Raw genomic sequence first — 55,365 nt, forward strand, 5'->3', positions numbered from 1 at the left:
CTGCACGACAACTCGATATCCGAGCGAGCGGACTGGCCCGATCTGTTGGAGCCCGCTACAGCCGATACGCAGACGACCTGGCGTTCTCCGGCGGTGCGGACGTCGACGTCGACAGACTGCTCTGGCTGATCTCCCAGATCGCTCACGACGAAGGCTTCACGATCCATCCGGACAAGACCAGGGTCCGACGCGCGCATCAGAGACAACAGCTCACCGGACTCGTGGTCAACTCGTGGCCGGCAGTGCCGCGAGAAGAGTACGACAATCTCAGGGCGCTGCTGCACAACTGCATCACCGCCGGCGTTGCCGAACAGAACCGAAACGACCACAACGACTTTCGGGCCCATGTCTACGGACGCATCGCCCGCATCGGCGAGACCAACGAGACGCGACGAGCAAAGCTGCTGAGTATGGCGTCGCAGGTGAACTGGGACTGAGCCGCGAATCAGCTCCTCTGATTCGGATTCCAGCCTCCGATCGCAGGCGGGAATACAGAACTGAGGAGCCGATCCGCCTCAGAGGGCTCGCACTCGCAGAAGCACTCCGGTCTGCGGGAACAACACCGGGAGTGCCACACCGGCCTGCGCGAGCATCGCACCCGACAGTTCCAGTACACCACCGTCGGCGATCCACGGTGGCAGCGCAATGCCGTTGCCGAGATCGCTGAGCTCACGTACGAATTCGACGCGATACCTGAGGGAGGGATCGAGACCCGGGAGGCGCACGCGATCCGTGCGGTCCTCGGCCGAGGTGTCCATCCGCACCACCGCATACGCAGCCTCCGATGCATCGGCTGCCACGACGCCGTGCACCCAGACGCTCGGGTCGGGGTGGTCGGAGCGCACCACGTCGCCGGTGTGCAGTAGCCCGCGCAGTTCCTTGTACAACGTGGTCCAGGTTGCCAGGTACTCGTGATCCTCGGACGATAGTTCCGTGACGTCCATCTCCAACCCTGCGTGACCGAACAGGGCTGTCAAACAGCGGAATTGGAGAGTGGACCACCGTCCGGACGTGTGCGCGATCTGCGGCCCGACATGGGATCCGATCAGCTCCGGCGGCAGCAACTGCGTCGTCCACCGCTGCAGCCGTTGACGTTCGAGCGGATCGTTGGTGTCCGACGCCCAGACCCGGTCGGTATGTTCGAGGACCTCGAGGTCGATGCGGGCTCCGCCCGATGCGCAGGACTCGAACTCGACCTCCGGATGCCGGGACCGCAAGGCGTCGAGTAACCGATAGAACGCCGAGGTCTGGGCATGCACCGCAGCGCGACCCTCGGAGTCGACGGCGAGCATCAGGTCCCGGTTGTGATCCCACTTCACGTACTCGGGCCGCTCGGTTGTGAGCACCTGGTCGATGGCCGAAAGCAGGTAGTCGAATACGTCGTCGCGGGTCAGATCCAAGACGTGCTGGTGACGCCACTCCAGCGGAATGCGACCTGGTGCTGCGAGCAGCCAATCCGGATGCGCCCGAGCGATATCGGAGTCGAGGTTCACCATCTCCGGCTCGAACCACAGGCCGGGGCTCATGCCGAGCTCTCGGACGTGATCGAACAGCGGAGCCAGCCCATCGGGCCAGACGCCCTCGTCCACCTGCCAGTCGCCGAGGCCTGCCTTGTCGTCGCGGCGGTGGCGGAACCAGCCGTCGTCGAGCACGAACCGTTCGACGCCCACTCGTGCGGCGACGTCCGCGATGCCGCGCAGCCGGGTGAGATCGTGGTCGAAGTAGACGCCCTCCCACACGTTGAGCACCACTGGGCGCGGGGATGTGGGGTGTGCTGGGCGGGAGCGCATCCAGCGATGCAGAGACTGCGCCGAACCGTCCAGTCCAGCAGCGGAGTACACGAAGTGCACCCACGGAGTCGAGTAGGTTTCACCGACCTGCAGAATTACCTCGCCGGGGGCGAGCAGCTCACCGCCACCCAGGACGCCCGAGGCCTGACCGGCCCGCTCGGGCAGACGTTCGGCCAGATGTAGGTGATCGCCGCTCCACGCGACGTGAGTGCCCCACACCTCGCCGTTACGAAAGCCGAAGCCCTCGCTGCCTGCAGTGAGTACCAGGGTGGCGTCGTGCCCGGTTCTTCCGCGACGCGAGGCCCGCGCCACCGTGCCGTGATCGAACCGTCGACGCTGCGGGGTGCGTTCGCGGCAGTGCCGGCCCGTCAGATCGAGCAGTTCGGTTGCAGTGTCCGGCAACGGCATCAGGGTCACGACGCCGTCGACAGTAAGGGTTCCGCCCGAGACGTTCCGGACACCCTGACGGACCCGCAGTGATCCACCGACCTCGAGCGACAGTTCGATCGACCACGAGATGCCGAGCTTGCTGTCGGAAGCGTCCACAGTGCAACCGAATTCGGTAGCGGAGACGGTCACATCTGCCCACCGCGGGTACTGCACCGAACCGTCGCGATGCATTGCCAGAGCGGGGGTGCCCTGCCAGGCGTCGTCGCCATGAGGTGCCAGGGTGAGCCACCGAGGTACGTCCACACTCGAGTGCGGAACCGCGGGTATTGCGGCCCGGCGCAGTTCGGTGAGGTCGTGATCGGAGAGTTCACCGAGATCGGTACCCCAGTGCAGCACGGCCGGAACCGCAGTGGAGGACGGGCCGAGGATCACCATGACTCCGTCACGGCGCAGGACGGTGAAACTCACTTGTTGGCACCCATCGTCAGACCGGAGACGAAATGTCGTTGCAGCGCAATGAAAACCAACACCGTCGGCAGGGCCACCAGCACCGAACCGGCGGCGAGGAGGTTGGTGTCAGTGAAGAAGCTGCCCTGCAGATTCTGCAGCGCCGTCGTCACCGGGAGCTTGTCGCCGCTGACCATCAGGGCCAGGGCCCAGAAGAAGTCGTTGTAGATCCACGTCACCATGAGTGTCGCGAGGGCAGCCAACGCAGGCCGACACAGCGGCATGACGACCTGCCAGTACTGCCGGAACAGTCCGGCTCCGTCGACGGTCGCCGCCTCGAGCAATTCGTGGGGCACGGTCTTCATGTAGTTGCTGAGGACGAAGACACAGAACCCGGTCTGGAATGCGACGTGCACGATGATCAGTCCCCAGTAACTGTCGTACAGCGAGCCCGAGGAGCTCATCCAGTACGGAACCGGAATTGCGTTGTACAGCCGGAACAGTGGGGTCAGCAGAGTCTGCTGGGGTAGCAGGTTGCCGGCGATGAACACCGCCAACATGAAGATGTTGAACTTCCAGCTGAACCGCGCCAGGATGAACGCCGCCATCGAGCCGAAGAACAGGATGAGCAGCACCGACGGAACGGTGATGATCAGCGAGTTGAGGAAGTAGTGCGGGATGCCGCCGATCTGCCACGAGTCGATGTAGTTGTCGAACGTGAAGCCGCCCACCGACAGGTACCCGTTGAGCAGCACGTAGTCGTAGCTGCGGAACGAGTTGTACACCGCCCACGCCAGTGGAAACAGCCAGGCCAGTGCCATGACCGTCAGCAGCACGTAGATCGCGATCTGCGCAGTGCCCGCGCGTCGACGATTGGCGACGGCCGTACGGTTGCGGGTCAACGGATCGCGCTCGGGAGGTGCTGTGCGCGTGAGTGAAGTGGTCATCAGTCTTTGCTCCGAAGAACGATGGCGAGGTACAGGGCGATGAAGACGAGTGAGATGCCGAGCATGATGGTGGCCAGTGCCGAACCGAAGCCGATGCGGCTCGCCTCACCGACGACGTTCGCCGTCACGAGCGCCGAGATCAGCTCGAGTCCGTTGCGGCCCTTGTTGATCACCCACACCAGGTCGAACGCGCGTAGCGCCTCGATGACGGTGATGACGATGATCAGCAGGTTGGTGTTCTTCATCAGCGGGAAGATGACGCTGAAGAACGTGCGAATCGGTCCGGCTCCGTCCATCACCGCGGCCTCGCGGACGGACGGGTCGATGGCCTTGAGGCCGGCCAAGTACAACAGCATGATGTAGCCGGTGTGACGCCAGCCTGCTGCGACCATGACGGCCCAGATGTTGATGTCCGGATCGCCGAGCCAGTCGACGTCGGTACCGAGCAGGCTGTTGAGGACGCCGCCCTCGGTGGAGTAGATGAGCTGCCAGATGAAGCCGATGAGGGCCATCGACAGCACCACGGGGATGTAGAAGATGCTCTGGTAGAGCCGAGATCCCTTGAGGTTCTTGTCCAGCAGGATCGCCAGCAGGATGCCGATGACGGTGGGGACGAGGAACAGGAACACCAGCCACAGCACGTTGTTCTGCAACGCCTGCTGGAACGGTGGATACGCCTGGACCGCGTCGACGTAGTTCTGGGTACCGATCCACTCGATACTCGACGTGCCGCCGATGCCGTCCCATCGTGCGAACGACAGGATCACCGTGAAGACCGTGGGGATCCAGACGAGTCCGATGACGATCATCGCGGGAACGCCGAGCATCATCGCGATGGTCCACTTCTCGCGAACACTGCGCCTGATCTTCGGCGACTTGACCCGTTCGGGTGCGGTCATGGCATTACCTGATCTCGACGTGGGTGAATGGTTTGGGGGCGAACGGGATTCATGTTCCGAACACCGCCGACTTCTGACGCTCGATGCTGCGGACCAATCCGTCGACGTCGTTGGGGTTGCCGATGAACTGTTGCAGGGCCGGGATCATGACGATCGACGCGAAATCGGGGCGAGTGTCGCGGTCGAAGAACTGCGTGATCTCTCCGGCGTTCTGGACGAGGTCTGCCGACTTGCGCACCAGCGCAGGGAAATCCGACAGGTCGGCGTCGCGGTGTGCGGGGATGGCCTGCGGATCCTGCTTCGCGTAGGCGACGGCAGGTTCGGGGCCGGTGAGGAAGGTCAACAGCTTCTCGGCGCCGGGGCGATTGCGTGGATCTGCGCGCATCATGAAGCCGTCCATCGGGGCTTCCACTGCGGAACTGCCGATGGCGGAGTCGAGTTCGGGGAAGGGAAAGAAATCGAGGTCGTCCCGGTCGGGCCCGGCGGGAAAACTCTGCGCGACGAACATGCCGGCGACCAGGGACCCGACGCTCTTGTTGAGCAACGCCGTCTGAGCGTCGGCGATCTTTCGACCCAGCGGTTGTGGCTGATGGAACGGCAGAAGCTCGCGCCACGTGTCGAATACGGTGCGGACTCGATTGTCGGTCCAGCTGACGTCACCGGCCAGCAGGGTGCGGTGGAAGTCGACTCCGTTGAGGCGCAGGTTCAGGTAGTCGAACGTCCCCATCGGCGGCCAGCCGTCACGCGCACCGAAGCCGATCGGGGTGACGCCGTCGGCCTGCATCTGCTTGCTCAGGGTGACCCACTGGTCGTAGGTCTTGGGTGGTTCGTACCCACGCTCGGCCCACAGGCTCGGCCGGTAGAACACTGCCCACGGGTAGTAGAAGAACGGAATCAGATACTGATTGCCGTCGGATCCGGTCGAGTTCTCCTTGAAGGAGTCGCTGTATCCGCCGCCGTTGCTCGCCCACACGCTCGAGACGTCCTCCACCAGACCCTTGTCTGCGAAGTACTTCATTCGATAGCCGCCCATCCAGGTGAACACGTCGTCGGGCGTGCCCTGGAGGTAGTTGTTGACGTTCTCCTGGAACGACGTCGAGTCGACGGTGTTGACGCGGATGTCGCCACCGGTCTGCTGCCGATACATGGCGACGACGTCCTCGACGCCGACCTTGGAGTTCTTGTCCGACAGCCGTGAGCCGAGCGTGATCGTGTTGGGATCGAGACTGCTCGAGCACGACGACAGCACGCCACCTGCGGTGATCGCACCCGCGGCGACGAGCGCAGACCTGAGGAAGTCGCGCCGAGACGGCTGCCAGGTACGCGGCCACTCGTGTGGGTTCATGAGAGTCCTTCGACGGAAAATATCGATAACGATCAGAAGTGAACATTCCGCTGTGCGTTCCGCGGTACTCGACTGATCGTTCGGGGTGATGCAGGTTACAGAAACACGACGCCACGGCGTATGTCAAGCTCTTCGAGGCCCGCTCACCAGCATCAGTAAGAAAATGTTCATTCATGTTGACATCTGAGAACGTCTCGTTCATATTGTGAGCATGGACACAGCGCGACGCAGCACCTGGCCGACCCAGGGAATCTCCTTCGGGGGCGACTACAACCCCGAGCAGTGGCCCGAGGACGTCTGGCGACGCGACGTAGAACTCATGCACGAGGCCGGCGTCGACTTCGTGACCGTCGGTGTCTTCTCCTGGGCTCGTCTGCAGCCGACCGCCACGACGTGGGACTTCGAGTGGCTCGATCGCGTCATGGATCTGATGCACGAGGGCGATATTCGCGTCGACCTGGCCACGGCCACCGCGTCGCCGCCGCCGTGGTTGGCCACTGCGTACCCGCAGATGCGGCCGGTCGACGAGCGCGGCTACCGCTACGCCATCGGCAGCCGTCAGACCTGGAGCCCCAGTTCCGCTGTTTATAGGGAACATTCACTGGTACTGGTCGAGAAGATGGCGCACCGCTACGGTGAGCACCCCGCGCTGGCGATGTGGCACGTCTCCAACGAACTCGGTTGCCACAACGCCCTGTGCTACTCCGACGACAGCGCGCACGCGTTCCGGGAATGGCTCAGCGCCAAGTACATCGACCTCGAAACCCTCAACACCGCGTGGGGCACCGACTTCTGGAGCCAGCGGTACAGCGACTGGGACGAGATCGTTCCCCCGTCGGTGAGCACCACGTTCGGTAATCCCACGCACCAACTCGACTGGCGCCGTTTCTGCTCCGACGCACTCCTCGAGCAGTACCGCGCCGAGAAGGCCGTGCTGAACCGCATCACCCCCGACGTCCCCGTCACCACGAACTTCATGGTGGGCATGGGCCAAGGCCCCGCACTCGCCGGCAACATGGACTACGCGTCCTGGGCTCCCGAGCAGGACATCGTCTCCACCGACCACTACCTCGTCGGACCCGAAACCGGTGATGGCGCAGCGCATCACAAGCTGTCGTTCTCGGCCGACCTCACCCGCGGCGTCGTGGGGCGTCGACCCTGGTTGTTGATGGAACATTCCACCAGCGCCGTCAACTGGCAGCACATCAACCGCGCCAAGGTGCCCGGCGAGATGATGCGGAACTCCCTGGCACACATGGCACGTGGAGCAGACGGCATCGCCTACTTCCAGTTCCGCGCCTCCAAGGCCGGAGCAGAAAAATTCCACTCCGCACTGGTGCCGCACGCAGGCGAGGACTCCGCCCGGTGGCGTGAGGTCGTCGAACTCGGTGCGGCACTGCGTCGCATGGCCCCGGTGGCAGGCAGCACCGTCGACGCTCGGGTCGCCGTGCTCTTCGACTGGGCCTCCCAGTGGGCGTGCGAGCAGGAAGGTCATCCGTCGATGGCGATGCAGCCCAAGGAGATTGCCCGCCGCGCCCATCACGGCTTCACCTCCGCAGGCGTGACCTGCGACGTCGTCCCGTCGTCGACGGACCTGAGCGATTACGACGTGATCGTCGTCCCGGCCCTCTACCTGTGCAGTGACGAGACCGCTGCGCGGATTGCCGACGCGGCCGAGGCGGGTGCGCAGGTGCTCGTCACTGCTTTCTCGGGAATCGCCGACGAGGACGACCACGTGCGACTCGGCGGCTACCCGGGGGCCTTCCGAGAGTTGCTCGGAGTCCGCGTCGAAGAGTTCTTCCCGCTCGCCGAGGGCGAGACCCTGTCCCTCGACGACGAGACCGTCGGTGAGATCTGGAGTGAATATCTCACCGCATCCGAGGATGTCGATGTGCTGGCGCGCCACACCAGGGGCCATCTGCGCGGTGTTCCTGCGCTGACCAAGCGGACCGTCGGCACCGGCGCTGCCTGGTATGCGGCCACCGTTCCCGACGCGGCCGGCTGGGCCACGCTGGCCGACAAGCTCTGCGCTGGAGCCGGTATCGAGACTCGACGAGATCTGGGATCCGATGTGGAGATCGTGCGGCGCTCGGCGGGGGAGCAGTCCTGGCTGTTCGTGCTCAATCACGGAAGTGACAAGGTGAGCGTGCCGGCCACCGGTACCGACCTGGTCAGCGGCGCACACGTCGACGGTGAGCTGATCGTGGCTGCGGGCGGTAGTGCAGTGATTGCCGAGAACAGCTGATGCTCGCCCATCAGCGTCAGCAGAAGATCCTCGACCAGGTGACCGCGCAGGGTGCGGTCAAGGTCGCCGACCTGGGTACTGCACTGTCGGTGTCGGACATGACCATTCGACGCGACATCAACGAATTGGTGGCTCGCGGTCTGGTCGAGCGGGTGCACGGCGGTGTCACGCTGCCACGATCGGCGAGTGTGTTCGAGCCGGGCTTCTCCGCGAAGTCCGAACTGGATCGAGATGCCAAGGCGGACATAGCCAAGGCCGCAGCGAGGTTCGTGCGACCGGGGACCTCCATCGGCATCTCCGGCGGTACCACGACTCACGCGCTCGCTCAGGAACTACTCGACATCCCGGACATCACCGTCGTCACCAATTCGCTTCCCGTCGCCGAGGTCTTCCACACCGGTGGCCGAACGGATCAGACCGTCCTGCTCACCGGCGGACAACGCACGCCCTCCTATGCGCTGGTCGGACCACTCACCGTCAGCGCATTGCAGAGCATCCACCTGGACATGCTGTTCCTCGGAACGCACGGAGTGGACATCGAATCCGGGCTCACCTGCCCCAATCTGATGGAAGCACAGACCAATCAGGCGCTGGTGGCATCGTCTCGACGCGTCATCGTGCTGGCCGACCACACCAAATGGGGCGTCCGCGCGCTCGCCAACACCATCCCGCTCTCCCGCGTCGACGTGTTCGTCACCGATGCCGGGCTCGACCTCGGCGTGCAGGACGCGTTGTCCGAGGTGGTCGACGACGTGGTGATCGCCGGAGGACCCGTCGACACGAACGAGGAACGAGTACTCGATGACCGCGCATGACGCCACGACGCACGCACTGCGCAAGACGTCGACCACTTTGGCCGACGGCCGCGAGTTGATTTACTACGACGACACCGAGCCGTACGTCTCCGGCGGAGCCACCCGGGACCTGGTCGATACCCGCGCTCTCTCACCGTCGATGTCGCAGTCGCAGATGCGATTCGACGTCCTCACGGGCGAATGGATCGTCATCGCGGCGCAGCGAATGGACCGCACGTTCCTGCCCCCGGCCGACGCGTCGCCGTTGGCACCGAGCCGGCCGGGCCGCCCGGCCACCGAGATCCCGGCGTCGGACTACGACGTGGTGGTGTTCGAGAACCGGTTCCCATCACTGTCCGAAACTGCTGCACAACAGACGCTTCCGACAGAGGTGGACGGCGAGGCGCTGTGGCCGCTCGCGCCCGGCACCGGACGCTGCGAGGTGATCTGTTTCGCCAGTGATCCCGACGCATCTTTCGTGTCGTTGGAACTCTCTCGCGTCCGCACCATCATCGACGTCTGGGCCGATCGCACAGCGGCTCTGTCGGCAATACCGGGCGTACAGCAGGTGTTCTGCTTCGAGAACCGTGGCAAGGAAATCGGCGTCACGCTGACGCACCCGCACGGTCAGATCTACGCCTACCCCTACCTTCCGCCCCGCACCGACGCCATGATGCGACAGTCGCGCACACACTTCGAGCGCACCGGTCGAGTGCTGCTGGCCGATGTACTCGCCGCCGAGCTGCGTTCGGGTCGACGCATCGTGGTCGACGCCGAGCACTGGGTCGCGTACGTCCCGGCGGCTTCGCGCTGGCCCGTCGAGGTTCACCTCGCTCCTCGTCGCGGCGTCGCGGACCTCGCCGAGTTGAACAGTCCCGAGCGGGACGAACTGGCCGGGGTCTATCGCGATCTGCTGCGCGCCGTCGATGCATTCTTCGAAGGCGTCGACGAAGTGCCGTACATCTCGGCGTGGCATCAGGCCCCCGTCGGAGCCGATCGCGAGCTGGGAAGACTTCACCTGCAACTGTTTTCGATGATGCGTTCACCGGGTCGGATGAAGTTCCTGGCCGGATCCGAATCGGCGATGGGTGCGTGGGTCAACGACACCACACCTGAGCGGATCGCCGATCGACTGCGCGAGGTACTGACGTGAACTGGCTCGAGGTGGTGCCCGAGGAGGATCTCGCCGACGGTGCAGCAGCGTTGTTCCGCAGCGCATTCGGTGGCGAACCCGACGGCGTCTGGATTGCTCCGGGTCGCGTCAATCTCATCGGTGAACACATCGATTACGCAGGCGGACTGGTGTTGCCGTTCGCGCTGCCGTACGCAACCGCAGTCGCTGTACGGCGCCGCGAGGACACCACGATGCGTGCCGTGTCCACACACACCGACGAGTCGTGGACGGGTGAGCTCGCGGAGATCGGTCCGGGTACGCCGTCGGGTTGGGCCGCCTACGTGGCGGGCGTGTCCTGGGCATTGCGGGAACACGGGGTTCGCGGAGTCGATGTTGCCGTGCACTCCTCGGTACCGGTGGGCTCGGGGTTGTCCAGCTCGGCGGCCCTCGAATGCTCGTTCGCGCTGGCGCTCGATGACCTCTTCGATCTGCAGGTCGATCGGAAAACGCTGATCGAGGCCAGCATTCGGGCCGAGAACGAGATCGCCGGTGCGTCGACCGGCGGCATGGATCAGAACATCGCGATGTCGGCCCAGTCGGGACGTGCGCTGCTACTCGACTGTCTCGACGGTTCGACGCGTCAGATACCCCTCGATCTCGCCGCGTCGGGAACTCGGTTGCTGGTGATCGACACCAACGCGCCGCATCGGTTGGTCGACGGTCAGTACGGAGAACGGCGGAAGGCGCTGGACACCGCGTACGCCGAATTGGGGGTGACGACGCTGCGCGGTCTCGATCTGGACAAGGCGGTGTCGGGACTCGTCGACGACACCCTGATCACGCGAGTTCGCCACGTGATCAGTGAAATTCGCCGAGTGGAGGAGGCCGCCGAATTGCTCGACCGCGGCGCCGCAGGAGCCGAACTCGGTGAGTTGATGACGGCCTCGCACGCGTCCTTGCGAGACGACTACGAGGTCAGCTCACCGGAGCTGGACAGTGCGGTCGATGCGGCGCTGCGCGCGGGTGCATACGGGGCCCGGATGACCGGCGGGGGATTCGGCGGCTCTGCCATTGCGCTGGTTCCCTCGGAGCTGGTCCAGGCTGTGGCGGACGAGATCGCTACCGGTGCAGCACGATCCGGACTGCCGGAACCCACTTTTCTGACTGCCGAGCCCTCCGGCTCCGCGCATCGATTCTTCTAACCTCTACAAAGGAGCACTCCCATGGCACAGGTCACGTACGAAGGAGCGACCAAGCTCTACCCGGGGTCGGATGTCGCGGCGGTCGAATCGTTGGACCTCGCCATCGAGGACGGCGAGTTTCTGGTTCTCGTCGGTCCGTCCGGCTGCGGAAAGTCCACCTCGTTGCGCATGCTCGCCGGGCTCGAGGACGTCGACTACGGTGCCATCAAGATCGGCGATCGCGACGTCACCTCGCTGGCACCCAAGGAACGCGACATCGCGATGGTGTTCCAGAACTACGCGCTGTACCCGCACATGACCGTCGCCAAGAACATGGGCTTCGCACTGCAGATCGCCGGGATGGACAAGGCCGAAGTGGGCCGACGCGTCGAGGAAGCGGCGAAGATTCTCGACCTCACCGACTACCTGGGCCGTAAACCCAAGGCGCTCTCCGGCGGTCAGCGTCAGCGCGTCGCGATGGGCCGCGCGATCGTGCGGAACCCGCAGGTGTTCCTCATGGACGAGCCGCTGTCCAACCTCGACGCCAAGCTCCGCGTCCAGACTCGCACGCAGATTTCGTTGCTGCAGCGCAGGCTCGGCACCACCACGGTCTACGTCACCCACGATCAGGTCGAGGCCATGACGATGGGTGATCGTGTGGCGATCATGAAAGCCGGTGTGCTGCAGCAGTGTGCCAGCCCGAAGGAGCTGTACGAGCGCCCGGTCAACGCATTCGTCGCCGGGTTCATCGGCTCTCCCGCGATGAATCTGTTCGAGGTGGACGTGGTCGCCGGAGCCGCGAAGCTGGGCTCGCTGTCGGTCCCCATCGAGCGCGCCATCGCCGACCGGATCGACGGCAGCCGCGTCACGATGGGCGTGCGACCGGAAGCGTGGACGCTCTCCGAGTCCGGAACCGACATCGTCGTCGACGTCGTCGAGGAACTCGGTGCGGACGCCTACATCTACGGCCGGACCGTCGAGGACGCGTCGAACCTCGGCACCGTCGGGGCACAGATCATCGCGCGCATCCCCGATATCGCAACCCCGTCGCAGGGCGATGTCCTCCGACTCGCCCCACGCGCCGAGTCCGCTCACTACTTCTCGACGACAACAGGATTGAACCTGCGCCCCTAGGGCCACCTCTCGCTTCTCAACGGCTGTTGCGTTAGTCTCCTCGGCGGGGTGAGTCCGATCTGCACCAATTGCGGATCCAACATTTTTCCGGGGGATACGAAGTGTCGAAGAAGTGGTTGCGCGGCGTCGTGGTGTCTGCAGTGGCGGTCGCGTTGTGTCCGATTGCTACGGTCTCGGCGGATCCTGCGCCGAGTCCGGCACCAGCGACCATCATGGGGTCCATCGACAACGGGCCGGGTCACTTCAGCGTTTTCCGTACCGTCGACAGCGGCCAGCGTCCGACCGCGGAGGACAACGCGGCGTGCAACGACTACTTCGGCTCCCCGCGATCTCTGTCGGTGGTGGAGCGCCTCGACGCGCGGATGTACACCTTCACCAACGACCCGTCGACGGGCTTCTTGCAGAACCCGACGGCTCAGAACGTCGGACCGATCTACGTGTGCGCCGGGCCGATCATCGGCGGCCAGGCCTTCCTCGACCAGTGGGGCGCACTGACAGCCCCCGGACTGGGCGAGTTGTCGATGTATGGGCCGTGCGGGATCGAGTTCATGATCGGGTTGCCCGGTCGCGCGGCCGTCGATTGTGTTCTGCGAGTGAACCCCAACGATTCCGGGGTCATCGACGGTGTCGCGACCAGCAACTCGATCGCCAACCCGCTTCGCCTGCCGGACGGACGCACCGGCTCGCTGTGGACGCTCTACACACTCGGTGAAGGGACCGCTCCCGTTCCGGAACCCGTTGTGGGAACACCGCAACCGACCGGTTCGGTGAAGTACAGCGTCGGGCGCGAGGTGAACTCGGTCTCGACCGGAAGCACTCCCGCATGCCCGGGTGGAGTGCGCACGACGGAGATTCACGCGGTGTCGGTGGACGCCGCCACCGGCGCGGCATCGACCGAGCCCTCCGCAGACGTCGCAGCCACCGCATCGATCTGCTATCAGAACCCGTCGTCTCCGGATTTCGGCGCATCGTTGAGCATCACGAGCCACGGTGTCACGCCTGCGCTCACGGCCACGTCCACCGGACAGTGCCGTCGTATCGATCTGCCGATCGAGCTGGGCACCGTGCAGCAGTCCTGCGGTTTCACCTTGCCGCCGCAGCCTGCTCTCGGCCTGACGGGCGGACAGGTGACGCTCAACGGTCTGGTTCCGACGAACGATGCTGCAGGATCGGCGAATTCGGCCATCTGGACCACCTCGTTCCTCGGTTCCATCACCCCTCGATGAACGGACGTCGGATCGGGGCGCGCCTCGATCCGGTGCTACCGTAGGCCGGTGCACCTCGTCGTTCCCTCCGATGACTTCGCCGCCGCCTGGGAGGCTTACGCTGGAGCGAGCCGGAGGCGTACGTGTCGACTTCATCGGGTCGGCGGTTCGCTTCTCGATTTCCGTGCCCTGAAGAATCGGGTGCAGCTGACCGCGCTCACCGCGGTCCAGTGCACCCGATTTTGTTCTCTTGACCCTCACACTGTGTGAGACGAGAACCTCGGAGGGTCATGTTCAGCATTGGAGAGTTCGCATCGATCGGCCGGGTGTCGGTTCGGATGCTTCGGCATTACGACGAGATCGGGCTGTTGACGCCGGCACGGGTGGATCCGTTCACGGGCTATCGCTCGTACGACGGTTCACAGTTCGAGGTTCTGGGACGCATTCTCATGTTCAAGGACCTCGGGTTCAGGCTCGACGAGGTGACGCAGATCGTGCACGGCCAGGTCGATGATGATCGGCTACGCGAGATGCTCGCCGCGAAGCGTGATGATGTCGCGCGTCGACTCGATCTCGATGCCGCTCGTCTGCGTCGCATCGATGCGCGTCTCTCCCACACCGAAGGGATTTCGATGATCACCGTGGACACCAAGTCGTTGCCACCCACCCGTGTTGCCCTCGTCACCGATACCGCCGCCGGGTTCGGGCCCGAGAACATCGGCCCGGTCATCGGCCCGATGTACGCCCGACTCGCCCAGACGCTCGCTGGGCACGGCGTGACGTTCGGGCCGTCGTCGATCGCCATGTACGAGGCCGTCGACGACGGGGACGGCAGCGGCATCACCGTGCATGCCGCATTCGAGGTGACACCTGAGGTCGTTTCGGGTGAGGGCTTCGAGGTTCGTGAGCTTCCGCCCGTCGAACTCGCGGTGACCACCGTTCACCACGGTTCGATGGCCACGATCGGTGAGACGTGGGAACAGTTCATGGCGTGGATCGAGGCCAACGGCTACGAACTCTCGGGTGTCTGCCGCGAGTACTACCTGGTATCGGAGCCGCAGCCGCAGGAGAACTGGGTCACCGAGCTGCAGCAGCCGGTGGTTCGACGTCAGGACGCCTGAGCGAACTCCACGAGGGCGGTGCACTGGCAGCCGCCGGTGACCTCCTCGCATTCGAGCACCAGGAAGTGGCGGACGTACTCGAGGTCCACGCAGTCCGGCTCCGTGCACTCCGCACCGCCGACCGCGTGGATCACGAGTGTGCCGTGGCAGGTATCGAAGCGTGCGGACATGCGAATCCCTTTCTGTCGTATCTCTCTACATCCTTGATATCACCGGGCTCTGACAAGTTCGGGAGAAGACGAGCGTGTTCGACGCTTGAGCTGGGTCGCGATCATGATCGTCAGAGCCGGAATCCAGGCGTATCCCAGGGCGGTCCTGATGATGGTCCGGTCGCCCAGCCACGCTCCGGCCGACACCAGTACACCTGCCCACACGACAGCGGCCAGCAGGCTGAGCACCATGTATTCGCGATGCCGCAGTGAGGAGGTCGCCACGAGTCGGGGCGTGATGGTGCGGACACCCCCGATGAGGTGACCGGCAGTGGCGACAGTGCGTGGTCGTGATCGTGCGTGTGTGGCCAGCCCGTGGACAACCCTGATCACCGCGGCAGGCAGCGCCGACTCCGCGCGCCCGAGACCCAACACCGTGCCGGTGCGGCGACCGTGCCAGAACGCCCACTGCGCCCCCAGGCTTGACGCGACCGCGGCGGTGACGACGGCAGGGAGCCACGGTACGACGCCGATCGACGTCAGCACCCCGAGCGTGATCGGGACGCTGTTTCCTGGTGTGAAAAGACCGAGCAACGACGCGGACTCGAACGCCAGCAGCACGAATACGATAGCGAAGACGACCCATACGGGCACGGACGACAATCGGTCCACATCGAGGATGTTCAGGTTCATACCTGTCGAATCTGGTCGACCGTGGCACGGAAAACACCACGATCGACCCACGGATCGACGGTAGGGCCAGCCCTACCTCGGGCCGTGGGTTCACACTGCGGACAAGCCGACGACACCCGACTTAGGCTGATCCGCATGAACGAGGCTCTACCGATTCCCCTGAATCCACTCAGGGCGTGGATATCGCCGCACTGGTGGCTTGCGGTGGCGTCGTTGCTGGCATCGACGGTCGCCGGGCTGGGCGGTTGGATGATCCTGGGCCTGCTGATACTGGCGGTGTGCGCACTGCCGTTTGCGCTCAGCGGGGTGCTCGTCTTCGCGCTGACGATAGTGGCGCTCAAGTGGATGGACCGTGCAGCGCGTGCCGGAATCGGTTTCACCGGTGGAATTGCCATCGAGGGCCCCGAAGTGACCGTGTACCCGACCAGTTGGCGCAAGTTCGTCTGGTGCCTCCGCGACATCGGATTGTGGAAGTCGTTGTGCTACTGGCTCATCCGCATTCCGGTATCGACTGTTCTGCTGTTCTTGCTGCCGGCGCTCTTCGTGGCCCTGCCGGTTCTCGCCCTGGCCCCGGTCGCCTGGATCGTGACGAATCCGGTCGCCAACCAGCTCGAAATCGGCGAGCGGGTGGGCTATCCGCTCGTCGCGTTGGTCGGCTTCGCATCCTTGGTGACTTTCGTTGCGGGGGTGCCACTGCTGCTCACCGCCCTGGCGCGACTCGACTGGTGGAGTGCCGCAGCCCTTCTGGGTCGATCGGAGTCCAGTAGGAGAGTGGACGAATTGACGGTGAGTCGAGCTCGTGTCGTCGACGCTGCGGATGCCGAACGCCGTCGTATCGAACGCGATCTGCACGACGGGGCCCAGCAGCGTCTCGTCTCGGTGGCAATGTCACTGGGGCAGGCGAAGTCGCGCGTCTCTGCGAGCGAGGACGCGGTGTTGAAGGAACTGCTGGACGACGCACATCGAGAAGCAAAGAACGCGATCGGCGAGATCCGCACCCTCACCCGCGGTCTGCATCCGCCGATCCTGACCGACCGTGGCCTCGACGCCGCATTGTCGTCCGTGGCGGCGTTGTGCACGGTACCGGTGACGTTCCGGATAGACCCGGCCCTCTCCGGTGATCGACGTCCGGACGCCACCGTCGAGTCGACGGTCTACTTCGTCGTCTCGGAGGCTCTGACCAACGTCAGCAAGCACGCGAAGGCAAACCACGTCCGTGTGGACGTCGCGAGAGTCGAGTCCGCAGTGCGGGTGACGGTGGTCGACGACGGATGTGGCGGAGCGCATCCGGCACCGGGAGGCGGCCTGGCCGGGCTCGAGGACAGGCTCAGCGGAATCGACGGAACCCTGTCCATCACGTCGCCGTCCGGTGGCCCGACGCGGCTCGAGGTGAGCATCCCGTGCGAGTGATCATCGCCGACGATTCGGTTCTGTTGCGAGAGGGAGTCGCTCGCCTGCTGACCGATGCCGGAGCCGACGTGATCGGCAAGGTGGCCGACGCGTCGGAACTGCTCGCGGCCATGTCCGCTGCCGATCCGCTTCCCGATGTCTGCGTGATCGACGTACGCATGCCTCCCACCTTCCTGGACGAAGGTCTGCGCGCAGCGCTGGTCATTCGCCACCGGTGGCCCGCTGTAGGGGTTCTCGTGCTCTCGCAGTACGTGGAGGAACGGTACGCAGCCGAGCTCATTCGGCAGAGCACGGACGGCGTCGGCTACCTGTTGAAGGACCGTGTAGCCGACGTGGACGAATTCGCCGATGCCGTGCGGACCGTGGCCACCGGTGGAACGGTCATCGATCCGGAAGTGGTGCAGCAGATCCTGGCTCGGGCCCCACGATCGGATCCACTCGATTCGCTGACCCCGCGCGAGCGGGACGTGTTGACCGCCATGGCCGAAGGCAAGTCGAACGCCGGAATTGCGGCTGCTCTGGTGGTCGGTCAAGCAGCCGTGGAGAAGCACATCGGAAACATCTTCGCCAAGCTCGGGCTGCTCGGCGACAGTGCCGATCACCGCCGTGTCATGGCCGTCCTGCGATATCTGGGAGCGATCCAGTGAAAAAAGTTCTGTGGCGCACTGTTGTCGCCGTGTCGGTTGCCGTCGTAGTGGTGGGTACCGCAGGAGCGGCCACGACGGCCACCCTCGCCGTCGGCTTCACCACTCCGAAGATGCAGTCCTTCGATTACTCCGCCGATACGACGATCGCCGGTAACAATCTTTCCGTGACAACGAGATTCGCCAAGGTGTCGGTGTCCATGAGCCCCGACTCGGAGTTGCACGTACGGGCCGACGGCTCGTACCGAGGAGATACTCCGACAGTCGACATCAGCGAGGACGGCTCGACGATCGCTGTGGAGTGTTCCTACCGTAAGCGAGGCAGCTGCGACATCGGCCTCGAACTACGGGTACCCGCCGGCTCGATTCTCGACATCGACGCAGCAGCAGGCGACGTGGAGCTCTCCGACGTGGACGCGCAGGCATCGGTGTCCACGTCCGCGGGATCCGTGACCGCTCGGGGATCTGCCGGAAGACTGGACATCACCACCGGATTCGGTGACGTCGACATCACCGACGCGGCTGTGTCGACAGTCGAGGTGGACACGACTTTCGGTCGGGTCGCCCTGGATTCGAGGGTGCCACCGGACTCGGTCCGTGTACAGAACATGCAGGGCGACAGCACGATCGAACTGCCGGCAGCCGATTTCTACGACGTCGAGGCGACGTCGGAGAAGGGAGATGTCGACATCGACGTCGTCGACGATCCGAATTCACTGAGGTCGGTGTCGATCACCAGTGAAGAAGGCCAGATTTCGGTGCAGCGGAGATAGTTTCGGTCGGTGACTTACCTGTTCAATGACTCCGACGCCACGCGCTGAACGATCTGACCGAGGACGTGGTGGGACGCACCAGCCACGGCCACGGATGCAACTCGACCGGGGCCACGGCGTCGGCGATGCGGGAGAAGCCGGGAACGGGCGCCCAGGTGGTGGCCAAGGCGCGCCCGGAGAGTTCGTCGGCCACTCGACCGCGGCGCACCTCCAACGGACGGGTCGACGCGATCTCACCGAGCGTCTCGGTGAGAAACACCAGCCGCTTGCCGGAGAGCCTCAGTTTCCGCAGCAGCGGTTCGTCGAACACGAACACGGCAGGTCGATCGGGCTGCGCCGCCAGGGCCGGGTCCGCGGTGCCGAGCGACTCTGCGGTGATCCACACTTGTTCTGCGCCAGTGCCTTCGACGTGGACAGGGCCGGCGGGAATCGGAGCCTTGTTCAGATCCGGGCCGTCGACCGCGGGGCCGAGATCGTCGTCGGGCCAATTCTCGATGGGGCACGCATCTTTCAGTGCGCAGTTGCGGCACAGGGACTGTGCTCGCTTGTTCACCTGCCACCGACTGAAGCCGTAGACCTTCCCGCTTCCGGTACCGACGGTCCACTGCCAGCCGAGGCGATTGGCGGCGCGTGAGCCGTCGAGCAGGTGGGCGAACATCTCGTCCTCACCATCGCGCCACGTCGCACCGGCGCGGACTGCCCACTGGGACGCCAGCCACATGCGAGTTTGATTGACGAGCCAACCGTCCTCGTGCAATTCACCGACCACCGAGGACATGCAGTTCATCTCCTCGGGCCACGGCTGCGCGGTCCAGCCCTGCGGACGCGGCTGCTCACGGCGGAGCGAACGGCCGAGATCCGTTCCGACCCGTGCATAGAGGTGGCGAGCATATTCCTGCCACATCAACTCGTCGCGGTAGCGGGAACGGTCGCGGGAGGGAGCGTCGGCGACCGCGTCCCACACTTCGCGCAGCGTCAGCAGTCCGTGGCGGATGTACGGCGACATGCGGCTCGCGCCTCGGCGATTCACCGGGAGGACCGTGCTTCTATCGCGGGCATAGCCGGTGATGTCGAGTCCGGCCAGCGCGGTATCGGCAGCGGACTGTCCACCTCGAATGGCACCGGCAGTAACCCCGTCCGCCCCCTCGCGAGTCAGATCGCCCAGGTGCTCGGCAACCCAGGCGACGACGTCATCGGTGGCGGCGCCGTCGGCGATGGATGGGGGAGGAGGTAGCTCGGACATGCCGTCGGACTTCCCCGTCGGGCGGAAAGGGAAACGCGGGGGTCAGGGTCGCGGTAGGCGTCGATGAAGCGGGTTCGATGTCGTTCTTGTCGCCGCCCTCCCCTGGTGAGGCACGGACGAGACGACGGCGGGCGTGTCCGCAGTGGCGCGGGCGGCATCGTGCGCTTGCATCGCGGCGCTGTTTCCTCTACCGAGAACGGGTGAGGAGATCTTTCGGGCTGCCGCCTGCCCGCATGCCGGACACGGCACCTCCGAGGGCACGTCGGCCATGGAGAATCGCTGCTCGACGGGGGCGCAACGCTGTGCGCAGCGGAAGCTGTAGGTGGGCACGTATCCGAGGGTAGCGTTAGATGTCGCATCAGCGACGTTCCGGCACAACGTCATACAAGATTTACATGCCATATGCGGCCGGATGCACCGCGACGGTGCAATGATCGAGGCAGGGGAATCCGCGCAACCGGAGGTGTTCAGTGCCCGAACTGCTGTTTCCGCTCGACTCGACGAAGAGTTTCACCGAACAGGAGATCGTCGGCCACAACCGATGGCATCCCGACATTCCGGCGGCGGTCACGGTCAAACCCGGCACATCTTTTCGAGCCCACTGCCGCGAATGGTTCGACGGGGCCATCCACAACGACGATTCCGCCGAGGACATTCTGAATGCGCCGCTCAACAACGTGCACACACTGTCCGGGCCGTTCCACATCGAGGGAGCCGAGCCCGGCGACCTGTTGATCGTCGACATCCTCGACGTAGGGCCGATCCCGCAGGAGGATTCGGGTCCGCTGGCCGGTCAGGGCTGGGGTTACACGGGAATCTTCGCCAAGGAGAACGGCGGCGGGTTCCTCACCGATCGATTCCCCGACGCGTACAAGGCAATCTGGGATTTCTCGGGGCAGACCACCACATCTCGTCACGTTCCGCACGTGAAGTACACCGGCATCACCCATCCCGGCCTCATGGGGACCGCGCCATCGGCGCAGTTGTTGGCGAAGTGGAACGCCCGTGAAGGTGCCTTGATCGCCACCGACCCCAATCGTGTTCCGCCACTGGCGCTTGCCCCAGAACTCGACGGGGCGATTCTCGGATCACTGAGCGGCGACGAATTCTCCCGTGTCGCAGGTGAAGCCGCGCGCACGGCACCGCCCCGCGAGAACGGCGGAAATCAGGACATCAAGAACCTCACCAAGGGCACTCGCGTCTTCTATCCGGTGTTCGTGCCGGGGGCGAAGTTGTCCTTCGGCGACCTGCACTTCTCGCAGGGAGACGGAGAGATCACGTTCTGTGGAGCCATCGAGATGGGCGGCTTCATGGACCTGCATGTCGACCTCATCAAGGGTGGCATGGAGACCTACGGGGTGAGCGAGAACGCGATCTTCATGCCCGGTAACACGGCACCGCAGTACTCGGAATGGATTGCGTTCTCGGGTATTTCGGTGACCCTCGACGGTGAGCAGAAGTATCTGGACTCCGACCTGTCGTATCAGAACGCATGCATGCACGCGATCGACTACCTCACCAAGTTCGGCTACAGCCCCGAGCAGGCGTACCTGTTGCTGGGTTCGGCCCCGATCGAAGGACGCCTGTCCGGGGTGGTGGACATCCCCAATTCCTGTGCCACCGTGTACATCCCCACCGCGATCTTCGACTTCCCGATAGCACCTTCTGCCAGCGGACCATTCCAAATAGACCCGGGAACGGGAGCGCCGAGGGCGCAGTTCTGACGCAGCGGGGTGGTCGAGATTTGTCGCCGAATGGCTAGTGGGCCTAGCCGTAGCCGGCAGTGATGTTCTGATTGACGCGGACCACCCGGGACTCGACTTCGGCGAGCGCAAGGATGTCCGAGACAGTCTCCGTGCTGCCACCGAGATACGCGCAGGGGAAGTCGAAGTGCTGAGCCACGCACCATGTGTGATCGCTGGGCCACCACAGATTCGGTGACAATCCTTCGAGTGTGTCCGCTGCGCGTGAGACCGGTCCCTTCAACAGGAAATAGTCGTAGCCGGCGATGGCTGCGGTCGGTGCCGTCGCGCGAATGTCGTCGAGTGCTGTGTTGCCTTCCCAGACGGCGAACCAGCACTCATCCGGTGTTGTCGTGCTTCGAGCGAGTACTTCGATGATGGATTCCAGCTGATCACGCCAGGGTGCAACGGTTTTCGACGACGCATGCTGGGTCGTGCTGGCACGTACGGGATACAGGACACGGGCATAGGCGTCGAACACAGTGGGGACCAGCGAGCCCACTGTGGTTGTGGCGAGGCCGTCGAGGTTGTAGTCCACCCACTGCGCTTCCGAGACATTCTGCTGCAGATCGTCGTTCGACCATTCCGGGCGATACGTGCTCGATGCCATAGCCCTCACGCTACCGACATCGAGTGCGCCCGCTGACAGGTTGAGCCACCACCCGCCAGGCGAATTGTTCAAGCCAGGATCGTTCAGCTCCGAATGCCGATCATGCGGTTCGGATGGCTCACGTCAGTCCCTACCACCGTGACTGCGTAGATGGTGGGCGGAGCCGTCGACAGCCTTCTCGCCCTGTTCGTAAATCTGTTCGAAACTTGTCGGTGGGTCGCGGTAGATTTTGTTCATGCTTTCGGGGGACGGCGGATCAGGGGTGGACGGCATCGATACGGTGCCGCCTACCCCTGACGTGTCCGATCCCGACTTGTCGGCATTCGTGGAGCGGGTCGAGGCCGCGGTTGCCGAGTTGGCGGAACAGGCGTCGGCGTCGTGGACGAACGCCGACCGGCGTGCGGTGATCCAACGCATGGAGACGGTGACCCGATCCTTGTCGGCGTACTCGTACACCTGGCTGAACGAGCTGATCGCGCAGCACGGCCTCGACGTGTATCCGGGCTCGGTCCCGTCCTCGGTGGCGTGGATGCTGCGGATCACCCCTCGAGCAGCAGGAGCACGAGTCCGTCTGGCCGCGGAATTGGGTGACCGGACTGCGTTCTCCGGAGAAGTACTGACCCCGTTGCTGCCGCGGACAGCGCAAGCACTGCGGGCGGGGTTGCTCGATGCCAAGCATGTGCAGATGATCCGCGAATTCTTCCGCCATCTGCCCTCGAGTATCGATCCGCAGACCCGCGATCTCGCCGAACGACAGTTGGTGGAACAGGCAGTGAAATTGCGGCCGGACGATTTCGCGCCGGTGGTGGCGTGCCTCGACGCGATGGTGAACCCGGACGGCGACCACGATGATGACGATGACGACGGAAACCCGCCGAAGCCACGGAAGCGGAGGGATGCGTTCTTCTACCTCGGCGAGCAAGGGGTCGACGGGATGTCGGAAGGAAAATTCTGCGTCGACCCCGAACTACGCGCCTACCTCGAAGCCCTGTTCTCCAAAGCCGCGAAACCCGGCATGTACAACCCCGCCGACGGCAAACCGATCACCGACGACGACACCGGAAGCGACGAGGACGACCACACCTCGGGCGAGGATGCCCACGCACGACCGCAGCCCGGGACCACGCCCCGCGAAGCAGGGGCGAATGATGCAGGATCGGGGGACTCCAATCCCGAAACACCACCGCTACCTGAGCGGGAAAACCGGTGGCGACGTGATGCGGGACTCTGGAACGACGGTCCATGCGGTGACGGCCCTTGCGGTGACGGCCCTTGCGGTCACGACGAATGCGGTCACGACGAATGCGGAGGCGGCATCGAATGCGGTTGCGGTACAGGCTCTGACGACGCCTACTCCGACGCCTCTGCTGCCGGTCGTACCGCTGCCGGGCACGGCGATACTGAGAGCAGTCAGGCACGGGCCGAGGCAGCGGCGTCAACGCGCGAGGCCGCAGCCCAGCGTGACATCCGCACCCAGAACGAACGTCGTCACGACGCCCTGAAACTGGCGCTCCGGCACACCCTCGCCTCCGGGACTCTCGGCACACACCGAGGCCTGCCCGTCACCGCGATCGTCACCATGACCCTGAAGGATCTCGAAGCCGGCTGCGGTTACGCGAAGACCGCTACCGGATCCCGCGTGTCGATCCGCGACGCGATCCGCATGGCTTCCCATGCCCACCACTACCTGACGATCTTCGACGACGACGGCAGAGCCCTGTATCTGGGTCGTTCCAAACGCATCGCCTCCGCAGACCAACGCATCGTGCTCATCGCCCGAGACCGCGGCTGCAGCTTCCCCTCCTGCACCCGCCCCGCAACCTGGTGCCAAGCCCACCACCTCACCGATTGGATAGACGGCGGCAACACCGACATCGACGGATTGACCTTCGGCTGCGACATGCACCACGCACTCGTCGGCACCGGACCAGGAAAGTGGTCGACCACCAAAACCACAGCAGCACATCGCTACCCAGGCCGGACCCTGTGGCATCCACCGGCCGGGATGGACCCGCGTAGGCGTGGGCTGATCAATCACGCACACCACCCCGAAGAGGTGCTGTACCCGCCGGACCAGCATGACGACACCGGGGACGAGGAACCACGACAACCCGCCTGACCACCAACACCAGTCTCAGGGCACAGCCCTGCCTGTAATCAGCACAACCTGCCTGCCCGAGGGACGGACTCGGAGGTCGGCCGTTGCGTACGGTGGGTCGATGATGGTTCTCGGGAGCGGCACGGCTTCGTTGTCGCCGCCTGCGCGCTTCGTGTGGAATGCGCTGATGCATCCCGATCTGCACCCGCACAATCGAGGCTTCGCCTGGCCGGTGATGTTCCAGGACGCGCCGCCGCCTCGGGTGGTCGAGAGCAGTGAGTTCGACCGTGTCGTGTGGAGCTCACCGTGGCCTACCGTTCCGGAAGTGCTGGTGCAGTTCGATTTACGACCGAATACCCAGCTCCGATGGGCGCTGCTGGCTCACGCACCTGCGCCGAGTCTGCAGACGATCGAATGGTTGCGCGCTCAGGCAGGCCATCTGGTGAATGTCGATCTCAGGAGAGCTCTCGGTCACTAGCGGCGGCTAACTGTTGCCGCCGCTCGGCCCGTAGGAATACCGCTTACCGATTGTGAACCACAGGATCGGCCCGATGATGGGCAGAACGAACGCAACGAGAATCCATGCCAACTTGGCAAAGAATCCCATGTAGCGGTCACGGACGATCGAGAAAACAGCCATGGCGAACAGGGCAAGCGCGATAGCGACACCGGTAGAGGTGATCTGTCGAGACGCAACTCAGTCGGTTCCGCGCAGAGAATCGCGACGTACCGCGACTCGCCGACCACGGTCCACCGGATCCCCTGGGTGCAACGATTCCTGTAACTCGAAGATTGCAGCGTCGTCCAACTCCGTGTCGGACGCCCCGGCCGCCCAGTCCCAGTCCTGCGTGGACCACACATAGTGCGTCACCCTCCACTTCGGTGCCCATCCCTCGTCACTGCGGGGACGGCGGCCCAGGAACGTTCTGCGAGAACCGGTATCGAAGCCCCCGTCACCGGCGATGCGAACGTCCTCGGGAGTGAAATCCAAAGGTGCGCGAACGGTCAGCGGCGTCGATGTCACCTGGTCTGTGAACCACTGGACGTGCTCGCGGCGCGACGCCCTCGACTCGTCCTCGAGCAGTTGGTGGTACTCCTCGGTGGTGTATGCGGGCCCGTCCCAGACGAACAACGCCTCGTCGATCGGTTCGCCCACTGCGAGTTCGACGAACTGCGAACCGATTCCGACTTCGTCGATGCGGTCACCCAGGATGAAGCCGGACTCGACGTCGACCCAGATTCGGAGCGGATACGGCTTGCCCTCCGGCGGAGCCAACCGAACCGTCCAACACTTGCGCCCCGCGAACTCGACCGTCTCCACCGGCCCGGTGGGTTGGGCGAACTCGTTGCCGGCCCATTCGGCGGTACTGCGTTGCTGCAACAAGAATTGGCTGGGCCCCAGGTAGATCACTCTGCCGAGTGGGCCGACGCGAGGCCGGTCGGCCGGGCCCGTGAAGTCCCAGGCGCGCGTGCCGTCGCTGATGAAGATGGGACTGCCGTCGATGCGTTCCAGGCGAGTCTTTCGCCCGGATCGCCATACCCGACAGCTGTCTTCGGGCGCGATCAGAACCGGCGGCGTTCCGCTGTAGGCGAATCCGTGACGAAAGGACTCGGGGCTGCCCGCTTCGTGGACTTCCTCGATAGTGCCGCGCAACGGTATGTTCGATTCACTTGTCATAGCCGTGAGCACTTCGATCCACGCGGTCATGGCCGCAGCCTAATGCGATCGAACTCGACAAGGTGGAGTTCGGAGTCGAAGGGAGTCGGGTGAAAATCAGCGCCGAGGTCAATCCCACACTTCCGCTGGCGTTCGACCTTGCCTGGATGTCCGTGGTCGTGTTGTGGCTGGTGCTCGTCGTTGTTGCGTGGGTGTCGATATTTCGCAGCACTCAGTCGCGTAGGGGCACGAAATTCTGGTGGTGCGTATTTGTATTGCTGATGCCGATAACCGGTGCACTGATCTGGTTCGTCGCTCGCCCGCGTAACTCCGACAACGATCAGCGAACGAGTTCGTAGCGAGCCAGCCACAGTCCCGGCAGTACTTCTTGATCTTCGGTGTGTACGAAGCCGAGTGACTCGTACAACCTGCGGGCCGGCGCATTGTCTCGTCCGTTAGCAACCTGAACTCGTTGTCCCACAATCGAATCCAACATCACGTCGACCAAACCGCGTCCGATTCCTCGTCGATGTGCGTGTGGAGCCACCACCACGCGATCGATCTCCGCCTCGGACCATGCAGCGGCACCGAGGATTTCGTCACCTTCTCGCGCGACGAGCCAGTGGACTTGTGCGGCGCACAGATCGTCCACCGACTCGTGCAGCAACGGAATCCTGCTGTCGCCGATCAGTCCTGCTTCGACTGCATACGAACTCTTCTGCACTGCGAGAATCTTCTCGGCGAGGCCCAGGTCGGCGGCAGGGTCGACACCGACGATCTCAATAGCGACCACCAGCGGGAGCCGGCAAAGCGTCGAGTGCAGCGAGGTGATCGGCGCTCAGGGTCAACTCGGCCGCTCCCGCGTTCTCGTCCAGACGCGACGTGCGCCGGGTGCCGGGAATCGGGACCACATGTTCACCCTGCGCCAGAACCCACGCCAAGGCCACCTGCGCAGGCGTCGCACCGAGCTCGTCGGCGACCGCCGCGATGGCGTCGACGATCACGAGGTTGGCATCGAGGTTGTCCTGGCTGAAGCGCGGCAATCGTGAACGGAAATCGTCTGCGGCAGGCGTGGTTCCGCGAAAGTTCCCGGTCAGAAAGCCGCGGCCCAGCGGTGAGAACGGGACGAATGCCGCACCGTTGTCTTGCGTCCACTTCAGGGAGGTCGCCAGGTGGTCGCGCGTCCACAGTGACAGTTCGGACTGCACGGCCGAGATCGGATGCACCTGCTGGGCCCGATCGAGCTGCTCGACGGTGAACTCCGAGACGCCCAGTGCACGAACCTTTCCGGCCTGCACGGCCTCGGCCATCGCGCCGATGCTGTCTTCGACGTCCACCTCGGGATCCGGGCGATGCAGGTAGTACAGATCGATGTGGTCGACGCCCAGGCGACGGAGTGAATCGTCGATCGCCGAGCGCAGGTGCTCGGGCTTGCCGTTGGGGCCCGAAATGACCGGCTCTCCGGCGTCGCCGATATGAGATTCGAGACCGCCCTTGGTCGCGAGGATCACCTCGTCGCGTCGGCTACCGATGGCCGTGCCGACGACCTCCTCGTTGGTGAACGGTCCGTACACATCGGCCGTGTCGATGAAATTCACACCCAGGTCCAGGGCGTGCCCGATGACGTGATCGGGGCTCTCCGTCCGGTCGTCGGCCTTGTATGCCCAGGTCATTCCCATGCATCCCAGGCCGATGGCACCCACCTCGGGGCCGTCGTTCCACAGGGTGCGGGTCTGTACTGTTCGTGCGCTCATGGACTCGACCATACGACGAGAAATGTGTTGTCGCTCGGACTTGCCGGGCGACTAGCATCGCCGCATGGCTCTTCCACACTCGAAGGTGTATTTCGGCGACCGTTTGGTCGAGGCGCAGGATGCGACGCTCGGAGTAGCGACCTCGGCCGTTCTGTACGGGCTCAGCGTCTACACCGTCTTCCCCGTGCAGGTGGACGGCGATCGGCGTACCGCGTTCCGGTTGCTCGATCACTACCAGCGACTGGTCGAGTCCTGCAAGATCATCGGCATCGACACGTTCGCGTCGCAGTGGACGTTCGAGCGGTTCGTACAGGCGACACGCGACGTGGTCGACGCCAACGCCCCGACGGCCGAGGTCTACGTTCGAGCTACCGTCCACGTGGACGAATCGATTCCCGGAACTCGGGTGCGCGGGCTGCACACCACGGTGTCGATCTTTCTGTACGACGCCAATCCCATTGTCCCGCAGGACGGCATGCGGTTGAAGACGAGTGTGTGGCGTCGAATCCCCGACAACGCCATTCCATCGCGCGCCAAAGTCAACGGTGCGTACGTCAATTCTGTTCTCGCCAAACAGGATGCGATCGACAGCGGTTTCGACGACTGCATCTTCCTCGACATCAACGGCCACGTGTGCGAACTCAGTGCCGCGAACATCTTCCTCGTCCGGAACGGCGTGCTCGTGACCCCGGACGTCACCAGCGACATTCTCGACGGCATCAACCGTCGGACCATTCTGACCCTGGCGCGTGAGGAAGGGCTGACGGTTCAGGAGCGGACGGTCGATCTCACAGAGCTGTACATCGCCGACGAGGTGTTCGTCTGCGGCACCTCGGCCGGAGTTGCTCCGGTGTACGAAATCGACGGTCGCGCACTAGGAACCAAGGAAACCGGCCCGGTGACGCTGACTCTGCGTAAGCGACACCAGGCCGCGCTCACCAGCGACGAGGTGCACGGCTGGGTGAGCGTGCTGTGAGTTCTACGCCGGGCAGGTCGAGGTGAGTCCGGCGATCAACGCTTCGGCGGCCGGCTGCTCGAGTGGATCGGCGGCCGGGTTCGGACCGGCCGTGGTCCAGGCCAGCGATACCTGACGTTGACCGTCCGGGCTCGAGAACGCGTAGGTGCGGTAGCCGAAGCCGTTGCCGCGGTTGCCGAATACGAGCTCGCCCGAGCCGGGGTTGCACGCGTCTCCGCCGAGCAGCAGGCCGAGTCCGTACGTGGACGGCGTCACGACCTGCATTTCGTCGATCAGGTTCTGCGGGATCAGCGTGCCGTCGAACAGCCCTCTGAAGAAGGTGTTCATGTCGGCCACGGTGGAGACCACTGCCGCCCCCGCCGACCAGATGCTGGCGTCGTACTCGGTGACGTCGGTGTACGTCCCGTTGTCCAGAACGTAACCGTGCAGGGCATCGGCGTCGAGCGTCGAATCGGTGGGGTACGCCGTGTCGGTCATCTCCAGGGGATCGAAGATCCTGTCCTGCAACGACTGTCCGATGGACTTGCCGTCCAGATCGGCGATGATCTTCCCGAGCAGGACGTAGTTGGTGTTGGCGTAGCTGAACTCCTGCCCGGGCTCGCTCGTCCAGGGCGTGGCCACAGCCTGGGCGAGCAACTCGTCGTCGGTGACGGCATCGTTCGCGCGGGCGGCGATCTGCTCCGCTGAGTCGAAACCGGTGAAGTAGTCGGGAACGCCGCTGGTGTGGTCGAGTAGCTGGCGAACGGTCACCGCCCTCGGGAGCAGGCCGGGAAGCAACTCGTCGACCTGCTGATCGAGCTCGAGCTTCCCCTCGTCCACCAGCTGAAGCACGACGGCAGCAACCATTGCCTTGGTGACGCTGGCAATGCGGACCGGGTCGTCGGCGGACGCGGCCTCGGTGCCGTCGCGTTCGACGAGGCCTGCGGCTCCCGACCATGAATCCTCGCCGTCACGTACCTGCGCGACAGCGGCGACGGACCCGGCGTCGACCATCGCGTCCAAGGCCGCCTGGACATCGTCGGTTCTGATGGTTCCGGTCGAGGGCGTGGTGGTGGTCGACTCGACGGCTGACGGCTCGTCGGATGTGGAGCATCCACTGACCAGCAGGGACGTCGACACGGTGAGGGCGGCGAGGATTCGTAGCTTGCTCATGCCTTCGACGCTAACGCCGCCCCGCGAAGGATTTCAGTGTCAAATGTCAGTGATTCTCGATGGGAGAGGTCAGCGATCGACCTGCCCCGCGCTCGAATCCAGCAGAACCTCGGCCGCAGTCTTTGCCGCAGCGGCAGATTCGGCCAGTTCGGTGATGGCCGCCGTGGTTTGAGCGCCCTCGGCGAGCAACGCGATCTGCAGCCCGACGGTCGGTGCGCAGCCGGCTTCGACGGCCAATCGGGTGACGTACTCGATGAAGTTCTTCTTGTGCTGATGCGCGGCGTCGGCGACCTCGGGCATGGTTGCGCCCAATTCGCCGAAGGAGTTGATGAACGCACAACCGCGAAAGTCGTCCTCGCGAAACCAGTGGTCCAGGAAGTCGAAGATCGACAGCAGTTTCTCGCGGGGAGACTGGTGAACGGCGGCTTCGGCATGGATGCCGTCGTTCCACTGGCGGGTGCGACCGCGAAGAACCTCGGCCACGATGGCGGTCTTCGACGGGAACAGGGAGTACATGCGTTTGAGAGAGATGCCAGCCGCAGTGCGCAGTTCGTCCATGCCGACGGCCTGAATTCCGCGGGCGTAGAACAGCGCGTCCGCTGCTCGGATCACGTCGTCCCGCCCGAGTTCCGTATTCGTCATCGTCTACCCCTTGCCGAGAGAACCAACGTTCTCTACAGTAGTCCACATGCGGAGAGAACGACCGTTCTCCTGCTCGGCTCAGGACCACAGGAAGGCAGGATCATGGCGCACATCAACGTCGGAACCGAGAACTCCACACCCGTCGAGGTCTACTACGAGGATCACGGCACCGGTCAGCCCGTCGTGCTCATCCACGGCTACCCGCTCGACGGCAACTCCTGGGAACGTCAGTCGCGGGCGTTGCTCGACGCCGGCTACCGCGTCATCACCTACGACCGCCGCGGATTCGGTCAGTCGAGCAAGCCGACCGTCGGATACGACTACGACACCTTCGCCTCGGACCTGGACAAGGTGCTGACCGAGCTCGATCTGAACGATGTCATCCTGGTCGGATTCTCCATGGGCACAGGTGAACTCGCGCGCTACGCCGCGAAGTACGGCACGGATCGCGTCGCGAAGTTCGCGTTCCTCGCCTCGCTCGAGCCGTTCCTGCTGCAGACCGACGACAACCCCACCGGCGTTCCTCAGTCGGTGTTCGACGGCATCGACAGTGCTGCTCGCGAGGACCGCTTCGCCTGGTTCGACAATTTCTACAAGGACTTCTACAACCTCGACGAGAACCTCGGGACCCGCATCAGCGAGGCCGCGGTCCGGGCGAGCTGGAACACCGCGACCGGCAGCGCTCCCGTGGCTGCTTACGCCGTCGTGCCCACCTGGCTCGAGGATTTCCGCGGCGATGTGGAGAAGGTCCGCGAATCGGGCAAGCCGACGCTGATCCTGCACGGCACGGCCGACAACATCCTGCCGATCGATTCGACGGGCCGGCAGTTCCACAAGGTGTTCCCGGAGGCGACGTACGTCGAGGTCGAGGGCGCACCGCACGGGCTGCTGTGGACGCACTTCCAGGAAGTGAACGACGCGCTGCTCGCGTTCGTGAAGTAAGAACATTGCGGCGGCAGGCATTCTGGCCTGCCGCCGTACATGGGCTAGACCGCGACGACGCCGTCGTGGTCGCTGTAGACGATCTCGCCCGGGTTGAAGGTCACTCCGCCGAAGCTCACCGGGACGTTCTTCTCGCCCGAGCCGGTCTGAGTGCTCTTGCGCGGGTTGGTGCCCAGTGCCTTGACGCCGATCTCGAGCGTGCGCAGAATCGCGGAGTCGCGCACCGCACCGTTGACGATGACACCCGCCCAACCGTTGGTGACGCCGCGTCCGGCGATGATGTCTCCGACCAGCGCGGTATGCACGCTGGCATCGCCGTCGACCACCAGTACGCCACCGTTGCCGGGTTCGCTCAGGGTCTGCTTGACCAGCAGATTGTCCTGGAAGCAGCGAATGGTGGTGATGGGGCCCACGAACTCCGTGTGCTTGCCGAACTGGATGAACTGGGTGTCGCAACTGCGGATATCGGGACCGATCTCGTCGGCCAGATCAGCTGTTGCCTTGAATTCCACAGGTGACGTCATGCGGCACAGACTATCGCTGGAACATCAACCGCGGCCGTGACGCCGTTCGTAGTCGTCACGAGTGCGGTCGACCCGGCTCTGGGCCTTGGCGTTGATCATCTGCGGGTCGAGGCCGTGGATCAGCAGACGATGCCGCCGATAGACGTTCATCAGCGCGATCGAGAAGTAGACCAGCGGAATGAACAGCAGCGACATCATCGCCAGGGACATCCACAGCGGGCCAGGGATCAGCAGGAACAGCAGCAGTAGCGGAACGATCGGAAGAACGAAGCGCGCGATGTAGCGAACCTGGGCACCATTACCCACCAGATCGTTTCGAACCCAGTCTTGCATCGACGCGGGCAGGACGCGTCCGAACGTGTACCCGAGGAACTGCATGGGGCTCGGGGTAGAGCGATCGGTTGTCATCGCGCAATGCTAGTCCGACCTGTCTTGGTATATGTCACCGTTGACTGCGGTTTATCTCATATGTGACGCTAACGTCAGTTTGTGACGGCGGACCGAAGGACTTCGACAGTGATCGATCGCAGAACCCTGCTCAGCGCACGTGCCGCGGACGGCGGACTCGGGAACTGGCGCGCAGTCACATCCGGCAACACCCGCCGAATACTGAATCTCTGATCGAAAGGGGTGGATGCTGCCGATGAGAACGCAAGCAATGCAACCGATCTCCGAGCACTGGGATTGGCAGATGAACGCTGCCTGCCGCTCGATGCCGGTCTCGATGTTCTACCCGCCCCTGGGACTGCGGGGATACTCGCTGAGAAACCTCGAGCGACAGGCGAAGCTCGTGTGCGATCGATGCCCCGTGATCGCGCGCTGCCTACAACACGCACTCGACTCGGACGAAAAGTACGGAGTCTGGGGTGGATCGACCGCACACGAGCGGTCCCTGATGGCTCGCGTCAACCCTGGCGAGCGGCGTTCGCAACGATGACGTCGCGAAGATACTGCGCCAAGCCGGACGCAATCCCGTTGTAGTGCTTGGCAAATCGCTCGTCGGCGATGTACATCTCCGCCAGGTTCACCTGCATCTCGTAACCGCAGTCGTAGTACCGTTCGATCGATGCCCGATGACGCTCGGCCAGTACCCCGGCCTCGGCGGAATCCGGTGACACACCCCGCTGCATCGCGGCTGCGAGATCCGCTTCGAGGAGATCGGCCTCGTCCTTGATGGCCTTCCAGTCGTCCTTGGTGAACGACGCCGTCCGCTCCTGCGACTGCTTCCACTCGTCGGTTTCGCCCCAGCGTTGCTCGGCTTCCTCTGCGTACTCTTCGCCGGTCCAGTTGTCACCGAAGATCTCGCGCTGCTCCTCGGGAGTCAGTTGCATACCCATCTTTTTCGCCTCCATCATCTTGTCCACGGCCGCAGCCATTGCGTGCAAGTGATCGATTCGCTCGTTCAACAACTCTCGCTGCCGACGCAGATGCGCCATGGCGTCGACCGCGGGATCGTCGAGCAACGCCGCGATGACGTCGAGCGCGAACCCGAGCTCGCGATAGGTCAACACCTGATGCAGCCGCTCCACATCGGCCGACGAGTACGTCCGATAGCCCTTCGGAGTTCTGCCCGACGGCACCACCAACGCGATCTCGTCGTAATGATGCAGCGTCCGGACGCTGACACCCACCAACCGTGCGACAGTACCGACCTGCATGCTGTCCTGGTCGCTGCCGAACGTCTCGTTGCCGACGAAGGAAGAATCACTCACGAAAGACACTGTGCTGCCTCCCGTGGCGTGAGGGTCAAGCGCTGCTGGCCTTCATGGTCGTTCCGCAGGCTCCACTGCTGACGAGCTTCCATGGTCGTTCCGCAGGCTCCACTGCTGACGAGCTTCCATGGTCGTTCCGCAGGCTCCACTCCTACCGGGTCACGCGTTCGCACCCGGAGGTGGACTCTCCGGCGAGCCGCTGCCCGAGCCAGTCGTACGCACCGGGACGGCCGTTGGTCTGCGCCACCGAATGATCCCCGGGGACCAATTCGAGGCGAACCGACGCTCCCGCCGCGCACCACTGGTCCTGCACGGCCTCGGCACCTTCCTTGGGAATGAGGAAGTCCTGCATGCCCTGGTAGATGTAGATCGGTGCGTCCGGAGTCGTCTGGCCCATCCGGTTCTCTTCGACGACGGCCTTGGTGATCGGGTGGTCGAAGACATCAGGCACGTTGGAGAGATTTCGCTGGTCCAGCAACAACAGTCCCGAATACGACAACACATCGACGCATTGATCCTTCTGCGCCAAAGCCAGTCGCTTCCCGTTGTCGTTGGCGAGCTCCCGCATCTCCGGGTACTCCCTGGACAATCCGATGGTCGCCGCAGTGAACAGACCGGAACCGATCTGGCCGTTCAGAGAGGTCTGCAGAATCTTGTAGTCGGTCGGCGGGCCACCGAACGCGACACCGGAGATGTTCAACTCGGGCGCGTACTCGGGAGCCAACTGGGCGGCCCAACCCGAGGCGATGGCACCGCCGGAGTAGCCGGTGATGCCGATCGGCGCGTCCGCAGCCACTCCTGCACTCTGGGATGCGCGTAAGCCGTCGAGCACGGTGTGTCCGGAGACGAGACCGGCCGAATAGGCCTGCCGAGGACCCTGGTAGTCGGTGACGACGACCGTGTAGCCGCGGTCGAGCAGAATCCGGACCTGATCGACTTCCTTGTTGTTGCCGCGCGGCAGCGTGTACGACGGCGCGCACTGATTACCGAGCGAGTCCGTTGCCTCGTTGTACGCGATGACCGGACGATCTCCGGCTCCGGTCCACGGCGCGGTGGGCGTCAGGACCGTCGTCGCCGCGGCGATGGGTCGGTTCTTCGAATCGGTGGAGCGGAATAGCAACTGCACGGACGACGCCTCGGGGGTGACCGCGACGTCGCGACGGTTCAGCACCGTGCCGGGCTGCAGGTTCTCGTACCCGGCAGGCGGGTCGAACCATGGATCACCGAGTGAGGTGGGGAGATACGCATCCGGATCGCTCGGCGGAGCGATGAAATCCTGCAGTGGATCGGCCTGGGCCGACCCTGCGAACGACAGCATCAGTGCCGCGGCTCCGGCCAGAACGAATGCCTTGCGCATATATTTCCCACCCTGTAGCTCCGTACGCCCCGACGTCCGGTAGACCACTGACCATCGTGCCACAGGATTCGGTAATTTCGGCCCTGTGAAGTGAGCCGAAGACCAGGTAGGTTGTCTGTTACTCAAAACACTACTCACCAGTAGGGACCAGTCCATGCCAGCACCGTCCGCCTCGACCTTCTCCCGGCTCGCCGATCTCATCGCCATCCCCGACGCCGAATCGCGGCCGACGAAAACCATCACCGAGGTGTTCACCGGCAAGGAGCTGGCGACCATCCCGGTGGGCACCGCCGCCGACGCGACCGCTGCGATCGCACGCGTTCGCGCAGCTCAGGTGGCCTGGGCCAAGCGCCCCGTGTCCGAGCGCGCCGAGATCTTCCACCGCTACCGCGACCTGGTGCTCGCCCACCGCGACGAGCTGATGGACATGGCGCAGGCCGAGACCGGCAAGTCCCGCGCCGCTGCCCTCGAAGAGGTTCTCGACATTTCGATGACCGCTCGGCACTACGCGCGCACCGCCGCGAAGCTGTTGGCCCCGAAGAAGGTCACCGGCATGCTGCCCGTGCTGACCAAGACTCGGATCCGGTACCAGCCGAAGGGCGTCGTCGGAATCATCTCCCCGTGGAACTACCCGATGACCCTCGCGGTGTCCGACGCCATCCCGGCACTGCTGGCAGGCAACGGAGTGGTGCTCAAGCCGGACAGCCAGACGCCGTACTGCGCGCTCGCCTGCGTCGAACTGCTCTACAAGGCCGGTCTGCCCCGTGACCTGTTCGCCGTGGTTCCCGGCCCGGGTTCGGTGGTGGGAACCGCCATCGTCGAGAACACCGAGTACGTCATGTTCACCGGCTCCACCGCCACCGGTCAGCTGCTGGCCGAGCAGGCCGGGCGTCGACTCATCGGATTCTCCGCCGAGCTCGGCGGCAAGAACGCGATGATCGTCGCCAAGGGTGCCAACCTGCGGGAAGTGTCCGACGCGGCCGTGCGGGCCTGCTTCTCCAACTCCGGCCAGCTCTGCATCTCCATCGAACGTATCTACGTCGAGAAGTCGATCGCCGCGGAGTTCACCGAGAAGTTCGGTCAGCGGGTGCGCAACATGAGCCTCGGAGCCGACTACGAATTCGGCATCGAGATGGGCAGCCTCATCTCCGAGGATCAGATCAAGACGGTCTCGGCCCACGTCGACGACGCCAAGGTCAAGGGCGCGACCGTCGTCGCAGGCGGCAATGCACGCCCCGACATCGGCCCGCTGTTCTACGAGCCGACGCTGCTGACGAACGTCACCGAGGACATGGAATGCGCGGCAACCGAGACCTTCGGGCCGCTGGTGTCGATCTACCCCGTCGCCGACGTCGACGAGGCCATCGAGAAGGCCAACGACACCGAGTACGGACTCAACGCCAGCGTGTGGGCCAAGACCAAGGCGCAGGGCGAAGCCATTGCGGCGCGGCTGCATTCGGGCACCGTCAACGTCGATGAGGGCTACGCGCCGACGTGGGGCACCACCGGCGCTCCGATGGGCGGCATGGGCGTGTCCGGTGTCGGACGCAGGCACGGTACCGAGGGGCTGCTCAAGTACACGGAGTCGCAGACCATCGCGACGACGCGTCTGCTCAACCTCGGTGGGCCGCGCGGACTTCCGCCGAAGCTGTGGGCAAAGATCATGCCGCCCTTCGTCAAGGCGCTGAAGTACATTCCGGGTCGGTAAGCAGCGTCGACGACGGGGGAAGATCTATCTCGCTCGTAGCAGCGAGATGCTCAGTGCCCTGCTGTAGATCGAGTCGGTGTCGATCGAGTCGCTGTCGACTCGATCGAACATCGGCCACGACTGTCGATCGATTCCCTCGTCGTCGAACGTCGCCACGGGGATGTCCCATACCGTGGATCCGGTTCTGACGTCGATCCCGCGCAGCACTTCCGGTCCGAACAGCGTGGCGACGTCGCCGTCGAGGGCACCGACCTCCGCGAAAGCCCCCGATTCTCGACTCCACAGCGTGGTCCCGGTGTCGAGGTCGATCGCGGACTCGGTGGCCGTGTCGGTGTTGCGCAGCAGTGCAACCGAACCCGTGACCGCGTAGGCCAGTCCGTTGGTGGACAGGAACGCCGCGGCGGGGCCGGTGATGTCCGACGGAACGGCCCAGACCAGACTCTCGTCGGTCCACACGGGGTCGGGATTCGACGGCCGATAGCCTCCCGTTCCGAGCAGTAGCGGACTCGACTCGGCGGGGGAATCGAACGTCGGTTGCTGCAGGGTCACGGAATCCGTTGCAGCGAGAACGGTTCCGTCGGTGTCGACGATTTCCGAACCCACGATCGCATTCGGGTCCGAGCAGTCGGCCCGCGCCACCCGCACTGCGCCGTCGCGCGAGGCGACGCCCGATCGGGCGCAGTCGGGAACCGTTCTGGACCAGAGGTTGTCGCCGGTGTCGAGGTCGAAGGCGAACACTCCTCGGCCGTCGTCGAACAACCCGATTCCGTTCTCGGTGTGCAGCGTGGACGCGAACGGTGCGTCAGGCGAGGCCGTGGAATCGAACTGCACCGACCAGTCCGCGTCGAGGGCGTCCGCAGTGCCGCGAGACACCGTCGCCCTCGCACCATCGCGCACCGCCCGGGAGGTGTACACGTGGCCGTCTGCGGTGGTCAGACTCGTGATCGGAAAGGCCGTGTCCCGAGTGCTCGATTCTCCGGATTCGGTGTCGACAGTGAGGATCTCGGATGTCGTGCCGGTGTTGCCGCGGTAGCAGACGACCTGCCCGTCGACGAATTTCTCACCGCAGCCGACGATATCGTCCGCGGGTGCACGCCAGCGCACCGAGCCGTCTGTGATGCTCGCGCCCACCAGGGTCGCGTCGACGAACTCCCTGCCGTCCAGGCGGCCGACGAGCGTGACGACCGTCGACCCGTCGGAGATGGAACCCGAGTGCATCGAATCGGTGTCACTGCCATGGACGGGATTGCGGAACTGGCCGCCCTCGATACCCGCATCCGAGGGAGTGAGAGTCCACCCGAGTCCGGGAGCGGACCCCGTTGCACCGTCGATGGGGGCGCCGGGCGTCCGCTCTTCGGTTGCGCACGATGCGCAGACGAGCGCTGCTACCAGGACCGCGGCGGCGGAGATCTGGAGGCGACGTGTCATGAGCGATTCTCCCGCCTGTGCAGAACCGAAAGAAGGTGGCCGGTCCGTTCTTGGAGCATAGAGAACGAAAATTCCCCGCACTCCCGGTGGGGGTGCGGGGAACTGCCGTAACGCTTGGCCTGGTCGGCGCTGGACCTAGTTGACGCTGTGTCCGTTCAATCCTGCGTGTGCGTAGTGATTGCGACTGTCGGGAATGTGGTTGTCTCCCAACACTCGGGCGATCTGCTGCTCGCTGAGTCCGAGGCGACGGAGCCGCTCGCACACTGCATCGAAATCGAGCATCTTCGCGTCGAGTTCCTGCTGCAGTTCGATCACTTCGGCGCGGATGGTCTCGGCCTCGTCCAGTGCGGCCAACGTGTCCTTCGGCTCGGGTAGCAGCAGTGCGAGCAGTCGATCACGTGCGTCGGTGCTCAGACCCTCGAAGGGGCGCTGTCCCGGCTGAGCCTCGTGCCGACCCTCGACGCGACGATGGGCGTCGTACTCGGCCTCGCGCTCGGCGGAGACGTACTTTTGCGTGTCACCGAAGGACGGAATCTCCGCGAGCTGGTCCTGCGGCTCGTCCTTGGGTCCCTGCGCAGGGGTCGTCGCGATGTCGATCGTCTGGCGCAGAGGGCGATTCGGAATGAAGATCACCGCGATCAGCGTGACGATCGCAACGAAGCCGGCGATCATGAAGATGCGTCCGGTCGCGTCACCGTAGGCGGTGCGGACGACTTCGAGGACCGGCGCGGGCAGTGCGGTGAGATCGAGTGATCCACCGCCACCCGACGAGCTGTCGACGCCGAGCTGGGCCAGGCCTGCTGCGGACTTCTCGGCAACCCGAGTTGCCAGGAGCGAGCCGAGAACCGAGACGCCGATCGCGCCGCCGAAGGTACGGAAGAACGCCACCGTCGACGATGCCGCACCGACGTTCTGCACACTGACCGTGTTCTGCACTGCGAGAACGAGATTCTGCATCAGCATGCCGGTACCGAGGCCGACGATGGTGATGAAGATTCCGACGGTGACCAGGCTGGTGGCGTGATCGATGGTGCCCAGGAGCAGGAATCCGACGACCAACAGAACGGATCCGGTGACGATGAACGGCTTCCACTTACCGAACTTGGTGATGAGCTGACCCGAGCCGACGGAGGCGACGAGCATGCCGAACACCAGTGGGATGGACAGCAATCCGGCTTCGGTGGGGGTGTAGCCGCGAGCGGTCTGGAAGTACTGGCCGAGGAAGGTGGTGGCTCCGAAGAGGCCGACACCGACGGCGATGGACGCGACGATGGCCAAGCCGGTGGTGCGCTCGGTGACGATCTTGAGCGGGATGATCGGCGACTTGTGACGCGCCTCGACGATGATCGTCAGGATGAGCAGCAGCACTCCGCCGCCGACCAGGTAGGCCGTCTCACGGGAGAGCCAGGCGTAGTAGTCGGCCTTGCCTGCGAACGAGACCCACACGAGGAGAACGGAAACACCTGCGGTGAGCAGAAGTGCACCGAGCCAGTCGATGGAGACGTTGTCCTTGCGGATGGTCTTGATGTGCAGGGTCTTCTGCAGCAGACCGAGGGCGACGACGGCCAGCGGTACGCAGACGAAGAAGCACCAGCGCCAGCCGAGCGGGCTGTCCACGATGACGCCGCCCAGGATCGGGCCACCGGACATCGACACGGCCATGACGGCACCGGTGTAGCCGGAGTAGCGGCCGCGATCACGCGGGGAGACGATGGTGCCGATGATGGCGATGACGAGAGCCGTCAGACCACCCATGCCGATGCCCTGCACCACGCGTGCGGCCAGCAGGACCGGCACGTTGTGCGCGAAGCCGGCGATCAGTGAGCCTGCGACGAAGATGAGAATCGCGCTCTGGACCAGCACCTTCTTGTTGAACAGGTCGGCCAGCTTGCCCCAGATGGGCGTCGATGCGGCGTTGGCCAGCAGTGCGGTGGTGATGACCCAGGCGTACGCGGTCTGCGAACCCTTCAGATCACCGATGATGGTGGGCAGTGCCGTCGAGACGATGGTGGTGCTCAGCAGCGCGGTGAACAGCGCGGCGAGCAGGCCGGTGAGGGCTTCGAGGATCTGGCGATGCGACATCGCGTCGGGATCGACGACTGCCTGATTGGGCGGAGTATCCGCAGATGTGGTCATGTCTTATCTCGCAATCGATTCAATACGTGCCACGTCCTGATGCTGGGCGTGGGCGTCTTCGGTGAAGGTGTCGTTCAGTTTGCGGATCGAGTCGAGTGCATCGAGTGCCTCGTCCTCGCTCCAGCCGCTCAACATTTCTGCCAGGCGGCGTGCGCGTCTGTTCCAGATTTGTGTCAGTCGAACCTGACCGATGTCCGACACACAGACCCGCGACGCCCTTCGGTCGTCGGGATCGGGATGTCGATCGATATAGCCGAGGTCGACGAGGTCCGCGATCTGCCGGCTGAGGGCGGACTGACTGACGCACAGCCTGCTGGCGAGGTCGGTCTGCCTGCATTCACCCTCGGTCGCCAGGATGGCCAGAACTCCGGTCAGGGCCTGCGGCAGCGGTGAATCCTCGACTCCGGTGGTCACGGCCCGCTTCAGCGTGCGCCCGAAGAGGAAGACCTCTTCGACCAACGACTCCGCTGTCGTGGATTGAACTGCCATGAGTACTCCAACGCCGATGTCCATTTACTTGCTGTCTGCAACCATATATATACATACATGCGCTAAGCAAATAATATTCCTGTCTGGTGGATCACAGTGCTGGGTCCGCTGCTGATCGGGGGGATCCGGACGGATCGCGACGGGGATCGGCTCCCCGGATATGGATTTGTGCCTCCGATCGCGGTCGGAAATCCGAAACTGGGGAGCCGATCCGCGGTCGAGGGTGGCTACCGCGGGTAGAAGAACGACCGCCGGACCTCGAGCGCGACCGTGTCACCCGCCTCGGGACGCGGTCCGCGTACCGAGCAGCGGAAGTCCACATCGCCGGAGCGCACCAGAACATCGCTGGCGTCGCGGCCGAACAGCGACGAGGTGACGGTTCCCTCTATGGTGCTCTCGCGCTCGCCGTCGGTCACGAGCTCGATATCGGTCGGCAGGATTGCAACCGTCCCGGGGCCGGAGCCGTCCGCCGCGAGTGTGAGGGAGCCCGAGGTGAAGGTGCCATGGGCGACCGTGCCGTCGACGAGGGTGGCGTCGGACAGGAAGCGGGCGACGAACGCCGAGTTCGGGGCGCGCACCACGTCCTCGGGTGTACCGATCTGCGCGATGCTGCTCCGATCGAGGACGACCACCCGGTCGGCGAGGGCGAGGGCCTCGGTGCGATCGTGCGTGACGTGTACGACGGTCAGACCAGCTGCTCGCGTCAGAGATCTCAGCTCGAGGCGAAGCCGATCTCGCAGTGGCTCGTCCAGTGCCGACAGCGCCTCGTCGAGTAGTAGTGCCCGTGGCGAGCCGACCAGAGCGCGAGCGAGGGCGACGCGTTGCCGCTGGCCACCGGACAGCGTCGACGGGTCCCGGTTCTCGAGCCCGGGCAGCCCGACTAGCTCGAGCACGTCGGCGACCTTCTTCGTGCGCTCCGGCTTGGAGACCTTGGCCAGTTCGAGTGGGTAGGAGACGTTGCGCCCGACGCTGCGGTGCGGCCACAGGGCATGCTGCTGGAATACCATGCCGAGCTTGCGCGACTCGGGCGGCGTCGAGAGTTGTTCGCTGGCAACCACATCCGGGCCGATGGAGATCGAACCGGCAGTCGGGGTCAGGAAGCCGGCGACGGTTCGCAGCAGCGTTGTCTTGCCGGAGCCCGACGGCCCGACGAGTGCGACGAACTCTCCGTCGGCAATCTCCAGGTCGATGCCCTCCACGCCGACCGTGCCGTCGTGGTATCGGAGGCCGAGACGTTCGATCGTGATGGTGGACATCGGTTCTCTCTTCTCAGCGTTGGATCTACGGTCGCCCGGCTCGGGTGGACGCCACGAGGCCGAGGCCCGCGAATCCGACGAGCGCGACGAGTAGGGACAGGGCGGAGGCGGCGTTGTAGTCGCCGGCCTGCTGCAGGTTGAATATGGAGACGCCGAGGGTCTGTGTGCCCGGAGCGACGAGGAGCACCGACATGGTCAGCTCGCGCACCGCAGTGAGAGCAACGAGCACCGCACCGGTGACTGCAGCGGGGATCGCCATCTTCCACGGCACGTCCCACAGCGATCGAAGATGTGTCGCGCCGGAGGATCTGGCGACTTCTTCGAGTGCTGTCGGAGTGGAACTCAGCGGTGCTCGAACGGCCTGGACGACGATCGCGAGGAACGCCATCACGTAGGCGCACAGGATGACCCACTTCGTGTCGAACAGTCCGGTGTAGCGGCCGATGATCAACCAGCCCACCGCGATGACCAGACCCGGAATCGCCTGCGGCAGCATCGCCGCGAGATCCAGGCCGACGTTGTCGCGAGACCTGGTGCGGGTGGTCAGTACCCCGATGGCCAGGCCCAGGAATCCGCAGACGACAGCGGCTCCCAACGCCAGCGTCACCGAATTCTGAATTCCCACCAGGGTTCCCGGTGCGGTGACCGCGCTCTCGATACTCTGCAGCGTGAGGTTGCCCCAGGTGAGCGGCACGCCGGGAGCCGGAAGCAGGGCCTGCGTCGCCAACGCCAGGATCGGCAGGACCGTCAGAACGAGGCCGATGATCCACGCAGCGAGGCCCGCTGGAATTCGGCTGCGGCCCAAAGGAAGTAGCTGCGGGGCCGTGACCGCACCGTCGAGCTGAACGGAGCGACGCCCCAGAACGCGGTCGAGTGCGACCGCAACCACGGCCAGTGCGAGGAGCCCGATGCCGATGGTGGAGACCACCTCCAGTGGTCGATCCACGGTGCCCGACTGGACGTATCGGTACACCATCGTCGACAGGGTGACGTAGCGCTCGGGCAGTCCGACCAGCGCCGGGATGCCGAAATCGGCCAGATTGGACACGGCCGTCAACGTCAGCGACGCCAGGAGAGCAGGACGCAGCAGTGGCAGCGTCACATCGCGCATGGCTCGCCAGGGAGATGCCCCGGCGATCCGAGCCGCCTGCTCCAGATCGCCCGGTACGCGTCGGAGCGCCGCCGAAATGATCAGGTACGCAAGCGGGTACGAGTGCACGGTGAGCAGGAAGATGACGCCGTCGCCGCCGTAGATGTTCCACAGCGGTCCGCCGCCGAAGGCGTCGTTCCAGTACGAGTTGATCATCCCGCTCGGGCCCAGCAGGCCCGTCCAAGCGATCGCGCCGACGAACGGCGGAATCAGCAACGGGCTGAGCAGGATCAGGCGCAGCACCGATCGGCCCGGCAGATCGGTGCGATCGAGAACGAGGGCCATGATGGTCGCGATCACCACCGCCGCGGCTGCCGACACACCGGCCGACACGACGCTGTTGGTCGCGGCCGACGCGATTCCGCCGTCGAGCAGCTCCTGTATGTGGTTGCCGCCCAATCCGATCGAGACCACGGCCGCCAGCGGAGCGCCGATCAGGGCCAGTACGGCCAACCACAGGCAGGCGCGTACCCAGGTGACGCGGTCAGCCAAGAAGATCGTTGAACGTGGCGACGGCATCGGGCTGGGACGCGGTGATGGTGTCGAGGTCCGGGTTCAGTAGCTCGATGTCGTCGAGAGCGGGCGCGCCTTCCGGCGTGCCCACGTCGGACCGAACCGGCAGGTACTGCTGCTCGACGGCGATCTCCTGACCGCGCTTGCTGACCAGGAAGTCCACGTACTTCTGCGCGGCCTCCTGATTGGCCGAGTCCTTGAAGATTCCGGCCGGTTCGGAGATGTACGGGACGCCGTCGGTCGGGTACGACGCGGCGATGGGCGAGCCTTTCTCGGCCAACTCGCGCACCAGGTAGTCGACGACTATCCCGACCGGCTGGGTGCCGGCCGCGACGGCCTGAGCGACGGGGCCGTTGCTCTCGGCGACCACGGGTTCGTTGGCGACGAGATCGGTGAGCCACGGAAGGCCGAGGTCTTCCTGACCCAACCAGACGGCGGTGTTGAACGCTGCCGCGCCGGACACATCGGGATTGGGCAGCGTGATCCGGCCCTTGTACTGGGGGTCCGCCAGGTCCTTCCACGACGTCGGGGGCTGCGAGACGGTCCCGGTGTTGTACGCGATGACCGTCGGGATGATGCGGGTTCCGACGTAGAAGCCGTCGGGATCGACGACGTTCGGGTCGAGGGCGTCGACGTCGGCCGGGGTGTACTGCAGCAGCAGGTCGTCGGCCTTGTACTTCTCGAACGTGGGGGCGTCCGCGGCGAGCAGAACGTCGGCACCGATGGAGCCGGTCTGCCGCTCCGACGCGATGCGCGCGTTGAGATCGCCGGTGCCCGCGCGGAACACCTGCACATCGATCCCGGGGTTCTCTGCGGTGAACTCGGCATTGAGTGCGTCGATCTTCGCCTGCGGCTCCGAGGTGTACACCGTGAGAGTGCCGCCGGCCCCGTCGCCGTCTCCACCGGCTTCGGGAGCCGCAGGCTCGGAGCAGGACGCGAGGGTGAGAGCGGCTGCGAGACCGAGGATTCCACCGGTGGCAACGCGACGAACAGTGTTCACTTGGTACATCTCCTGGAAGCATCGAGCACGGAAGTTGCTCATGCTTCCGACCTGAATCGACACGCAGACATGTGTTGTGGGAACTGCACGTGTCGCCGGGGTGAACGACTCGATGGCTTCAGGGGCTGTGGATCTCGACCAGTTCTTCGATGCCTCGAAGATCCTCGGCATTGCGGGTCATCAGTCGAGCACCGTGAGCGTGTGCGGTCGCCGCGATCATCAAGTCGAGCGCTCTCGCTTGTGGGTGGCGGCCGCCTTCTCGAACCGCTGCTGCCAGCCGACCGTAGCTTCGGGCAACATTGGCATCCACTGCAAGAGGTTCGAAGCGGCGCTCGACCGCAACCAATCGCTGAAGTCTCAGCGCGCGCTGTTCGGATGTGGAAGCAACCAGAACTCCGAAGTGAAGTTCTGCCAGGCTGATGGCGCTGATCGCGACTTCCCCTGCGACGCGATCGAGCGAGTCTCCTATCAGGACGCTGGTGTCGAGCACCGTCCTCATCGCTGCCATGGGTCCTGCATCACGTCGTCGATGTCGATCAAATCGTCGGCAAGGGTCGGGTCGCGTTCCGAGTCGAAAACATCGGCGACGTCGTCGAACGTGTTCCATTGCTTTCGCTCTGCCGGCCCCAACAAGGCGCTGGGCCGTCCGGCGACCGTGATGAGCATCGACTCGCCTGCCTCCGCGCGCTTGACATAGTCGGACGCGTGCTGCCGAAGCTCTTTCAATCCGATGGACTCCATATCGAAAGGGTAGCACTTGTGCTACTCGCAGTTCGGGGTTGTCGTACCCCTCGCCTACTCTCTCGACCACACACATCCGGGGGGACATCATGAGCAACCGCAGATCGCGCAGCAGAAAGACCAGTCGCAAGGCCTACATACAGGCTCCGCGTGAAAGGGAAGCCCTTTTCTGGCCGACCATCCTTCTCCAATTCTCCGATTGGCTGATCGAGAATAGCTGGGCCACAGACCAGTTGACGGCTTTGGCGGCAGCGATGACAATCGATCGATCGGTCCGCGAGCGGAACGTGAGCGTGTACGGCGCAGATTTTCCGATCGACATGTTCTGTCTCGATGATCACGAGTACTTCGACTTCGATGAATATGAACAGTCGCCGAGAGAGCGTGACGAGATCCGCCGCGCCGTCCATCTGTTCGGTAGGTTCGTCATCGCTGAGCGATTGTCGCCATCTCAGAACGAGGAGATCTCGAGGGAGATCGGGTCCTCGACTGCAGTCGCGCCGGTGCCCAGTTCCTCGGTATCGCCAGGGCGCGCAAGCCCACTGAGTACACCGATAGTCGTCTCGCTCCTGCAGCGTTTGTCAACGTGGGCTGCGACCGAGCGCTGCGCGACATCGGCCCGCATCGACTACTGGAACGACTCGGCCGAGATCGTTGCTGCGCTTGGGATTCCTGGTTTCGACAGTGTCGCTACACAACCGGACTTCATGGCGATGGTGAATTATCGATCGGTGTTGGATACCGCCCGTAGGGTCGGTGTTCTCGAGAACGCGGGCCAGAATTACACCCGCGGACCCGAAGCCGGTGCTTGGGTGGTGTCTCCGAGTGCAGACCGAACTCGCGCCGCCGTGGTCGAGGCGTACGGATCCTGCTTGACGCCTGTGTACGACTCCGGCGATGATTCCGTGCAGTCCGAGCTCGTGGCAGGCTCGGCTTTGGCGACCACCGTGCTCGCGCGCAGCCTCGTCGGTGATCCGGTCGGGGAGTCGGAGGGTGTCGTCCTGGGGACGATGTCCGACCGCAAGTTGATCCAGACCGTCACGACACTCCGGTTCATGTCGATGTTCGACCTCGGATTGCTCGTCAAGGTGAACGACAAGTTCTGCGTACCTGACCCTCTGGCACCCCTGTTGCTCGAGGCGCTCGATCGGGATCGTCTGCGGCGCACAGGGCGCGCCTCATGACCTGATACGCGGCCGGTAGCCCATTCTGGTTCATGAGCCGAGTGCGTGTACCGCGAACTGCCGTCCCCAATCCGGTCCGGCCCCTTCACGACCCAGGGTCGACGGCACAGCGCCGATCAGAGTCAGGAAGTCCAATGTCGGTCGAGCGAGGTATTGGGCGTACGGTCTTTCCCTCTCGGGGATCCTCCATCCGAGCGCCTCGAGGCTTCGGAAGACGAGCGAATTGCGTTCGTCTACAGAGCAACTCGCCGCGACCGACACCAGGAGCAGAACGCCCGCGTCTTTCTCGTACTGCTCGCGCCCAACGGGCATCCGAGCCGCGGCGTGTGACCACAGGCGGACCGGGTCGGTAGCGAGGGTGTTGCCCAAACGGGTGCGAAGAAGCTGCCCCTTCAGCACGCGAACGAGTCCGAGTTGCGTCACAGCAGCCCGAAGCCAGTGCACCTGTTGATGGTCCACCTCGCGGTTGGAGTTTCCGAACCATCTGGTACCCCACTCGAGCTCGGTACGCATCGCACCGACGTCCTTGGGCGGCAAGTAACCCGCAGCAGTCAGAGTGATTCCGTCTTCGCCCACGCGCGCCAGCATCCACATCAGCTTCTCCATCGCCGACGCCGCCACTGCGGGGTCCACCTGTGCCACATCCACATCGACGCGTGCGAGAACATCGGGAAGATCGGGGTGATACTCGAGGGGCCCGCGTTCGAGAAGCGAGCCGAGTTTGGGTAGCCGTTCCCGTACGCGACCGGCCAACTCCGTCACCGCGCGCCGCAACGCGATTCTGTCGTTCGCGTCGGCCACCGCGAAGCGCTCGTCGAAGTCGCCCGCCCAGAGCTTCATGTGGTCGTGTTCAGGATGATCGGTATCAGCGAGAACCTTCAGCAGTTCGTCGTAGCCCGACGAGCCGCCGCAGTCTTCGGGTGGGCAGGCGCGGCCCCCGTCCAGACAAGCGGCAGTACCGGCAGCAGTCGATATTTCTTCGACGACCAGGTGGTGTGTCCATCCGTCACCGAAGTCGTACTCGTACCCGAGACGATCCCCGACGGCACCGAGGACGTCGTCGACTCGAACGCCGTCCTCGGGCGTCCCGGTGCCGTCGTCCCACTCCTCGAGCGAGGACTTCATCTCGTAGCGTCGAGTGCTTCGAAGAGGATCGTCGCCGACGAAGAACATGTGCAGATGTCTGTCTTCCCAACCCATGACGTCCTGAATGACGTCGTGGAGCTCGGGCAGTGTGGCGTCGGAGGCGATAGTGAATCGCCGTCACACCACCGGCTCGACGTCGGCCAGAGTCACCCTGATCGTCAGCATCGTCAGGATCGTCCATCATGTGCGAGATGTTCGTCGAGCACGTCCCCGCGGGGACGTTGTCGGCGATACAGTCCGGGCATGGATGTTCTGCGCGCGATGCCATTGCTCACAGTCACCGATCTCGATGCGGCGCTGGACAAGTACGTCCAGGTCACCGGCATGGAGGTGGTGATGAATCACGGTTGGATCGCCACGCTCGCTCCGTCGGGCGACAGTGCGGCGCAGCTCAGTCTGATCACCGCCGACCCCACCGGGCCGGTCAATCCGTCGGCATCGATCGAAGTGGACGACGTGGACGCGGCGTACCGGGCAGCGATGGACGCCGAACTCGAGATCGTCTACGAGATCACCAACGAGGAATGGGGAGTCCGCCGATTCTTCTTTCGCGATGCTGGCGGCAACGTCGTGAACGTGCTGTCTCACCTGTGATCGGGATGCAGCAGTTCTCCGTGCCGGATTCCGCGAACGGTGCGGGTGGCCACGGTGAGCCAGGCGGCGAGCAGTAGGACGTACAGGGCGACGGCCAGAGCCTGCACCGCACCGAAGTTCAGCGCATGACCCAGGGCAGTCGCTCCGGTGACGCAGGTCCCGATGGGGAACGTGAACGACCACCACGTCAGCGAGAACCCCAAGTTCCTGCGTGCCGCGTGCACGGTCAGAGCTGTCGCGAGCGCGAACATCAGCATTCCGAAGCCGCCCATGATCAGTCCGTAGCCGATACCGAAGACGTGTAGCCCGACGGCGATCGACGACTGTGCACCGGTGAACACCATCGATGCGTCGGTGCCCAGCAGGTTGGCCGCCGTGATCGACTGACCGATCAACCCCAACGTGATCCACACGGTCGGCGCGGCGTCGACGGGCGGCAGACCGCCGTGCAGCAGGCGCCCGTAGATCAGAGTCAGCGTGATCATCCCGACGATCAGCGACAGCCCGAACATCGCATAGCAGGCGCACAGCAGCGCCAGCCGCCACTGGCCCTCGGGCAGATGCGGAAGCAGCAACGCCCCTGTCGACGCCGACACCATCGGCGGAACGACGGGCATCAGCCACGCCGGCAGGGCTGCGACGTCGCGATGATCGGACGCGGTGATCATTCGATACGGAACGACGACGCTCGTGAGCAGACCGGCGATCGTCCCGGCGATCCACAGGCCGGCGAACAGCGTGGTGGCTGTGGTGGGGCCGAGCACGTCCGCGCCGAGCAGTCCCGCTCCCGCGCCGACGGTGAGCATCGCCATGGGCGGAGCGCCGTAGAACTGCACCATCACCGGGTGTCGGGCGTACTCGACGGCCCGGTCGCGGTGCCCGATCCAATGCCGCGCGAAGGCTCCACCGATCACGACCAGCGCCGTAGCGGCGATCACCCATGCCGCAACGGCAAAGACGTGCAGTGCGGGAAACTGCACGGGCAGAGTTGAGGCCGCACTGGCGACGATCCCGGTACCCATCACCGCGGCGAACCAATTGGGGGTGATGTGCTCGAAAGTCCTGGGACGCACAGCGGGGGTGAGGGCAGTGACGGTCATGACTTCAGCCTGCCCGTAGCCGATCACGTCCGGTAGGTGCCGAAATGTTCGTTACCCATAACTGAAAGTTATGACTGAGTCTTCGCTGCAACGGACAATAATTCTGCGGCGGGTCCGGTGGGGGTGCGGCCGGACGGCCAGATCGCCCTCAACTCACGACGGAGAGTCAGTCCTGGGATCGGTACGCGGACCAGGGTTCCCGCGGCCAACTCGGGGGCGACGGCCAACGAGCTCAGCACGGCTCCGCCGATTCCCGCACCGACGGCGGACTTGATCGCCGTCGTCGAGGAGACCTCGAGAAGCGGCGACATCGGCTGCCCGAGACCCGCTGCAGCCACAGCGCTTTCGTAGGCCGAGCGCGTTCCCGACCCCGCCTCCCGCGTCACCAGTGCGGTGGCGACGATCTCGGCGGCCGACGGCGCGGTGACTGCCCAGGCGTGATCAGGTGCCACCACCAGTACCAGCTCGTCGGTGGCAACGGTCCGATGATCCAGATCCGCAGGTACAGTCGGACTTTCGATGAAGCCGAGGTCGGCGGCTCCCGCAAGCACTCTCTCGGCGACCACTGTGGAATTGCCCGACGTGAGGCTCGGCACGATGTGCGGAAGATGCGTGTGGAGCGTGACCAGCCATCGGGGCAGAAGATATTCTGCGACAGTCTGACTCGCGGCGATCTGCACATGGCCGACGCGTTCGGCGTGCAACGTGGCGATGGCCGTCGCCAGGTCCTCGGCGGACCGCACGACCGGCGCTGCCCAACTCGCGACCAGCTCGCCGAACTCGGTCAGCACCGTTCCGCGTGCGCCTCGTTTCAGTAAAGGAGCGCCGACCCGTCGTTCCAGCGCACGGATACGCGCGCTGGCCGCGGGCTGCGACATGCCGTGCGCTCGACCCGCTCGCCCGATGCTGCCGAGCTCGGCGACCGACAGCAGCAGGTCGATGCTGGTGAGATCGGCAACGTGAGGGGGGAGCGGCACAGGGCGAGCGTACGACGACCCGAGTCAGAACTCGCTGAACAGGTCCAACTCGCCTTCGGGGTCGGTGGCCCCTTCGATGTCTTCGGGCTCGTCGTCCGAGTCCGGGGCGCGCTCGTGCAGCACCGAACCCACCAGCGCGGTGACGTCGATCGCGGCGGGATCGGGAATGGGGTGCCCCTCGACGAAGGCGAGTCGCTCGGCCGACAGGTAGGCCAGGCGCACGGCCTGGACCACGAGGACGCGTCGTAGACCCTCGGAGACCTCGCCGCGTTCGCGAGTGACGGCAGCCAGCCGTGAGATGGTCTCGGCGCGGCGCGCGATGCGGATGTCGGGGTGCCCGCGCTCGCGGCGGGTCTGCTCGGAGATGAGCGACCGACGCAGCGACGCGGGGAGTGCAATGGGCTCCGAGACCGGCGGAATCTTCTCGTTGAGGATCGCCTTGTGTCGCGACTTGTCGATGGCCTCGAGGTACGCGGTGTACTCGTGCGCATTCAGATCACGCTCGGCCGCGCGGAATTGCTCTGCGCCGTCGGACTTCTTGAGATCCTCGTACTGCCACAGCGGCCAAATCTCGATCTCCGCGACCTCGAAGACGTCGAGTACCCGCATCGCGACGGCGTCGGTTCGCTGGTTGGTCAGATGGCGCTGCACCCGGACGCTGAGCTTCTCCTTGGTCTGCCCCACGTAGATCGGCTCACCGTCGTAATCGTAGAACGCGTACACGCCCCATTTGGCGGCTGACCACACTCGGCCCTGATCGTCCTTCTCGGTCAGCACTTCTCGCAGTGCGGTGCGAAAGGACTGTACGTCGTCCGCGGGAAGGGTGCTCTTGCGCGGCGCGACGGCGGACGACCGCAGCGAGGACTTACCGTGACTGGACATGTGCCGCAGTCGAACTCAGGGTCCCGCTGACCAGCGGCATCAGATAGTGCTCGGCCAGCCAGGCGACCACGGGAACGCACACCGCATCACCGAAACCGAAGAGCGCCTGGTTGTTTCGCAGCCCGTCGAGTGAGTACTCGCCGGCACCCATCAGGCGGGCGTATTCGAGTGGCGTCATCCACCGCACCTGCAACCGGCCGTTGCCCATCTTGACCACCGCTTGCTTGGACGAACCGCCGCGGGCGGTGCGGAGGCAACCGGAAATGTCGTCGGGGCGAGCTTCCCAGACGGCGACGCCGTTACGGGTGCGTCGGTAGGCGGTGCGGTAGCTGACCTTGCGGGCCTTCTTCAGAATCTCGATGCGCTGCAACTGAATCGGCGACAAGGACTGCACGAATGCTGCGGTACGGTCTGCATCCCACCACCGCTCGTCGCGGTAGTCCATGCGCTCGACCAGATCACCGAGGCCACTGGTCAACGGAATCGGCGGACTCGGCAAGGGTGCCCGATGGGTCAGCAACGTCGAATCGCCGTACACCGCCTGCAGCCAATCCGGCCGAAGCTCACTGTTGGGATCGCGTGCATCCTCCGGGGGATTCTGCGCACCGACCAGGAAGAGACGCGGACGCGACTGCGGAACGAAGCGTCGGGCATCGATGGTCAGGACATCCACGGAGTAGCCGAGTTCGTTGAGCTCCCGGACCGCTGCGGCCAGATCGTCTCCACCGTGGCTGGTCGCCAGCCCGACGACGTTCTCGAGCGTCACCACCTCGGGTCGAGCATCACCGAGCTCGCTCAGTACCCGCGTGAAATGCCGAAAGGTCGAGGAGTTCTTGCCCGCGAGCCCGGCCCGGCCGCCGGCCAACGACAGATCGGTGCACGGAAACGATGCCCACGCCAACGACAGACCCTCGGGCAGATCGTCTCCTCGAGTGCGTGCGACATCGCCGAGCTGAAAATGGCCGGCATCGTCACCGAAGTGCTGGCGGTACATGTGATGCTTGTCGCGCTCGATGTCGTTGGCCCACGAGACCTCGAAACCGGCCTGCTCCAAGCCCATTCGCACCAGGCCGATACCGGCGAAGAACTCCGCGACAGTGTGGATCCGACCGAGCGCAGGTGCCGAAGAACCACCCGGCACCACAGTCAACTTCGGCATGCACCCAGGCTAGTACAGAGCTCCGACAAGCTTGGTTATGCAGTGGTCGCCAGCGCCGCAGCCAAGCCGAACGCCACCGCCAGCAGGCAGATGTGCGCTGCGGCTCGGCCCACCGAGTGCTCGACGGTGGATCGGTGCGCGGCGACGGTGGGTAACCACGTCCGACGGATTCGGTGAGCGGACGCGATCAGGATCACCGTGACGAGAACCTTCGCGAGAACGATTCGGCCGTAACCGGTCTCGACCACGGCAGCAAGACTGTCCAGTTTCAGGACTGCGTCCAGCACCCCGGTGGTGGCAACCCCGACGACGCACCAGAACGCGACTCGCGAATAGACCGGCAACAGCGTCGCCCACGCGGATTTGCTCCGTAGGCTCAGCGCCATCGCACCCAGGACGCCGAGCCACACGGACGCGCACACCACATGCACGGCGACGGCAAAAGACCCGAACGTGAACTGAGACATGTGCCCGGTGATCGGCCGAGCGACCAGCGCAAGGGATGCCAGCACGACCACCGGAATCGGTGACCAGCTCGCCCTCAGCCTATACCCGGCCACCCCGATGGCGCACAGGGCGAGCGTCAGGATCACCGTCGCAGAACCCAGACGGCCCACCGAGATCGAGGTGGCGAACGTGGCGAAAGCGCTGGGCGACAACGTCAGCGGCGTGCGACCGGCAGAATCGGCTGCCGCGGCGGCCAGCAGAACGAACTCGGCCACCGCCCACAGTCCCGACAGGTAGCCGATCGCGCGCCACATCACCGGCGGGTCCACGGCGGGGCGTCGGGAATCGGAACTGGCGTCCAGGACGGCGAGAACCCCGAACCCCAACACCACCGAACCCGACGCCACCGCGATCACCCGCAGCCACGAGGACCCACCGGGAAAGGTGGAGAACGCCAGCGCGAACGCTGCCGCGACCCCCACCAGCGCCGCAGCTGCGGCGGCGAGTACCAGCCGAACGCTTCTCTCGCCCACCGCAGCCACGTCGGTGCTACTTCCGCGTCTTGGGCTTACGGAGTGCGAACCCCAATGCCCCGGCGAAGGCCAGAACCGCCACGGCGATCAGCGCGATGCGACCGTAGCCGCCGAGGAACGAGCTCTCGGACTCCTCTGCGCTTCCCGACGCGTCGGCGGGTGCCCCTGGTGTCCCTGACCCCTCCTGCGTCAGCGTGAACGACGCTGTGCCGCTGACCGGATGGCCATCGGCCGAGGTGATGCGATACGCGAGGGTGTACTCGCCGACCGGCCCCAGTTCGCCGACGTCGACGACGACGCTCTGGCCCTCGATGCGCGCATCGCCCTTCGACCAGATGTTGCCGTCGGGCCCGACGACGTTGAGTGTGGCGAACTGCGACTGCGGCACCTCGTTGAAGGACACGGATGCCGTCGCCGGAGACGCGTCCAGGGAGGAGCCGTCGGCCGGGCTGTACCCGGTGACCTGCGAGTGCGCCGAGGCGATCGGTGCGGCGATCAACAGCATCAGCAGTGCTGCGACCGAGACGACCAGCGCCCTCGTGGACAGGACCAGTGATCTCATGAGCGCCGCGCCCTGATCGTTGCACCGATGCCAAGACCTGCGCCGACGGCACCGAGCACGAGCCCGACACCGGCGAGCCAGCGGGCGGTGTTGTCCTCCGACGACGCTTCGGAGGTGGCGGTGGTCTCGGTGTGGGCGCTGCCGTGCGCATCCCCACTGCCGGCCGCGGCGAGAGTCAGGGTGGGAGCGGGCAATTCGGGCTCGCTACCGTCCTCGGTCATCGGCTCGTTCCAGTCGACGACCTCACCGTCGGTGTAAGTCTGGGTGGCCGGGAACGAGACGGTCTCCTGCTCGGGCAGCGGGCCCGCCGAGAGCAGGAACTGCTGGAACTGGCCCGGCCCGACCTCGGAACCGGGGTTCGCGGTCCACGTCACCGATACCGCGAGATCGGCGGAGTCCTTCTCGACGGTGGACGTCCAGCCCGGAACGGGCTGTGTGCGAGCGGAATTGAGGCCGGGGAGGGTCACCTTGACCGAACTGGTCGAGGCGGTATCGGACTCGGTGGGAACGCGGAACGTCAGCACCGAGTAGCCGCCCTGCGCGGCGTCGGGAGCGGAGACGACGACGTGCGCGGACGCCGCGCCTGCGCCGATCAGCAGTGCGCCGACGGTGGCTCCCGAGACGAACAGGGCACGGGAAAGAGAGCTCTTCATGGGTTGGGTCATTTCTGTGCAGAGAAGCGGAAAAGGATGTCGGTCAGAACGCCGACCGCGAGTGGAGCCCGCGGAACGAGCAAGACGACATCGGGGGACCGCGACGAGAAATGGCCCAGTCCAGAGCGGCACCGTCTACCGACGGAACCGCAACGGACGTGGACACGCGACCGACGGCGGAACCGTCGGGCAGGGGAGTGAGGAGCGCGAGAATCGCTCGGACGATGGACGTGATCGGGCCGTAGAGGCGCTCGGCCGTGGCGATCATCAGGCCGGTGACGACCGAGGCGGCCGCGTGAAAGGCGATCATCGCTGTGCTGGGAAGTAGAGAGTGGTTGTGCATGTCGGCCGTACCGCCGAGGCTCAGCGCGATGTGGGCGACGAGTTGTCCGCCCAGCAGAGCGGGAAGCAGCAGGACGGTCGAACGTCTGGGCAGGGCCGTCATGGCACCCACCCCGATGCTGACGACGACAAGCAGAGCCAGTGCGGAACCGTCGGGCCAACCGCCGCCTGCCATGCCGTGAGCGGCCACCGCGAGCGCCGCGGTGACGATACCGACAGCTCCGCCGCGAAGCGGGGCGGCAGAGCTGTCGGTCATCGGTTGTGCAGGGTTCAGCGCACGCCGAGGCGGGCGAGCAGATCGGCCTCGATGCCGTCGAGCTCTGCGGAGATCGCGGCGTGCGCGGTCTTGCGGCGAGCGGGCGGCATCTGCTCGGATGCGCGGACGGCGGTGGTCAGATCGTCCAGACGCTCGCTGATCGCGGCACCGAAGCTCTTGGTCTCGGGATCGGAGTGGCGCGCACCGATGGTGTCGAGCGACTTCTCGGCACCGGCGATGCGGGCACTGAGCTTTCCGCCGTGGCCGGTGTATTCGCTGAGCTGGTCGGGAGCGACACCGAGCTGCTGTGCCTTGCGGCTGTCCAGCTGCGCGCGAACGACCGTCGCACCGCGGTAGAGGATGGGAGCCAGCACCGGAATCAGCAGTCGAGCGATGCCGAGGTACTTGCGGATCTGAGC

58 protein-coding genes (2 of these 58 only partly in view) are annotated in these 55,365 nt (G+C 64.8%); 21 read left to right on the forward strand and 37 right to left on the reverse strand.

The window, feature by feature from the left end; genetic code table 11:
• On the forward strand, nucleotides 1-437 hold the 3' portion of the coding sequence (locus tag R3P95_RS16080) for a reverse transcriptase family protein (RefSeq protein WP_317532961.1). Its footprint begins 823 nt before the window's first position; 437 of the gene's 1,260 nt are visible here — the last part of the coding sequence; the start codon falls outside the window, past its left edge; its stop codon occupies nucleotides 435-437.
• A 78-nt stretch (nucleotides 438-515) separates the two neighbouring features.
• Here the strand turns inward: R3P95_RS16080 and R3P95_RS16085 are convergent, their stop codons facing one another.
• Genes R3P95_RS16085 through R3P95_RS16100 form a run of 4 tightly spaced genes read right to left on the reverse strand, consistent with a single transcriptional unit; the run spans nucleotide 516 to nucleotide 5,818 of the window.
• Nucleotides 516-2,648 (reverse strand): alpha-galactosidase, encoded by a 2,133-nt coding sequence (locus R3P95_RS16085; protein ID WP_317548825.1) that lies wholly within the window; start codon nucleotides 2,646-2,648, stop codon nucleotides 516-518.
• On the reverse strand, nucleotides 2,645-3,574 hold the full coding sequence (locus tag R3P95_RS16090; RefSeq protein ID WP_149407649.1) for a carbohydrate ABC transporter permease: 930 nt from the start codon (nucleotides 3,572-3,574) through the stop codon (nucleotides 2,645-2,647). Before R3P95_RS16090 ends, R3P95_RS16085 begins: the two co-directional genes overlap by 4 nt.
• The gene (locus R3P95_RS16095; protein WP_068045284.1) at nucleotides 3,574-4,473 is read right to left on the reverse strand and encodes a carbohydrate ABC transporter permease; all 900 of its coding nucleotides are present in this window, start codon (nucleotides 4,471-4,473) and stop codon (nucleotides 3,574-3,576) included. The genes R3P95_RS16090 and R3P95_RS16095 overlap by 1 nt, the downstream gene beginning before the upstream one ends.
• A gap of 49 nt (nucleotides 4,474-4,522) precedes the next feature.
• Nucleotides 4,523-5,818, reverse strand: coding sequence for an ABC transporter substrate-binding protein (locus R3P95_RS16100; protein ID WP_317532959.1), 1,296 nt, complete (start codon nucleotides 5,816-5,818; stop codon nucleotides 4,523-4,525).
• A gap of 211 nt (nucleotides 5,819-6,029) precedes the next feature.
• Here R3P95_RS16100 and R3P95_RS16105 point away from each other — a divergent pair, with 211 nt between their 5' ends.
• The 7 genes from R3P95_RS16105 to R3P95_RS16135 all read left to right on the forward strand — a co-directional run bounded on the left by R3P95_RS16105 (nucleotide 6,030) and on the right by R3P95_RS16135 (nucleotide 14,612).
• Nucleotides 6,030-8,063 (forward strand): beta-galactosidase, encoded by a 2,034-nt coding sequence (locus R3P95_RS16105; RefSeq protein ID WP_317548826.1) that lies wholly within the window; start codon nucleotides 6,030-6,032, stop codon nucleotides 8,061-8,063.
• The gene (locus R3P95_RS16110; RefSeq protein ID WP_149407652.1) at nucleotides 8,063-8,878 is read left to right on the forward strand and encodes a DeoR/GlpR family DNA-binding transcription regulator; all 816 of its coding nucleotides are present in this window, start codon (nucleotides 8,063-8,065) and stop codon (nucleotides 8,876-8,878) included. Before R3P95_RS16105 ends, R3P95_RS16110 begins: the two co-directional genes overlap by 1 nt.
• Nucleotides 8,865-10,010: a galactose-1-phosphate uridylyltransferase gene (galT, locus tag R3P95_RS16115; protein WP_317548827.1), complete on the forward strand. Its 1,146-nt coding sequence runs from the start codon at nucleotides 8,865-8,867 to the stop codon at nucleotides 10,008-10,010. The genes R3P95_RS16110 and galT overlap by 14 nt, the downstream gene beginning before the upstream one ends.
• Nucleotides 10,007-11,173, forward strand: a complete 1,167-nt coding sequence (gene galK / locus R3P95_RS16120; protein ID WP_149407654.1) for a galactokinase — start codon at nucleotides 10,007-10,009, stop codon at nucleotides 11,171-11,173. The genes galT and galK overlap by 4 nt, the downstream gene beginning before the upstream one ends.
• A 21-nt stretch (nucleotides 11,174-11,194) precedes the next feature.
• On the forward strand, nucleotides 11,195-12,286 hold the full coding sequence (locus tag R3P95_RS16125; RefSeq protein ID WP_317548829.1) for an ABC transporter ATP-binding protein: 1,092 nt from the start codon (nucleotides 11,195-11,197) through the stop codon (nucleotides 12,284-12,286).
• 101 nt (nucleotides 12,287-12,387) lie between these two features.
• The gene (locus R3P95_RS16130; RefSeq protein ID WP_317548830.1) at nucleotides 12,388-13,512 is read left to right on the forward strand and encodes a hypothetical protein; all 1,125 of its coding nucleotides are present in this window, start codon (nucleotides 12,388-12,390) and stop codon (nucleotides 13,510-13,512) included.
• Nucleotides 13,513-13,781: 269 nt separating this feature from the next.
• Nucleotides 13,782-14,612: a MerR family transcriptional regulator gene (locus tag R3P95_RS16135; RefSeq protein WP_300515958.1), complete on the forward strand. Its 831-nt coding sequence runs from the start codon at nucleotides 13,782-13,784 to the stop codon at nucleotides 14,610-14,612.
• Here R3P95_RS16135 and R3P95_RS16140 read toward each other — a convergent pair.
• Nucleotides 14,600-14,782, reverse strand: a complete 183-nt coding sequence (locus R3P95_RS16140; protein ID WP_068045244.1) for a hypothetical protein — start codon at nucleotides 14,780-14,782, stop codon at nucleotides 14,600-14,602. The two genes, R3P95_RS16135 and R3P95_RS16140, sit on opposite strands and share 13 nt — an antisense overlap.
• 39 nt (nucleotides 14,783-14,821) lie before the next feature.
• A complete protein-coding gene (locus R3P95_RS16145) occupies nucleotides 14,822-15,454 on the reverse strand; it encodes a DedA family protein (protein ID WP_317548831.1) in 633 nt (210 codons plus the stop codon).
• A gap of 135 nt (nucleotides 15,455-15,589) precedes the next feature.
• Between R3P95_RS16145 and R3P95_RS16150 the strand changes: the two genes are divergently transcribed.
• Genes R3P95_RS16150 through R3P95_RS16160 form a run of 3 tightly spaced genes read left to right on the forward strand, consistent with a single transcriptional unit; the run spans nucleotide 15,590 to nucleotide 18,281 of the window.
• Entirely contained in the window at nucleotides 15,590-16,864 is a 1,275-nt protein-coding gene (locus R3P95_RS16150; protein ID WP_317548832.1) for a sensor histidine kinase, read from the forward strand.
• Nucleotides 16,855-17,511 carry a response regulator transcription factor gene (locus R3P95_RS16155; RefSeq protein WP_317548833.1) on the forward strand — a complete coding sequence of 219 codons (657 nt, stop codon included), beginning with the start codon at nucleotides 16,855-16,857 and terminating at the stop codon, nucleotides 17,509-17,511. The genes R3P95_RS16150 and R3P95_RS16155 overlap by 10 nt, the downstream gene beginning before the upstream one ends.
• Nucleotides 17,508-18,281: a DUF4097 family beta strand repeat-containing protein gene (locus tag R3P95_RS16160; protein ID WP_317548834.1), complete on the forward strand. Its 774-nt coding sequence runs from the start codon at nucleotides 17,508-17,510 to the stop codon at nucleotides 18,279-18,281. Before R3P95_RS16155 ends, R3P95_RS16160 begins: the two co-directional genes overlap by 4 nt.
• A 22-nt stretch (nucleotides 18,282-18,303) precedes the next feature.
• Here R3P95_RS16160 and R3P95_RS16165 read toward each other — a convergent pair whose 3' ends face one another.
• Both R3P95_RS16165 and R3P95_RS16170 read right to left on the reverse strand, forming a co-directional pair.
• The gene (locus R3P95_RS16165) at nucleotides 18,304-19,524 is read right to left on the reverse strand and encodes an FAD-binding domain-containing protein (protein ID WP_317548835.1); all 1,221 of its coding nucleotides are present in this window, start codon (nucleotides 19,522-19,524) and stop codon (nucleotides 18,304-18,306) included.
• 42 nt (nucleotides 19,525-19,566) lie between these two features.
• A complete protein-coding gene (locus R3P95_RS16170; RefSeq protein WP_082898540.1) occupies nucleotides 19,567-19,854 on the reverse strand; it encodes an FmdB family zinc ribbon protein in 288 nt (95 codons plus the stop codon).
• 140 nt (nucleotides 19,855-19,994) lie between these two features.
• Between R3P95_RS16170 and fmdA the strand changes: the two genes are divergently transcribed.
• Nucleotides 19,995-21,248 (forward strand): formamidase, encoded by a 1,254-nt coding sequence (fmdA, locus tag R3P95_RS16175; RefSeq protein ID WP_317548836.1) that lies wholly within the window; start codon nucleotides 19,995-19,997, stop codon nucleotides 21,246-21,248.
• 43 nt (nucleotides 21,249-21,291) lie between these two features.
• Here fmdA and R3P95_RS16180 read toward each other — a convergent pair whose 3' ends face one another.
• Complete coding sequence (locus tag R3P95_RS16180) at nucleotides 21,292-21,876, reverse strand: hypothetical protein (protein ID WP_317548837.1); 585 nt, start codon at nucleotides 21,874-21,876, stop codon at nucleotides 21,292-21,294.
• Between the two features lie 235 nt (nucleotides 21,877-22,111).
• On the opposite strand from R3P95_RS16180, the gene R3P95_RS16185 reads away from it, so the two are divergent.
• Both R3P95_RS16185 and R3P95_RS16190 read left to right on the forward strand, forming a co-directional pair.
• Nucleotides 22,112-23,995 (forward strand): HNH endonuclease signature motif containing protein, encoded by a 1,884-nt coding sequence (locus tag R3P95_RS16185; protein WP_317548838.1) that lies wholly within the window; start codon nucleotides 22,112-22,114, stop codon nucleotides 23,993-23,995.
• Between the two features lie 100 nt (nucleotides 23,996-24,095).
• The gene (locus R3P95_RS16190) at nucleotides 24,096-24,452 is read left to right on the forward strand and encodes a hypothetical protein (protein WP_317548839.1); all 357 of its coding nucleotides are present in this window, start codon (nucleotides 24,096-24,098) and stop codon (nucleotides 24,450-24,452) included.
• A gap of 6 nt (nucleotides 24,453-24,458) precedes the next feature.
• Here R3P95_RS16190 and R3P95_RS16195 read toward each other — a convergent pair whose 3' ends face one another.
• Both R3P95_RS16195 and R3P95_RS16200 read right to left on the reverse strand, forming a co-directional pair.
• Nucleotides 24,459-24,614 (reverse strand): PLD nuclease N-terminal domain-containing protein, encoded by a 156-nt coding sequence (locus tag R3P95_RS16195; protein ID WP_317548840.1) that lies wholly within the window; start codon nucleotides 24,612-24,614, stop codon nucleotides 24,459-24,461.
• A 57-nt stretch (nucleotides 24,615-24,671) separates the two neighbouring features.
• On the reverse strand, nucleotides 24,672-25,682 hold the full coding sequence (locus R3P95_RS16200; RefSeq protein ID WP_317548841.1) for a hypothetical protein: 1,011 nt from the start codon (nucleotides 25,680-25,682) through the stop codon (nucleotides 24,672-24,674).
• Between the two features lie 59 nt (nucleotides 25,683-25,741).
• Between R3P95_RS16200 and R3P95_RS16205 the strand changes: the two genes are divergently transcribed.
• Entirely contained in the window at nucleotides 25,742-25,990 is a 249-nt protein-coding gene (locus R3P95_RS16205) for a PLDc N-terminal domain-containing protein (RefSeq protein ID WP_317548842.1), read from the forward strand.
• On the opposite strand, the gene R3P95_RS16210 is transcribed toward R3P95_RS16205, so the two are convergent.
• Both R3P95_RS16210 and R3P95_RS16215 read right to left on the reverse strand, forming a co-directional pair.
• Nucleotides 25,972-26,424, reverse strand: a complete 453-nt coding sequence (locus tag R3P95_RS16210; RefSeq protein WP_317548843.1) for a GNAT family N-acetyltransferase — start codon at nucleotides 26,422-26,424, stop codon at nucleotides 25,972-25,974. The genes R3P95_RS16205 and R3P95_RS16210 overlap by 19 nt on opposite strands.
• On the reverse strand, nucleotides 26,411-27,385 hold the full coding sequence (locus R3P95_RS16215) for an aldo/keto reductase (protein ID WP_149407672.1): 975 nt from the start codon (nucleotides 27,383-27,385) through the stop codon (nucleotides 26,411-26,413). The genes R3P95_RS16210 and R3P95_RS16215 overlap by 14 nt, the downstream gene beginning before the upstream one ends.
• 64 nt (nucleotides 27,386-27,449) lie before the next feature.
• Between R3P95_RS16215 and R3P95_RS16220 the strand changes: the two genes are divergently transcribed.
• Entirely contained in the window at nucleotides 27,450-28,361 is a 912-nt protein-coding gene (locus tag R3P95_RS16220; RefSeq protein WP_188078823.1) for an aminotransferase class IV, read from the forward strand.
• Between the two features lie 3 nt (nucleotides 28,362-28,364).
• Here the strand turns inward: R3P95_RS16220 and R3P95_RS16225 are convergent, their stop codons facing one another.
• Nucleotides 28,365-29,513, reverse strand: coding sequence for a serine hydrolase domain-containing protein (locus R3P95_RS16225; protein ID WP_317548844.1), 1,149 nt, complete (start codon nucleotides 29,511-29,513; stop codon nucleotides 28,365-28,367).
• Nucleotides 29,514-29,582: 69 nt separating this feature from the next.
• Nucleotides 29,583-30,155 (reverse strand): TetR/AcrR family transcriptional regulator, encoded by a 573-nt coding sequence (locus tag R3P95_RS16230; RefSeq protein WP_149407674.1) that lies wholly within the window; start codon nucleotides 30,153-30,155, stop codon nucleotides 29,583-29,585.
• Between the two features lie 102 nt (nucleotides 30,156-30,257).
• Here R3P95_RS16230 and R3P95_RS16235 point away from each other — a divergent pair, with 102 nt between their 5' ends.
• Entirely contained in the window at nucleotides 30,258-31,097 is an 840-nt protein-coding gene (locus tag R3P95_RS16235; RefSeq protein WP_149407675.1) for an alpha/beta fold hydrolase, read from the forward strand.
• A gap of 44 nt (nucleotides 31,098-31,141) precedes the next feature.
• On the opposite strand, the gene rraA is transcribed toward R3P95_RS16235, so the two are convergent.
• A complete protein-coding gene (gene rraA / locus R3P95_RS16240) occupies nucleotides 31,142-31,621 on the reverse strand; it encodes a ribonuclease E activity regulator RraA (RefSeq protein ID WP_317548845.1) in 480 nt (159 codons plus the stop codon).
• A 24-nt stretch (nucleotides 31,622-31,645) separates the two neighbouring features.
• Nucleotides 31,646-32,029, reverse strand: coding sequence for a DUF5313 family protein (locus tag R3P95_RS16245; RefSeq protein WP_094638507.1), 384 nt, complete (start codon nucleotides 32,027-32,029; stop codon nucleotides 31,646-31,648).
• Nucleotides 32,030-32,312: 283 nt separating this feature from the next.
• Here R3P95_RS16245 and R3P95_RS16250 point away from each other — a divergent pair, with 283 nt between their 5' ends.
• Complete coding sequence (locus tag R3P95_RS16250) at nucleotides 32,313-32,558, forward strand: WhiB family transcriptional regulator (RefSeq protein WP_317549070.1); 246 nt, start codon at nucleotides 32,313-32,315, stop codon at nucleotides 32,556-32,558.
• Here R3P95_RS16250 and R3P95_RS16255 read toward each other — a convergent pair.
• Together R3P95_RS16255 and R3P95_RS16260 are read right to left on the reverse strand one after the other, a co-directional pair.
• Nucleotides 32,527-33,279 carry a MerR family transcriptional regulator gene (locus R3P95_RS16255; RefSeq protein ID WP_317549071.1) on the reverse strand — a complete coding sequence of 251 codons (753 nt, stop codon included), beginning with the start codon at nucleotides 33,277-33,279 and terminating at the stop codon, nucleotides 32,527-32,529. The two genes, R3P95_RS16250 and R3P95_RS16255, sit on opposite strands and share 32 nt — an antisense overlap.
• Nucleotides 33,280-33,484: 205 nt before the next feature.
• Nucleotides 33,485-34,690 (reverse strand): lipase family protein, encoded by a 1,206-nt coding sequence (locus R3P95_RS16260; protein ID WP_149407678.1) that lies wholly within the window; start codon nucleotides 34,688-34,690, stop codon nucleotides 33,485-33,487.
• Between the two features lie 115 nt (nucleotides 34,691-34,805).
• On the opposite strand from R3P95_RS16260, the gene R3P95_RS16265 reads away from it, so the two are divergent.
• Nucleotides 34,806-36,398 carry a succinic semialdehyde dehydrogenase gene (locus R3P95_RS16265; protein ID WP_256980806.1) on the forward strand — a complete coding sequence of 531 codons (1,593 nt, stop codon included), beginning with the start codon at nucleotides 34,806-34,808 and terminating at the stop codon, nucleotides 36,396-36,398.
• A gap of 24 nt (nucleotides 36,399-36,422) precedes the next feature.
• Here R3P95_RS16265 and R3P95_RS16270 read toward each other — a convergent pair whose 3' ends face one another.
• The 8 genes from R3P95_RS16270 to R3P95_RS16305 all read right to left on the reverse strand — a co-directional run bounded on the left by R3P95_RS16270 (nucleotide 36,423) and on the right by R3P95_RS16305 (nucleotide 45,111).
• Nucleotides 36,423-37,826: a PQQ-binding-like beta-propeller repeat protein gene (locus R3P95_RS16270; RefSeq protein ID WP_317548846.1), complete on the reverse strand. Its 1,404-nt coding sequence runs from the start codon at nucleotides 37,824-37,826 to the stop codon at nucleotides 36,423-36,425.
• Between the two features lie 135 nt (nucleotides 37,827-37,961).
• Nucleotides 37,962-39,908 (reverse strand): MDR family MFS transporter, encoded by a 1,947-nt coding sequence (locus R3P95_RS16275; protein ID WP_149407746.1) that lies wholly within the window; start codon nucleotides 39,906-39,908, stop codon nucleotides 37,962-37,964.
• A 57-nt stretch (nucleotides 39,909-39,965) separates the two neighbouring features.
• Nucleotides 39,966-40,451: a MarR family winged helix-turn-helix transcriptional regulator gene (locus tag R3P95_RS16280; RefSeq protein ID WP_068045167.1), complete on the reverse strand. Its 486-nt coding sequence runs from the start codon at nucleotides 40,449-40,451 to the stop codon at nucleotides 39,966-39,968.
• A gap of 227 nt (nucleotides 40,452-40,678) precedes the next feature.
• Nucleotides 40,679-41,707: an ABC transporter ATP-binding protein gene (locus tag R3P95_RS16285; protein WP_317548847.1), complete on the reverse strand. Its 1,029-nt coding sequence runs from the start codon at nucleotides 41,705-41,707 to the stop codon at nucleotides 40,679-40,681.
• Between the two features lie 25 nt (nucleotides 41,708-41,732).
• A complete protein-coding gene (locus R3P95_RS16290; protein ID WP_394855430.1) occupies nucleotides 41,733-43,376 on the reverse strand; it encodes an ABC transporter permease in 1,644 nt (547 codons plus the stop codon).
• Nucleotides 43,342-44,379, reverse strand: coding sequence for an ABC transporter substrate-binding protein (locus R3P95_RS16295; RefSeq protein ID WP_317549072.1), 1,038 nt, complete (start codon nucleotides 44,377-44,379; stop codon nucleotides 43,342-43,344). The genes R3P95_RS16290 and R3P95_RS16295 overlap by 35 nt, the downstream gene beginning before the upstream one ends.
• A 109-nt stretch (nucleotides 44,380-44,488) precedes the next feature.
• Nucleotides 44,489-44,878 (reverse strand): type II toxin-antitoxin system VapC family toxin, encoded by a 390-nt coding sequence (locus R3P95_RS16300; protein ID WP_317548849.1) that lies wholly within the window; start codon nucleotides 44,876-44,878, stop codon nucleotides 44,489-44,491.
• The gene (locus R3P95_RS16305) at nucleotides 44,866-45,111 is read right to left on the reverse strand and encodes a type II toxin-antitoxin system Phd/YefM family antitoxin (protein WP_149407682.1); all 246 of its coding nucleotides are present in this window, start codon (nucleotides 45,109-45,111) and stop codon (nucleotides 44,866-44,868) included. The genes R3P95_RS16300 and R3P95_RS16305 overlap by 13 nt, the downstream gene beginning before the upstream one ends.
• 254 nt (nucleotides 45,112-45,365) lie before the next feature.
• On the opposite strand from R3P95_RS16305, the gene R3P95_RS16310 reads away from it, so the two are divergent.
• Entirely contained in the window at nucleotides 45,366-46,295 is a 930-nt protein-coding gene (locus R3P95_RS16310) for a hypothetical protein (RefSeq protein WP_317548850.1), read from the forward strand.
• 30 nt (nucleotides 46,296-46,325) lie between these two features.
• Here R3P95_RS16310 and R3P95_RS16315 read toward each other — a convergent pair whose 3' ends face one another.
• Nucleotides 46,326-47,546, reverse strand: a complete 1,221-nt coding sequence (locus tag R3P95_RS16315; protein WP_317549073.1) for a plasmid pRiA4b ORF-3 family protein — start codon at nucleotides 47,544-47,546, stop codon at nucleotides 46,326-46,328.
• A gap of 138 nt (nucleotides 47,547-47,684) precedes the next feature.
• On the opposite strand from R3P95_RS16315, the gene R3P95_RS16320 reads away from it, so the two are divergent.
• On the forward strand, nucleotides 47,685-48,035 hold the full coding sequence (locus tag R3P95_RS16320) for a VOC family protein (protein WP_269596347.1): 351 nt from the start codon (nucleotides 47,685-47,687) through the stop codon (nucleotides 48,033-48,035).
• Here R3P95_RS16320 and R3P95_RS16325 read toward each other — a convergent pair.
• The 9 genes from R3P95_RS16325 to R3P95_RS16365 form a co-directional block, all read right to left on the reverse strand.
• Nucleotides 48,026-49,135, reverse strand: coding sequence for a TDT family transporter (locus R3P95_RS16325; RefSeq protein ID WP_317548851.1), 1,110 nt, complete (start codon nucleotides 49,133-49,135; stop codon nucleotides 48,026-48,028). The genes R3P95_RS16320 and R3P95_RS16325 overlap by 10 nt on opposite strands.
• Nucleotides 49,136-49,203: 68 nt before the next feature.
• On the reverse strand, nucleotides 49,204-50,112 hold the full coding sequence (locus tag R3P95_RS16330; protein ID WP_317548852.1) for a LysR family transcriptional regulator: 909 nt from the start codon (nucleotides 50,110-50,112) through the stop codon (nucleotides 49,204-49,206).
• Nucleotides 50,113-50,136: 24 nt separating this feature from the next.
• Nucleotides 50,137-50,994, reverse strand: coding sequence for a GIY-YIG nuclease family protein (locus tag R3P95_RS16335; protein WP_317548853.1), 858 nt, complete (start codon nucleotides 50,992-50,994; stop codon nucleotides 50,137-50,139).
• A complete protein-coding gene (locus R3P95_RS16340; RefSeq protein ID WP_317548854.1) occupies nucleotides 50,978-52,153 on the reverse strand; it encodes a DNA cytosine methyltransferase in 1,176 nt (391 codons plus the stop codon). Before R3P95_RS16340 ends, R3P95_RS16335 begins: the two co-directional genes overlap by 17 nt.
• A gap of 35 nt (nucleotides 52,154-52,188) precedes the next feature.
• Nucleotides 52,189-53,142, reverse strand: a complete 954-nt coding sequence (locus tag R3P95_RS16345; RefSeq protein WP_317548855.1) for a copper resistance D family protein — start codon at nucleotides 53,140-53,142, stop codon at nucleotides 52,189-52,191.
• A 7-nt stretch (nucleotides 53,143-53,149) separates the two neighbouring features.
• On the reverse strand, nucleotides 53,150-53,695 hold the full coding sequence (locus R3P95_RS16350; protein WP_317548856.1) for a copper resistance CopC family protein: 546 nt from the start codon (nucleotides 53,693-53,695) through the stop codon (nucleotides 53,150-53,152).
• A complete protein-coding gene (locus R3P95_RS16355; protein WP_317548857.1) occupies nucleotides 53,692-54,348 on the reverse strand; it encodes a YcnI family copper-binding membrane protein in 657 nt (218 codons plus the stop codon). The genes R3P95_RS16350 and R3P95_RS16355 overlap by 4 nt, the downstream gene beginning before the upstream one ends.
• A 43-nt stretch (nucleotides 54,349-54,391) precedes the next feature.
• Complete coding sequence (locus R3P95_RS16360; RefSeq protein WP_317548858.1) at nucleotides 54,392-54,946, reverse strand: hypothetical protein; 555 nt, start codon at nucleotides 54,944-54,946, stop codon at nucleotides 54,392-54,394.
• 14 nt (nucleotides 54,947-54,960) lie between these two features.
• Nucleotides 54,961-55,365: the 3' portion of a DUF6474 family protein gene (locus tag R3P95_RS16365; RefSeq protein ID WP_037186611.1), read on the reverse strand. The gene runs 246 nt beyond the window's last position; 405 of the gene's 651 nt are visible here — the last part of the coding sequence; its start codon lies off the right edge, out of view; it ends in the stop codon at nucleotides 54,961-54,963.

It is taken from the genome of Rhodococcus cercidiphylli (assembly GCF_033042225.1).
In the GTDB taxonomy this organism is placed as follows: domain Bacteria; phylum Actinomycetota; class Actinomycetes; order Mycobacteriales; family Mycobacteriaceae; genus Rhodococcoides.

What these genes read in the sequence shown, in the direction of transcription:
- R3P95_RS16090 (WP_149407649.1), bottom strand. Translation starts at nt 3,574, where the DNA reads ATGACCACTTCACTCACGCGCACAGCACCTCCCGAGCGCGATCCGTTG.
- R3P95_RS16285 (WP_317548847.1), bottom strand. Translation starts at nt 41,707, where the DNA reads ATGTCCACCATCACGATCGAACGTCTCGGCCTCCGATACCACGACGGC.
- R3P95_RS16235 (WP_149407675.1), top strand. Translation starts at nt 30,258, where the DNA reads ATGGCGCACATCAACGTCGGAACCGAGAACTCCACACCCGTCGAGGTC.
- R3P95_RS16310 (WP_317548850.1), top strand. Translation starts at nt 45,366, where the DNA reads ATGACAATCGATCGATCGGTCCGCGAGCGGAACGTGAGCGTGTACGGC.
- R3P95_RS16125 (WP_317548829.1), top strand. Translation starts at nt 11,195, where the DNA reads ATGGCACAGGTCACGTACGAAGGAGCGACCAAGCTCTACCCGGGGTCG.
- R3P95_RS16270 (WP_317548846.1), bottom strand. Translation starts at nt 37,826, where the DNA reads ATGACACGTCGCCTCCAGATCTCCGCCGCCGCGGTCCTGGTAGCAGCG.
- R3P95_RS16110 (WP_149407652.1), top strand. Translation starts at nt 8,063, where the DNA reads ATGCTCGCCCATCAGCGTCAGCAGAAGATCCTCGACCAGGTGACCGCG.
- R3P95_RS16245 (WP_094638507.1), bottom strand. Translation starts at nt 32,029, where the DNA reads ATGACAACCGATCGCTCTACCCCGAGCCCCATGCAGTTCCTCGGGTAC.
- R3P95_RS16320 (WP_269596347.1), top strand. Translation starts at nt 47,685, where the DNA reads ATGGATGTTCTGCGCGCGATGCCATTGCTCACAGTCACCGATCTCGAT.
- R3P95_RS16165 (WP_317548835.1), bottom strand. Translation starts at nt 19,524, where the DNA reads ATGTCCGAGCTACCTCCTCCCCCATCCATCGCCGACGGCGCCGCCACC.
- R3P95_RS16150 (WP_317548832.1), top strand. Translation starts at nt 15,590, where the DNA reads ATGAACGAGGCTCTACCGATTCCCCTGAATCCACTCAGGGCGTGGATA.
- R3P95_RS16280 (WP_068045167.1), bottom strand. Translation starts at nt 40,451, where the DNA reads ATGGCAGTTCAATCCACGACAGCGGAGTCGTTGGTCGAAGAGGTCTTC.
- R3P95_RS16340 (WP_317548854.1), bottom strand. Translation starts at nt 52,153, where the DNA reads ATGCCGAAGTTGACTGTGGTGCCGGGTGGTTCTTCGGCACCTGCGCTC.
- R3P95_RS16100 (WP_317532959.1), bottom strand. Translation starts at nt 5,818, where the DNA reads ATGAACCCACACGAGTGGCCGCGTACCTGGCAGCCGTCTCGGCGCGAC.
- R3P95_RS16300 (WP_317548849.1), bottom strand. Translation starts at nt 44,878, where the DNA reads ATGGCAGCGATGAGGACGGTGCTCGACACCAGCGTCCTGATAGGAGAC.
- R3P95_RS16140 (WP_068045244.1), bottom strand. Translation starts at nt 14,782, where the DNA reads ATGTCCGCACGCTTCGATACCTGCCACGGCACACTCGTGATCCACGCG.
- R3P95_RS16325 (WP_317548851.1), bottom strand. Translation starts at nt 49,135, where the DNA reads ATGACCGTCACTGCCCTCACCCCCGCTGTGCGTCCCAGGACTTTCGAG.
- R3P95_RS16230 (WP_149407674.1), bottom strand. Translation starts at nt 30,155, where the DNA reads ATGACGAATACGGAACTCGGGCGGGACGACGTGATCCGAGCAGCGGAC.
- R3P95_RS16335 (WP_317548853.1), bottom strand. Translation starts at nt 50,994, where the DNA reads ATGTCCAGTCACGGTAAGTCCTCGCTGCGGTCGTCCGCCGTCGCGCCG.
- R3P95_RS16190 (WP_317548839.1), top strand. Translation starts at nt 24,096, where the DNA reads ATGATGGTTCTCGGGAGCGGCACGGCTTCGTTGTCGCCGCCTGCGCGC.
- R3P95_RS16105 (WP_317548826.1), top strand. Translation starts at nt 6,030, where the DNA reads ATGGACACAGCGCGACGCAGCACCTGGCCGACCCAGGGAATCTCCTTC.
- R3P95_RS16350 (WP_317548856.1), bottom strand. Translation starts at nt 53,695, where the DNA reads ATGAGATCACTGGTCCTGTCCACGAGGGCGCTGGTCGTCTCGGTCGCA.
- R3P95_RS16290 (WP_394855430.1), bottom strand. Translation starts at nt 43,376, where the DNA reads ATGCCGTCGCCACGTTCAACGATCTTCTTGGCTGACCGCGTCACCTGG.
- R3P95_RS16355 (WP_317548857.1), bottom strand. Translation starts at nt 54,348, where the DNA reads ATGAAGAGCTCTCTTTCCCGTGCCCTGTTCGTCTCGGGAGCCACCGTC.
- R3P95_RS16305 (WP_149407682.1), bottom strand. Translation starts at nt 45,111, where the DNA reads ATGGAGTCCATCGGATTGAAAGAGCTTCGGCAGCACGCGTCCGACTAT.
- R3P95_RS16220 (WP_188078823.1), top strand. Translation starts at nt 27,450, where the DNA reads ATGGCTCTTCCACACTCGAAGGTGTATTTCGGCGACCGTTTGGTCGAG.
- R3P95_RS16360 (WP_317548858.1), bottom strand. Translation starts at nt 54,946, where the DNA reads ATGACCGACAGCTCTGCCGCCCCGCTTCGCGGCGGAGCTGTCGGTATC.
- R3P95_RS16185 (WP_317548838.1), top strand. Translation starts at nt 22,112, where the DNA reads ATGCTTTCGGGGGACGGCGGATCAGGGGTGGACGGCATCGATACGGTG.
- R3P95_RS16260 (WP_149407678.1), bottom strand. Translation starts at nt 34,690, where the DNA reads ATGCGCAAGGCATTCGTTCTGGCCGGAGCCGCGGCACTGATGCTGTCG.
- rraA (WP_317548845.1), bottom strand. Translation starts at nt 31,621, where the DNA reads ATGACGTCACCTGTGGAATTCAAGGCAACAGCTGATCTGGCCGACGAG.
- R3P95_RS16295 (WP_317549072.1), bottom strand. Translation starts at nt 44,379, where the DNA reads ATGTACCAAGTGAACACTGTTCGTCGCGTTGCCACCGGTGGAATCCTC.
- R3P95_RS16225 (WP_317548844.1), bottom strand. Translation starts at nt 29,513, where the DNA reads ATGAGCAAGCTACGAATCCTCGCCGCCCTCACCGTGTCGACGTCCCTG.
- R3P95_RS16095 (WP_068045284.1), bottom strand. Translation starts at nt 4,473, where the DNA reads ATGACCGCACCCGAACGGGTCAAGTCGCCGAAGATCAGGCGCAGTGTT.
- R3P95_RS16200 (WP_317548841.1), bottom strand. Translation starts at nt 25,682, where the DNA reads ATGACCGCGTGGATCGAAGTGCTCACGGCTATGACAAGTGAATCGAAC.
- R3P95_RS16250 (WP_317549070.1), top strand. Translation starts at nt 32,313, where the DNA reads ATGAACGCTGCCTGCCGCTCGATGCCGGTCTCGATGTTCTACCCGCCC.
- R3P95_RS16145 (WP_317548831.1), bottom strand. Translation starts at nt 15,454, where the DNA reads ATGAACCTGAACATCCTCGATGTGGACCGATTGTCGTCCGTGCCCGTA.
- R3P95_RS16215 (WP_149407672.1), bottom strand. Translation starts at nt 27,385, where the DNA reads ATGAGCGCACGAACAGTACAGACCCGCACCCTGTGGAACGACGGCCCC.
- R3P95_RS16135 (WP_300515958.1), top strand. Translation starts at nt 13,782, where the DNA reads ATGTTCAGCATTGGAGAGTTCGCATCGATCGGCCGGGTGTCGGTTCGG.
- R3P95_RS16275 (WP_149407746.1), bottom strand. Translation starts at nt 39,908, where the DNA reads ATGTCGCATCGCCAGATCCTCGAAGCCCTCACCGGCCTGCTCGCCGCG.
- R3P95_RS16195 (WP_317548840.1), bottom strand. Translation starts at nt 24,614, where the DNA reads ATGGCTGTTTTCTCGATCGTCCGTGACCGCTACATGGGATTCTTTGCC.
- R3P95_RS16255 (WP_317549071.1), bottom strand. Translation starts at nt 33,279, where the DNA reads ATGCAGGTCGGTACTGTCGCACGGTTGGTGGGTGTCAGCGTCCGGACG.
- R3P95_RS16180 (WP_317548837.1), bottom strand. Translation starts at nt 21,876, where the DNA reads ATGGCATCGAGCACGTATCGCCCGGAATGGTCGAACGACGATCTGCAG.
- galT (WP_317548827.1), top strand. Translation starts at nt 8,865, where the DNA reads ATGACCGCGCATGACGCCACGACGCACGCACTGCGCAAGACGTCGACC.